The organism is Mycobacterium sp. (assembly GCF_035499775.1).
In the GTDB taxonomy this organism is placed as follows: domain Bacteria; phylum Actinomycetota; class Actinomycetes; order Mycobacteriales; family Mycobacteriaceae; genus Mycobacterium.
In genome coordinates this window covers 1-48,610 of the sequence record NZ_DATJYB010000350.1, presented here as the reverse complement: position 1 = coordinate 48,610, position 48,610 = coordinate 1, and the positions used below count along the sequence as shown (strand labels likewise).

At 67.5% G+C, this 48,610-nt stretch carries 42 protein-coding genes and 2 pseudogenes; 30 read left to right on the top strand and 14 right to left on the bottom strand.

From position 1 onward, the window contains the following. Both VML93_RS22090 and VML93_RS22085 read left to right on the top strand, forming a co-directional pair. Positions 1-1,014: pseudogene (locus VML93_RS22090) on the top strand (amino acid decarboxylase); the annotation flags it as partial. A gap of 53 nt (positions 1,015-1,067) precedes the next feature. Continuing rightward, positions 1,068-2,249, top strand: a complete 1,182-nt coding sequence (locus VML93_RS22085; protein ID WP_325614325.1) for an AAA family ATPase — start codon at positions 1,068-1,070, stop codon at positions 2,247-2,249. A 10-nt stretch (positions 2,250-2,259) separates the two neighbouring features. On the opposite strand, the gene VML93_RS22080 is transcribed toward VML93_RS22085, so the two are convergent. Beyond that, positions 2,260-2,862 (bottom strand): TetR/AcrR family transcriptional regulator, encoded by a 603-nt coding sequence (locus VML93_RS22080; RefSeq protein WP_325614333.1) that lies wholly within the window; start codon positions 2,860-2,862, stop codon positions 2,260-2,262. A 94-nt stretch (positions 2,863-2,956) separates the two neighbouring features. Between VML93_RS22080 and VML93_RS22075 the strand changes: the two genes are divergently transcribed. The 7 genes from VML93_RS22075 (at position 2,957) to VML93_RS22045 (ending at position 11,241) form a co-directional block, all read left to right on the top strand. Beyond that, positions 2,957-4,477, top strand: a complete 1,521-nt coding sequence (locus VML93_RS22075) for an FAD-dependent monooxygenase (RefSeq protein WP_325614323.1) — start codon at positions 2,957-2,959, stop codon at positions 4,475-4,477. 110 nt (positions 4,478-4,587) lie between these two features. Beyond that, positions 4,588-5,349 carry a GntR family transcriptional regulator gene (locus VML93_RS22070; RefSeq protein WP_325614321.1) on the top strand — a complete coding sequence of 254 codons (762 nt, stop codon included), beginning with the start codon at positions 4,588-4,590 and terminating at the stop codon, positions 5,347-5,349. Further along, complete coding sequence (locus VML93_RS22065) at positions 5,346-5,573, top strand: ferredoxin family protein (protein WP_325614319.1); 228 nt, start codon at positions 5,346-5,348, stop codon at positions 5,571-5,573. Before VML93_RS22070 ends, VML93_RS22065 begins: the two co-directional genes overlap by 4 nt. Positions 5,574-5,598: 25 nt before the next feature. After that, positions 5,599-6,972 (top strand): ABC transporter substrate-binding protein, encoded by a 1,374-nt coding sequence (locus VML93_RS22060; protein ID WP_325614318.1) that lies wholly within the window; start codon positions 5,599-5,601, stop codon positions 6,970-6,972. Continuing rightward, positions 6,969-7,817, top strand: coding sequence for an ABC transporter permease (locus VML93_RS22055; protein ID WP_325614316.1), 849 nt, complete (start codon positions 6,969-6,971; stop codon positions 7,815-7,817). Before VML93_RS22060 ends, VML93_RS22055 begins: the two co-directional genes overlap by 4 nt. Continuing rightward, positions 7,814-8,554, top strand: a complete 741-nt coding sequence (locus VML93_RS22050) for an ABC transporter ATP-binding protein (protein WP_325614314.1) — start codon at positions 7,814-7,816, stop codon at positions 8,552-8,554. The genes VML93_RS22055 and VML93_RS22050 overlap by 4 nt, the downstream gene beginning before the upstream one ends. Further along, positions 8,551-11,241, top strand: coding sequence for a fumarate reductase/succinate dehydrogenase flavoprotein subunit (locus VML93_RS22045; protein ID WP_325614313.1), 2,691 nt, complete (start codon positions 8,551-8,553; stop codon positions 11,239-11,241). Before VML93_RS22050 ends, VML93_RS22045 begins: the two co-directional genes overlap by 4 nt. On the opposite strand, the gene VML93_RS22040 is transcribed toward VML93_RS22045, so the two are convergent. From VML93_RS22040 to VML93_RS22030, 3 genes are read right to left on the bottom strand one after another with little or no spacing between them, the layout of a single operon-like run. Next, positions 11,205-12,515 (bottom strand): FAD-dependent monooxygenase, encoded by a 1,311-nt coding sequence (locus VML93_RS22040; RefSeq protein WP_325614311.1) that lies wholly within the window; start codon positions 12,513-12,515, stop codon positions 11,205-11,207. The genes VML93_RS22045 and VML93_RS22040 overlap by 37 nt on opposite strands. A 20-nt stretch (positions 12,516-12,535) precedes the next feature. Further along, entirely contained in the window at positions 12,536-13,075 is a 540-nt protein-coding gene (locus VML93_RS22035) for a GNAT family N-acetyltransferase (RefSeq protein ID WP_325614310.1), read from the bottom strand. 3 nt (positions 13,076-13,078) lie between these two features. Next, positions 13,079-14,284 (bottom strand): serine hydrolase domain-containing protein, encoded by a 1,206-nt coding sequence (locus VML93_RS22030; protein ID WP_325614308.1) that lies wholly within the window; start codon positions 14,282-14,284, stop codon positions 13,079-13,081. A gap of 389 nt (positions 14,285-14,673) precedes the next feature. Here VML93_RS22030 and VML93_RS22025 point away from each other — a divergent pair, with 389 nt between their 5' ends. From VML93_RS22025 to VML93_RS22005, 5 genes are all read left to right on the top strand, one after another. Beyond that, positions 14,674-15,507: an LppX_LprAFG lipoprotein gene (locus VML93_RS22025; protein ID WP_325614332.1), complete on the top strand. Its 834-nt coding sequence runs from the start codon at positions 14,674-14,676 to the stop codon at positions 15,505-15,507. A 159-nt stretch (positions 15,508-15,666) separates the two neighbouring features. After that, the gene (locus VML93_RS22020; protein ID WP_325614306.1) at positions 15,667-17,151 is read left to right on the top strand and encodes a fatty acid desaturase; all 1,485 of its coding nucleotides are present in this window, start codon (positions 15,667-15,669) and stop codon (positions 17,149-17,151) included. After that, the gene (locus tag VML93_RS22015; RefSeq protein WP_325614303.1) at positions 17,148-18,326 is read left to right on the top strand and encodes a type III polyketide synthase; all 1,179 of its coding nucleotides are present in this window, start codon (positions 17,148-17,150) and stop codon (positions 18,324-18,326) included. The genes VML93_RS22020 and VML93_RS22015 overlap by 4 nt, the downstream gene beginning before the upstream one ends. 78 nt (positions 18,327-18,404) lie before the next feature. Further along, entirely contained in the window at positions 18,405-18,548 is a 144-nt protein-coding gene (locus tag VML93_RS22010) for a hypothetical protein (protein WP_325614301.1), read from the top strand. Next, a complete protein-coding gene (locus VML93_RS22005; protein ID WP_325614299.1) occupies positions 18,548-19,567 on the top strand; it encodes a sulfotransferase domain-containing protein in 1,020 nt (339 codons plus the stop codon). Before VML93_RS22010 ends, VML93_RS22005 begins: the two co-directional genes overlap by 1 nt. A gap of 5 nt (positions 19,568-19,572) precedes the next feature. Here VML93_RS22005 and VML93_RS22000 read toward each other — a convergent pair whose 3' ends face one another. Continuing rightward, entirely contained in the window at positions 19,573-20,196 is a 624-nt protein-coding gene (locus tag VML93_RS22000; RefSeq protein ID WP_325614297.1) for a class I SAM-dependent methyltransferase, read from the bottom strand. Between the two features lie 315 nt (positions 20,197-20,511). On the opposite strand from VML93_RS22000, the gene pyrR reads away from it, so the two are divergent. The 12 genes from pyrR to metK all read left to right on the top strand — a co-directional run bounded on the left by pyrR (position 20,512) and on the right by metK (position 33,578). Further along, a complete protein-coding gene (gene pyrR, locus VML93_RS21995; protein ID WP_325614295.1) occupies positions 20,512-21,066 on the top strand; it encodes a bifunctional pyr operon transcriptional regulator/uracil phosphoribosyltransferase PyrR in 555 nt (184 codons plus the stop codon). Next, the gene (locus VML93_RS21990) at positions 21,063-22,028 is read left to right on the top strand and encodes an aspartate carbamoyltransferase catalytic subunit (RefSeq protein ID WP_325614293.1); all 966 of its coding nucleotides are present in this window, start codon (positions 21,063-21,065) and stop codon (positions 22,026-22,028) included. Before pyrR ends, VML93_RS21990 begins: the two co-directional genes overlap by 4 nt. Continuing rightward, complete coding sequence (locus tag VML93_RS21985; protein ID WP_325614291.1) at positions 22,025-23,323, top strand: dihydroorotase; 1,299 nt, start codon at positions 22,025-22,027, stop codon at positions 23,321-23,323. The genes VML93_RS21990 and VML93_RS21985 overlap by 4 nt, the downstream gene beginning before the upstream one ends. A 43-nt stretch (positions 23,324-23,366) precedes the next feature. Beyond that, positions 23,367-23,876 (top strand): transporter, encoded by a 510-nt coding sequence (locus VML93_RS21980; protein ID WP_325614289.1) that lies wholly within the window; start codon positions 23,367-23,369, stop codon positions 23,874-23,876. Then, on the top strand, positions 23,873-24,991 hold the full coding sequence (carA, locus tag VML93_RS21975; protein ID WP_325614287.1) for a glutamine-hydrolyzing carbamoyl-phosphate synthase small subunit: 1,119 nt from the start codon (positions 23,873-23,875) through the stop codon (positions 24,989-24,991). The genes VML93_RS21980 and carA overlap by 4 nt, the downstream gene beginning before the upstream one ends. 94 nt (positions 24,992-25,085) lie before the next feature. Continuing rightward, the gene (gene carB, locus VML93_RS21970) at positions 25,086-28,442 is read left to right on the top strand and encodes a carbamoyl-phosphate synthase large subunit (RefSeq protein ID WP_325614286.1); all 3,357 of its coding nucleotides are present in this window, start codon (positions 25,086-25,088) and stop codon (positions 28,440-28,442) included. Then, the gene (gene pyrF, locus VML93_RS21965) at positions 28,439-29,260 is read left to right on the top strand and encodes an orotidine-5'-phosphate decarboxylase (RefSeq protein ID WP_325614284.1); all 822 of its coding nucleotides are present in this window, start codon (positions 28,439-28,441) and stop codon (positions 29,258-29,260) included. The genes carB and pyrF overlap by 4 nt, the downstream gene beginning before the upstream one ends. Positions 29,261-29,672: 412 nt before the next feature. After that, positions 29,673-29,990, top strand: a complete 318-nt coding sequence (mihF, locus tag VML93_RS21960; RefSeq protein WP_003407240.1) for an integration host factor, actinobacterial type — start codon at positions 29,673-29,675, stop codon at positions 29,988-29,990. Between the two features lie 100 nt (positions 29,991-30,090). Then, entirely contained in the window at positions 30,091-30,651 is a 561-nt protein-coding gene (gene gmk / locus VML93_RS21955; RefSeq protein WP_325613944.1) for a guanylate kinase, read from the top strand. 34 nt (positions 30,652-30,685) lie between these two features. Continuing rightward, on the top strand, positions 30,686-31,018 hold the full coding sequence (rpoZ, locus tag VML93_RS21950; protein ID WP_325613942.1) for a DNA-directed RNA polymerase subunit omega: 333 nt from the start codon (positions 30,686-30,688) through the stop codon (positions 31,016-31,018). A 13-nt stretch (positions 31,019-31,031) separates the two neighbouring features. After that, a complete protein-coding gene (gene coaBC, locus VML93_RS21945) occupies positions 31,032-32,273 on the top strand; it encodes a bifunctional phosphopantothenoylcysteine decarboxylase/phosphopantothenate--cysteine ligase CoaBC (protein ID WP_325613940.1) in 1,242 nt (413 codons plus the stop codon). A gap of 93 nt (positions 32,274-32,366) precedes the next feature. Then, entirely contained in the window at positions 32,367-33,578 is a 1,212-nt protein-coding gene (gene metK / locus VML93_RS21940; protein WP_325613939.1) for a methionine adenosyltransferase, read from the top strand. Positions 33,579-33,614: 36 nt separating this feature from the next. On the opposite strand, the gene VML93_RS21935 is transcribed toward metK, so the two are convergent. From VML93_RS21935 to VML93_RS21925, 3 genes are all read right to left on the bottom strand, one after another. Further along, a complete protein-coding gene (locus VML93_RS21935; RefSeq protein WP_325613937.1) occupies positions 33,615-34,181 on the bottom strand; it encodes a pyridoxamine 5'-phosphate oxidase family protein in 567 nt (188 codons plus the stop codon). A gap of 81 nt (positions 34,182-34,262) precedes the next feature. Continuing rightward, positions 34,263-35,747 carry an NAD(P)/FAD-dependent oxidoreductase gene (locus VML93_RS21930; RefSeq protein WP_325613936.1) on the bottom strand — a complete coding sequence of 495 codons (1,485 nt, stop codon included), beginning with the start codon at positions 35,745-35,747 and terminating at the stop codon, positions 34,263-34,265. Then, positions 35,748-37,130 carry a cytochrome P450 gene (locus tag VML93_RS21925; RefSeq protein ID WP_325613934.1) on the bottom strand — a complete coding sequence of 461 codons (1,383 nt, stop codon included), beginning with the start codon at positions 37,128-37,130 and terminating at the stop codon, positions 35,748-35,750. A gap of 75 nt (positions 37,131-37,205) precedes the next feature. Between VML93_RS21925 and VML93_RS21920 the strand changes: the two genes are divergently transcribed. Further along, on the top strand, positions 37,206-38,234 hold the full coding sequence (locus tag VML93_RS21920) for a helix-turn-helix transcriptional regulator (RefSeq protein WP_325613932.1): 1,029 nt from the start codon (positions 37,206-37,208) through the stop codon (positions 38,232-38,234). Positions 38,235-38,342: 108 nt separating this feature from the next. Here the strand turns inward: VML93_RS21920 and VML93_RS21915 are convergent, their stop codons facing one another. Continuing rightward, entirely contained in the window at positions 38,343-39,311 is a 969-nt protein-coding gene (locus VML93_RS21915; protein ID WP_325613930.1) for an alpha/beta hydrolase, read from the bottom strand. Between the two features lie 25 nt (positions 39,312-39,336). Then, positions 39,337-40,296: an alpha/beta hydrolase gene (locus tag VML93_RS21910; RefSeq protein ID WP_325613928.1), complete on the bottom strand. Its 960-nt coding sequence runs from the start codon at positions 40,294-40,296 to the stop codon at positions 39,337-39,339. Here VML93_RS21910 and VML93_RS21905 point away from each other — a divergent pair. From VML93_RS21905 to VML93_RS21895, 3 genes are all read left to right on the top strand, one after another. Continuing rightward, a complete protein-coding gene (locus VML93_RS21905) occupies positions 40,295-41,065 on the top strand; it encodes a lysoplasmalogenase (protein WP_325613926.1) in 771 nt (256 codons plus the stop codon). The two genes, VML93_RS21910 and VML93_RS21905, sit on opposite strands and share 2 nt — an antisense overlap. A 45-nt stretch (positions 41,066-41,110) precedes the next feature. Further along, on the top strand, positions 41,111-43,108 hold the full coding sequence (locus VML93_RS21900; protein WP_325613924.1) for a primosomal protein N': 1,998 nt from the start codon (positions 41,111-41,113) through the stop codon (positions 43,106-43,108). 140 nt (positions 43,109-43,248) lie between these two features. Beyond that, on the top strand, positions 43,249-45,453 hold the full coding sequence (locus VML93_RS21895; protein ID WP_325613922.1) for a serine/threonine-protein kinase: 2,205 nt from the start codon (positions 43,249-43,251) through the stop codon (positions 45,451-45,453). 47 nt (positions 45,454-45,500) lie between these two features. Here VML93_RS21895 and VML93_RS21890 read toward each other — a convergent pair whose 3' ends face one another. From VML93_RS21890 to VML93_RS21875, 4 genes and pseudogenes are all read right to left on the bottom strand, one after another. Next, on the bottom strand, positions 45,501-46,403 hold the full coding sequence (locus VML93_RS21890; protein ID WP_325613921.1) for an alpha/beta fold hydrolase: 903 nt from the start codon (positions 46,401-46,403) through the stop codon (positions 45,501-45,503). Further along, positions 46,400-47,311, bottom strand: a complete 912-nt coding sequence (locus VML93_RS21885) for a haloalkane dehalogenase (protein ID WP_325614330.1) — start codon at positions 47,309-47,311, stop codon at positions 46,400-46,402. The genes VML93_RS21890 and VML93_RS21885 overlap by 4 nt, the downstream gene beginning before the upstream one ends. Before the next feature lie 42 nt (positions 47,312-47,353). After that, positions 47,354-47,962 (bottom strand): TetR/AcrR family transcriptional regulator, encoded by a 609-nt coding sequence (locus tag VML93_RS21880; RefSeq protein WP_325613919.1) that lies wholly within the window; start codon positions 47,960-47,962, stop codon positions 47,354-47,356. A gap of 77 nt (positions 47,963-48,039) precedes the next feature. Continuing rightward, positions 48,040-48,610, bottom strand: a pseudogene (locus tag VML93_RS21875) (class I SAM-dependent methyltransferase); the annotation flags it as partial.

Below are 48,610 nucleotides of genomic sequence, written 5' to 3'. Positions count from 1 at the left end.
AACCAGCAGCTGCTCGCGTCGCTGGACCTGGCGCGCCGGCAGGTCGACATCGAAGGCTTCGAGCTGGTCCGCAACGTCTACAACATGGCGCTGGTGTTCCGGCACCGGGTCCGCAAGGACCGACTGATCGGCAAGTGGTTCCGCATCCTCGATGAGTCCGACCTGGTGCCCGACGAGTTCCGGGCGTCGTCGGTCAGCTCCTATCGTCTGGTCCGCCAGGGTGCCATCGCCGAGTGGAACGAGGCCTGGCGGTCCGACCAGTTCGTGCTCGACGCGACGCGGGTCACCCTGTTCGTCGGCAAGACCGGGATGAACGGTTACGACTTCCGCGAGAAGATCCTGATGGACCGGTTCGGCATCCAGATCAACAAGACGTCGATCAACAGCGTGCTGTTGATCTTCACCATCGGCGTTACCTGGTCGAGCGTGCATCATCTGCTCGACGTGCTGCGCCGGGTGGCCTACGACTTCGACAAGGAGAAGGCTGCGGCCAGCACCGCCGACTGGGCGCTGCACCAGCGACGCGTCGAGGAGATCACCCAGGATCTGCCGCACCTGCCCGACTTCAGCCGGTTCGACATCGCGTTCCGGCCCGACGACAACAGCAAATACGGCGACACGCGGTCGGCCTTCTACGCCGGGTACGAGGAGTCGGACCGCGAATACGTGCTGATCGGCACGGCCGGGCGACGGATCGCCGAGGGAAAGACGCTGGTGTCCACCACCTTTGTGGTGCCCTACCCGCCCGGCTTCCCGGTGCTGGTGCCCGGGCAGGTGGTGTCCAAGGAGATCATTTACTTCCTGGCCCAGCTCGACGTCAAAGAGATCCACGGTTACAACCACGAACTCGGGCTCTCGGTGTTCACCCAGAGCGCGCTGAAACGGTTAGAGGCGCAACGGAATGCGGCGATGGCCGCGGTGGGTGATGCGGTGTCGAAATTCGAGATTCCCGCCGATGCCTCGGCCTTGAACGGCGACACCGTCGTAGCGCGAGCAGACGCAAAAGCACCCTAATCCGGCCTGTTTCAGGTGCTTTTGCGTCTGCTCGGCACCGTAGAGTCGGCCCCGTGTTGCAGACGGTGGCGATCCGGGGATACCGCTCGCTGCGCGAGGTGATAGTGCCGCTGGGCCGGCTGTCCATCGTCACCGGGGCCAACGGTGCGGGGAAGTCGTCGCTGTACCGCGCGCTGCGGCTGCTGGCCGACTGCGGACGCGGCGAGGTGGTCGGCTCGCTGGCCCGCGAGGGCGGGCTGCAGTCGGTGCTGTGGGCGGGGCCGGAGCAGCCCGGCGCGGCGCGTCGCACCGGAAAGACCGAAGGCACCGTGCGCAATCGGCCGGTGTCACTCGAAATGGGCTTCGCCGCAGACGATTTCGGTTATCTGGTGGACCTCGGCATCCCGCAGTTCGCCGGGCCCGATTCGGCCTTCGCCCGCGATCCGGAGATCAAGCGGGAAGTGTTGTTCGCCGGCCCGGTGCTGCGCACCGGGACGACGCTGGTGCGCCGGGTACGGGATTTCGCCGAGGTAAGCGGCTCGAGTGGTTTCGAAGAGCTGAGTCGCGCACTGCCGGCTTACCGCAGCGTTTTGGCCGAGTATGCCCACCCGCACGCGCTGCCCGAACTGGCGGCGGTACGGGAGCGGCTGCGCGGCTGGCGGTTCTACGACGGATTCCGGATCGACGCCGGCGCCCCCGCGCGGCACCCGCAGGTGGGCACGCGCACCCCGGTGCTGTGCGACGACGGCAGCGACCTGGCCGCCGCGATTCAGACAGTCATCGAGGCGGGCTTCGACGACTTGAGCCGCATCGTGGCCGACGCATTCGACGGTGCCACGATCTCCGTCGGCGTCCACGAAGGGCTCTTCGACCTTCAACTCCGGCAGCGCGGAATGCTGCGTGCGTTGCGGGCGGCCGAGTTGTCGGACGGGACGCTGCGGTTCCTGCTGTGGGCCGCGGCGCTGTTGAGCCCGCAGGCGCCGTCGCTGATGGTGCTCAACGAACCGGAAACCTCACTGCACCCCAGCTTGGTCGGTCCGCTCGCATCGTTGATCCGTACCGCGGCAGCGCAAACCCAGGTTGTGGTGGTCACCCACTCCCGGCTGCTGTTGGACTTTCTCGGCACCGTGCCGGTGGCGGAGACGACGGGCGACGACGCCGCGGTCGAAATCGAGCTGTACAAGGAGTGGGGCGAGACACGCATCACGGGACAGGGCCTGCTGACGACACCGCGGTGGAACTGGGGCAAACGCTAGGGTGCTCGGGCTACCCCGGCTGTCCGTTGAGGGCGCGGTAGACGAAGTCGGTCAACGCATCGATCGCCTCGTCTTCGCCGACGTGACGCTCGCCGAGCCGGCCACCCGACATCTGCCAGTGCGATCCGAATCCGTCCAGCAGCCCGGCGAACATCGCCAGCACCACGTCCGGCTGCCCCGGCAGCGTGCGACCGGCCGCGATAACGGGGTCCAGGTGATCGCGAATATGGCTGATGTCCCGGTTCGTCAACTCCTGTATCTGGGCACCGAACTCGGCGTTGACCAGCGCCGCCTGACGTAGCGCGGTCAGCTCCACGGCGTGCCGGGTGTAGAAGCGCCAGTACGCCGCGACGTGCCAGCGCACCGCGGCGCGGTCGGTGAAGTCCCCGTTGTGTTCGGCGTCCAGAGCATCGCGGTCGCTTTCGGCGAGCATGTCCGCCAGCAGTCCCTTGAGCAGCTCTTCCTTGCTGGTGAAGTGGTTGTAGAACGATCCCGCGGCACGCCCCGCCTCGGCGGTGATGTCGGTGATCTTGGTGTTCAGATAGCCCTTTCGGGCGAACACGAGCCGGGCGGCGTCCTTGAGGGCGGCTTCGGTGCCGGCGGCCTGTTCCACGCGTTTCAACCGTCACCTCCTTGACAGGAAAGCTAGCACCACCTCACACTGAATCTAAATTCACTGAATCATAATTCATTCGGAAGGAGCACCCATGGACACGCAGGTCTTGATCACCGGAGCCGGGCCGACCGGCCTCACGCTGGCCATCGAGCTGGCCCGTCGGGGAATCGACGTGCGCGTCGTCGACAAGGCAGAGCGATTCGCGATCGGCTCCCGCGCCGACGGACTGCAGCCACGCACGCTGGAGGTCTTCGAGGACCTGGGTGTCCTGGACCGGATCTTCGCCGCCGGCATGGGTGCACCGGTCATGCGGATCTACGACGGCGACGCGGTGGTGTGGGAGCAGCAGATGGCCAGGCCTGAGCCGCCGCAGGCCGACGTGCCGTATCCGAACCTCTGCTTCGTGCCGCAGTGGCGGACCGAGGAGATTCTGCGGGCGCGGCTCTCGGAGCACGGCGTCCACGTCCAGCTCGACGCCGAGGTGATCGGGGTCACGCAGGACGACGACGCGGTCGCCGCTCGCCTGGACAGCGGCGAAACCCTGCGGGCCGCCTACCTGATCGGCGCCGACGGCGGGCGCAGCACGGTCCGCCGCCAACTCGAGATCCAGTTCCTGGGTACGACCGACGACGACGTTCAAATGGTGCTCGCCGACGTGCGCGTCGAGGGTCTGGACCACGACTACGGACACGGCTGGATGCTGGACGGCCACTGCTTCTTCGGCTTCACGCCGCTCGCCGGAGGCGGCGACGCTTTTGTGGTGAATACCACCGCTCCCGGGCTGCAGCCCACCCTGCCCGCGCTGCAGGCCGTCGTCGACACGGCGTCCGGGCGAACCGACATCAGGTTGCGCGAGCTGACCTGGGCCACCACCTGGCGGGCGAATGCGCGTCTGGCACAACGATTTCGGCAGGGGAGAACCTTCCTGGCCGGCGACGCTGCCCATGTGCACCCGCCCACCGGGGGACAGGGACTCAACACCGGCGTGCAAGACGCCTACAACCTGGGCTGGAAGCTCGCGGCAGTTTTGGCCGGCGCCTCCGACGAACTGCTGGACAGCTACCAAGCCGAGCGGCTGCCAATCGCCTCGCGGGTGCTCGGCATCAGCACCGAGCTGCTGGACAAGACGCTGCGTGGCAGTGACGACGCGCTGGAACGCGGCACCGAAACCAGGCAGCTCGGCCTGAATTACCGGGGTGGCCCGCTGACACTCGACGACGGCTGCAGCGCCACGCTGGCGGCCGGCGACCGCGCGCCGGACGCGCCCTGCCGGCACGGCGACGGACGGTCGGTGCGGCTGTTCACACTCTTCGCCGGCCCGCACTGGACGCTGTTGCGATTCGGGCCCGACGCGCCGCACCTGGACCACCAATGCGTGCACTCCCACCAGGTCGGCGCCGACATCCTCGACGCCGACCGGCAAATCCACCAGGCCTACGACGTCAGTGACGGCGCGGCCGTCCTCGTCCGCCCGGACGGCTATATCGGCGCCATCACCATGCAACCGGCCGCGCTGACGGGCTACGCAAACCGGGTGCTGCCCCGAGATTGCGCTCACCGGGATCGGAACTGCACCGGCCCGCGCCAGGTGGCGCAATACCCGGCCGGGTGAGGGTTTTAGCTGGTCGTAGCCGAATCGTGCCTGGCGCAATACGTTGAACTGCCGAAATCGGCGCCGATCGGCCGCCCCGGATATGCCGGCGAGCTGATTAGCGTGACGGCGTGGCTATCGCTGAGTCGCCCATTCCGATCCGGGGACCCCGGGCCGACCGGGCCCGCCGCGCCGCCGACGTACTACGCCAGCAGATCCACGCCGGCGCCTACCCCGACGGGCTGCCCGCCGAAAACGATCTGGCGGCCGAGTTCTTCGTCTCCCGCAACACGATTCGCGAAGCGCTCAGCGTGCTGAAGAACGAAGGCCTGATCGACCGCGGACCCAAAGTCGGCACCCACGTCGCGCAGCGCAAGTACGACCACGGACTCGACGCGCTGCTGGGCCTCAAAGAGACCTTCAAAAACCTGGGGGAGGTGCGCAACGAGGTGCGCGCCGCCATGGCGGTGGCCGCCCCGCCGGCCGTGGCCAACCGGCTGCAGCTGAAACCCGGCGAACAGGCCGTGTTCGTCGAGAGGCTGCGTTACCTCGGCGACCTGCCGCTCAGCCTCGACCTGACCTACCTCACCCCGGACATCGGCACCCAGATTCTGGACCACCCGCTGGAGACAAACGACCTGTTCGCGCTCATCGAGCAGGTCAGCGGACACCGGCTGGGCTCGGCGTCGCTGGCGTTGGAAGCCATTCCCGCCGATCCACATTCGGCGGCCGCCCTGCAGGTGCCCGACGGGGCGGCGCTGCTCATGCTGGAGCGGCTCACCAGCCTCGACGACGGCAGGCCCGTCGACCTGGAGTACATCCGGATGCGGGGCGACCGAATCACGATGCGCGGCAGTCTCATAAGAGCCGAGCCGGTAAGGAGCGAGTCATGACGCTGGTCAACAACCGGGCCGACGTGCCGGTGACCATCGACGAGTCGTTGTGTATCGACGGCTGCACCCTCTGCGTCGAGATCTGTCCACTGGATTCCCTGGCCATCAACCCCGAGACGGGCAAGGCATTCATGCACGTCGACGAATGCTGGTACTGCGGCCCGTGTGCGGCCCGCTGTCCGACCGGCGCCGTCACGGTCAACATGCCCTACCTCCTACGCTGAGACAAGCTGTACAACAGGACCTTTCATGAAAAGACGCATTGCGCGGCTGGTGTCGGTGGCGCTCGCGGTCGCGGTGATCGCCTCCGGTTGCTCGCTGGAGTCGCTGTCGGAGTCCTCCGGTGTGGTCAACGTCGTCATCGGCTATCAGTCCAAGACCATCAACACGGTGACCGCCGGCACGCTGTTGCGGGCTCAGGGCTATCTGGAACGACGCCTGGCCGACATCACCGCGCGCACCGGCACCAGATACTCGGTCCGGTGGCAGGATTACGACACCGGAGCCCCGATCACCGCGCAGATGCTCGCCGAGAAGATCGACATCGGCTCGATGGGGGATTACCCCATGTTGATCAATGGCTCCAAGACGCAGGGTAATCCGCGCGCCCGCACCGAGATGGTGTCGGTGACCGGCTACAACCCCAAGGGCGCGCTGAACATGGTTGTGGTCGGCCCGAATTCGTCGGCAAATGCGCTGACCGATCTGGCCGGTAAGAGGATCTCGGCCAGCATCGGCTCGGCCGGGCACGGCACGCTGGTGCGTGCGCTGGACAAGGCCGGGATCAAACCCGCCGGCGTCGAGGTGCTCAACCAGCAGCCCCAGATCGGCGCCTCTGCGCTGGAATCCGGCCAAGTCCAAGGACTTTCACAGTTCGTGGCCTGGCCCGGGCTGTTGGTTTACCAGGGTAAGGCCAAACTGCTGTACGACGGAGCCGAGCTGAACGTGCCTACCTTGCACGGCGTAGTGGTGCGGCGCACGTATGCCGCCGCTCATCCCGAGGTGCTCGCGGCCTTCCTGCAGGCGCAATTGGACGCCACCGACTTCCTCAACGAAAAGCCGCTGGAGGCGGCGCGCGTCGTCGCCGAAGCAAGTGGGCTGCCGCAGGAGGTGGTGTACCTGTACAACGGCCCGGGCGGGACGTCGTTCGACACCACGCCGAAGCCGTCGCTGGTGCAAGCACTGAAAAGCGATGTGCCGTACCTGAAGTCGATCGGCGACTTTGCCGACCTCGACGTGGCCGGGTTTGTCGCGGACGAGCCGCTGCGCGCCGTGTTCGGTGCCCGCGGGCGCGACTACGACGCCGCCCGGGCGGCTGCCGCCAACCCACCGCTCGGCGGCGAACTGTGGCTGGACGGATCCGACACCACCCGCCCGGCGGCGAACCCGACCGCCCTGCTCCATGCGGTCCGGGATGCCGTCGCGCACGGCACCAAAGTGCGCGCGGCCTACGTAGCCGACGCCGAGTTGGGCACCCGCTGGTTCGCCGACAAAGCGTTCTGGGTGCGTGACGGCCAGGACTATCACCCCTTCGGCACCGTCGCCGGGGCACGACGCTACCTCGCTGCGCATCCGGGCAGCGTCACCGTGGATTATCAACAGGCACTGGGAGGTTCGCTTTGACTGCCCAAGTGATCGACCAAACCATACCGGCGCCCGCACTGCGCGCGCCGTCCCGACCCGGAGCCCCGCCGTGGCGTTCGCACGTGCTGCGGCTGGCGTCGGTGGCCGCCGCGATCGGGCTCTGGCAGTTGCTGACCACCGCGAAGGTGCGGCTGTGGCTGCGCTTCGACACGCTGCCGACCGTGACCGACATCGCCACGGCGCTGACACACCGGCTGGGCAAGTACGAATACTGGCTTGACCTCGCGCAGTCGTTGCTGCGCATTCTCACCGGTTTCGGGCTGGCCGCCGTCGTCGGCGTCGCGACCGGTGTCCTGCTGGGTCGCTCCCGGCTGTTCGCCGACGTGTTCGGGCCGCTCACCGAGCTGGCCAGGCCCATTCCCGCCATCGCGATAGTGCCGGTGGCGATCCTGCTGTTCCCGACCGACGAGGCCGGCATCGTGTTCATCACCTTCCTGGCGGCCTACTTCCCGATCATGGTCAGCACCCGGCACGCGGTGCGGGCACTGCCCACGCTCTGGGAGGACTCGGTACGCACCCTGGGCGGCGGCCGGCGGGAGGTGCTCGGCCAGGTCGTGCTGCCGGGCATCCTGCCCGGGGTGTTCGGGGGACTGTCGGTCGGCATGGGCGTGGCGTGGATCTGCGTGATCTCCGCCGAGATGATCTCCGGCCGCCTCGGGGTCGGTTATCGCACCTGGCAGGACTACACCGTGCTGGCCTACCCGAAGGTGTTCGTCGGGATTCTGACCATCGGCGTGCTGGGTTTCGTGACGTCTGCGGCCGTCGAACTGGTCGGCCGACGCGTCACCCGCTGGCTGCCGCGCGGGCAGGAGAACCAACGATGACGGTAGGGATGAGCCTAGAGCTGGATCGAGTTCGGTTGTCCTACAACGATGTTCCGGTGATCGGCGGGCTGAGCCTGGTGGTAGGCCCCGAGGAGATCCTGGTGCTCACCGGGCCGTCGGGCTGCGGTAAGTCGACGGTGCTGCGGGCCCTGGCCGGGCTGCTGCGACCCGATGAGGGCCGGGTGCTGGCCGATGGCGTGGAGGTGACCACGACCTCGGGTGACCGTGGGATGGTGTTCCAGGACAACGCATTGCTGCCGTGGCGCAGCGTGCGGTCCAACATCGAACTGGCGCTGCGGTTGCGTGGCGAGCCGCGCGCCACCCGCCGCGCCCAGGCCGAACGCTGGATAGTCGAGGTCGGGCTCACCGGCTTCGGCGATTACCTGCCCAAGAGCCTGTCCGGCGGGATGCGGCAGCGCGTCCAGCTGGCGCGCGGCCTGGCCGGGGCGCCGCGCGCGGTGATGATGGACGAGCCGTTCGGCGCGCTGGACACCCAGACCCGGGCAGCCATGCAGCGGCTGCTGATCGACACCTGGCGTGTCCATCCGACCACGATCGTCTTCGTCACCCACGACGTCGACGAGGCCCTGGCGCTCGGCGACCGGATCGTGGTCATGGGTCGGGCCGGCCAGCCGCTGCGCGCGGTCCTCGACGTGCCCGAACCGCGAAGCGGTGGCGCCCGCGCCGAGTTGCGCGCCGAAGTCATTGCCGCACTGGATCATTCGGTGGCCGCATGATGCAGATTCCGGATCAGGTTCCGGTCCGCCTGGACTGCGACGTGCTGGTCATCGGTGGCGGGACCGCGGGCACCATGGCGGCGCTCACCGCCGCCGAGCACGGCGCGCAGGTGCTGTTGCTGGAGAAGGCTCACGTGCGGCACTCCGGTGCGCTGGCGATGGGCATGGACGGGGTCAACAACGCCGTCATCCCGGGCAAGGCCGAACCGGAGGACTACGTCGCCGAGATCACCCGGGCCAACGACGGAATCATCAACCAGCGCACCGTGTATCAGACCGCCACCCGCGGGTTTGCGATGGTGCAGCGGTTGGAGCGGTACGGGGTGAAGTTCGAAAAGGACGAGCACGGCGAGTACGCGGTGCGCCGGGTGCACCGCTCCGGCTCGTATGTGCTGCCCATGCCGGAGGGCAAGGACGTCAAGAAGGCGCTGTACCGGGTGCTGCGGCAACGGTCGATGCGGGAGAAGATCCGCATCGAGAACCGGTTGATGCCGGTGCGGGTGCTCACCGACAGCGGCGGCCGCGCCGTGGGTGCCGCCGCGTTCAACACCCGCACCGGCGAATTCGTCGCCGTCGGCGCCAAGGCGGTGATCCTGGCGACCGGGGCCTGCGGGCGGCTCGGCTTGCCCGCGTCGGGGTACCTGTACGGCACCTACGAGAACCCGACCAACGCCGGTGACGGGTACTCGATGGCCTACCACGCCGGCGCGGAACTGTCCGGCATCGAATGCTTCCAGGTCAATCCGCTGATCAAGGACTACAACGGTCCGGCGTGTGCCTACGTCGCCAATCCGTTCGGCGGGTATCAGGTCAACTCGCACGGCGAGCGGTTCGTCGACTCCGACTACTGGTCGGGGCAGATGATGGCCGAGGTCAAAAGCGAGATCGACTCGGCCCGCGGCCCCATCTATCTCAAGGTGTCCCACCTGTCCGACGAGACGCTCACCTCGCTGGAGAACATCCTGCACACCACCGAGCGACCCACCCGCGGCACGTTCCATGCCAACCGGGGCCACGACTACCGCACCCACGACGTGGAGATGCACATCTCCGAAATCGGTTTGTGCAGTGGTCATTCCGCGTCCGGCGTCTGGGTCGACGAACACGCCCGCACCACGGTTCCGGGGCTGTACGCGGCCGGGGACCTGGCCTGCGTGCCGCACAACTACATGATCGGGGCGTTCGTCTTCGGTGACCTCGCCGGCGCCCACGCCGCCGCCACGCGGGCGGAAATACCCGCGCCGCAACAACTCCCGCAGGACCAGCTGCGAGCGGCCCACGAGCTGATCTACCGCCCGCTGCGGCATCCCGACGGCCCGCCGCAGCCGCAGGTCGAATACAAACTGCGACGATTCGTCAACGACTATGTGGCGCCACCCAAGACGGCGGCCAAGCTGTCCATCGCGGTGCGCACCTTCGACCGGATGCGCGACGAGATCGCCGGCCTGGGCGCCCGTACCCCCCATGAGCTGATGCGCGCAGTGGAGGTGTCGTTCATCCGGGACTGCGCCGAGATGGCCGCCCGGTCCTCACTCACCCGTACCGAATCGCGTTGGGGCCTCTACCACGATCGCGCCGACCTGCCCGGCCGCGACGACAGCCAATGGGGCTATCACCTGAACCTGCGCAAGGGTCCCGACGGCCGGATCGCCTTTCTCAAGCGCCCGGTGGCGCCGTATTTCGTGCCGGTGCCGGAGCTCGAGGGCCTGCCGCCGGTGGATCAGACGGTGCACGAGGTGCAGCAGCCGCCGCTGGTCGGCGGCCAAGCCCCGGCTACCGCTCGGTCGCGAATCGGTTCGGCTGCAACCGCATTCGACCCGCCGTCGCCGCGCATTGCCGAGGTCCTGGCCCTCGAGGAGCCGGCGGTGGCCGATCTGCTGCCCTACCTGTCCGACGCCGATCCGGGCGTGCGCCGCACCGCGGTGGCAACGCTCACCGAGCACATCCCCGACGGATATGCGCCCGCCCTGTTCGCCGCACTGGGCGACGCCGACGCCGGTGTTCGCCGCACCGCCGCCGACGGCATCCGCGAACTGGTCGAGGTGTTGCCCGATCCGGCTGCCGCCCAGGCATACCTGCTCTCGCGCGACTTGGTGGTCCGTGGCGCCGCCGTCTACGTGCTCGCCGCGCGCCGGTCTGGCGATGCCGCGGAATACCGCCGGGCGCTGCAGGATCCCGACCACCGGGTGCGTATCGAGGCGGTACGGGCGCTGGTGTCCGTCGACGACGTGGCCGGGGTGGTCGTCGCCACCGACGACGAGAACCGGGAGGTTCGCATCGCGGCGGCGGCCGGTCTGGCCACGCTGCAAGGCGGCGCCGATACCGTCAGCGCGCTGATCGGTGACCCTGATCCGCTGGTGCGCGCCGCCGCGCTGGCCGCGCTGGGTGAATTAGGTTGCAGTGAGCCCGATTTCGCTGCCGTCGAGCGGGCGTTGCAGGCGCCGGCATGGCAGGTGCGGGAGGGCGCGGCGCGCGCACTGTCGGGTGGGGTGGCCGAGCGTGCCGTTCCCCGGCTGACCCAGGCGCTCGCCGACCCCCATCTCGACGTGCGTAAGGCGGCCGTACTCAGCCTGACTCGGTGGGCCGGCGAACCCGCGACGCGCGATGCGCTGAGCATCGCGCTCAAGGACAGCGATGCCGACGTCCGGGCCTACGCCCGTCGGGCATTGGACCGCGCGGCCGGGTAGTCCGGCAGGTCGACGGCGTCGGCCGTGGTGAACCATTTCCGTTCGGCCAACGGCCGAAGCGGCCAGCGCTGCATGTACTTCATCGCCAGGGCCGTGACGGCGATATCGGTGGCGGAGTCCGGAAGAAAGCGTTCGACGCTGTTCGGGAGTTCCTGGCAAGCATTCACATAGGGCCGCATCACCGCTTCGTAGCGCTCCTGCGCGGTCGCCAGGTGTTCCCCATCGATACCCGCATCGTCGGCCGGGCCCAGGTCTGATCGCCCGTCTCCTCCTCGGGCCGCTCCGCGGCCCGCATCGTCGGCCGGGCCCAATTCACCCGCCAACACATAGGCCCCGACCAGCGCGAGGCTGGTGCCCATGCCGCTCAGCGGTGACGCGCAGTAGCCGGCGTCGCCGACCAGCGTGACCCGCCCGGACGACCAGCTGTCCATATGGACCTGGGCGAACGCGTCGAAGTAGAAGTCGTCGGACTCGCGTGCGCCGGCAACCAGGGCATCGCACTGCCAGCCGGCGCCGGCGAACCGGGTGGCCAGTATCTCGCGCTGCTCGTCGAGGTCGTGACGGTCGTAGGTCAGCGGATCGGAGCGGAATGCCAGCCCCGCCTTGGCTTTTGACGGATCGTGCGACGGGCGCATCGACGCGTTGAGTCCACCGGCAGCCTGATACATCAGGTACCAGCCGTTCAGGCCGGCGGTGTCAGGCACGGTGAACCAAGCGTTGTAGCCGCCCAGTGGCTTGACGAATCCCTCTTCCGGCCCAAAGGCCAGCCGCCGCACCCCCGAATGCGGACCGTCGGCCCCGACGACCAAGTCGGCGAGCACCGTCGTGCCGTCGGACAGCGTCGCCGTCACCGCCCCTCCAGTTTCGGAGTCGGACTGTGCCAGCTCGGTGATCCGGGTGCCGAACCGGTACTCGGTGTCCGCGACGGTGGCCTGGTAGATCACGTCGGTCAGGTCGCCGCGCAGAATCTCGAGCTGGCTGACCAGGCCGTTGCCGTGGAACGCGTCGACCGGCATCTCGGCGCGGCGCCTCCCGTCGGCCTTCACCCACGCGATGCCGCGCTGGTCCAAACTCCGGGCCCGCATCTGATCCAGCAGCCCCATCCGCTCGACCACCGCCCGCCCGGCCCCGCGCAGGTCCACGGTCTGGCCGCCGGGGCGGATGCCGTCGGCGAGCTCGACCAACACGACCTGGTAACCGGAGCGGGTGAGCCAATACGCGAGGGACGGCCCGGCGATTCCGGCGCCGCTGATCAGGACGGTCGGTTTGCTCATGCGGGTCAGCCTACGAGCCGTTACCGCAGCGTCTTCGCGTAGAGCAGGCTGTCGTGCGGTTCGGGCCCGATACTCGGGTAGACCGCGTGGCGGGCCAGCCGGCCCTCCAGCACGAACCCGGCCCGCTGCAGCAGCCGCGCCGACCGCTCATTGTCGACACTGCACGTGGCCCAGACGCGATAGACGTGGCGGTCGGCTTCCAGCGCGGCCATCAGCATGCCCAGCGCCTCGGACATCAAACCCTTTCCCCACCAACGCCGGCCCATGCAGTAACCGATCTCGACCGAGTGCCGCGCCGCACGACGACAGCTGGCCAGCCCGACGACCTCGTCGCTGTGCCGCAGCGTGATCGCCCAGGTTCGCTCCGCATCGTTGATATTGAGTTTCTCGGTGATCACCCGCCGCGTCGCCGCCACGTCGGGGTGCGGGCTCCACATCAGGTACTTGGTCACCTCGGGGTCACGGGCGACCCGTTGGAACAGCGCGCCGGCGTCGTCGAGCACCGGCGGGCGCAGCACCAGCCGGGGCCCGGCGATGCGGTCAGGTGGGTAGTCGACCATCGGCTAGAGATCCAGTGCGCGATAGGTCTGGCGGACGAACTTCGGTTGCGCCGTACGCAGTTTCGCCAGCGACGTATTGCCCGCGACGGCCGCGGCCGCATCCACGGACATGTCGGGGCAATGCTGGATCAGGTACAGCAGGATCAGGTCCGCGGACGGGTCGGCCTGCCACCACGTCCCGTACGCGCCGGGCCAGCTGAACGTTCCCGGGCCGCCCGGCCCGAACAGCGGCTTGGACTTCGCCGGATCGGTCACCACCGACAGGTTCAGACCGAACCCGCGGCCGACCCAGTACGGCGCACCCAGGAAGTTGTGTCGCTTGTGCTCATCGCTGAGCCGGTCGGTGCGCATCAGGCGCACCGACTCCGGCGACAACACCCGCACACCGTCGACCGAACCGTCGCCCAGCAGCATCCGCACGAACCGCAGGTAGTCCTCGGCGCTCGACCACAACCCGCCGCCGGCGTTGGCGAATGACGGCGGCTTGACGTGCGGCGGCCCCATCACGTCGTGCCGCAGCTGTCCGTCGTCGTCCAGCCGGTACATGGTGGCCGCGCGGCCCCGCGCTTCCGGTGCCACGAAGAACCCGGTGTCTCTCATGCCCGCCGGACCCAGGACCCGGTCCTGAAGGGACTGGTGAAACGGCTTGCCGTCGGCGCGGGCGACGATGACGCCCAGCACGTCGGTGGCATGGCTGTAGGTCACTCGGTCACCGGGCTGGTGCACCAGCGGCAGGGTGGCCAGTTCGGCCAGCCAGGTGTCCGGACCCAGGCCGAACGGCAGTCGCATGTACGCCTTGGACAGCGGCCCGGACACCGAAAAGCTGTAGGCCAGGCCGCTGGTGTGGATGAGCAGGTCTTCGATCAGGATGGGCCGCTGCGCGCGATGCGTCCGGTCCAGCGGGCCACGGGGATCGTCCAGTACTTGCAGGTCCGCGAGCTCCGGAGTCCAGCGCGTGATCGGGTCTTTCAGCGCCATCTTGCCCTCGTCGACCAGGCTCATTGCCGCGGCTACGGTGACCGGTTTGGTCATCGACGCGATGCGAAACAGCGTGTCCCGGTGCATCGGCAGGCGCGCGTCCACGTCCCGGTAGCCGATCTCGTTGATCTGCAACACTTCTCCGCGCTGCCACACCACCGTGACCGCGCCGGCGAGTACGCCGGCATCGCAGACCTCGCGGATCGGGGCCTGATTAGCGTCGAGATTCACCCCGTCGAGGTTAGCCGTCGAGGCCACAGTGCTGCGCGCGAGCGAACACAGCGACCGCTGGGAACCTTTTCGTTGTGCTCGGCAGCGCATCGGGGCCCGGCGCGCAGCGCGGCTGATTCGATAGCTGCTTTAGCGGAAACCACTCCCTGGGCACCCCGCCGCGTGCTATTGTCGCTGCTCTCCGGCCGATGCGATCTGGTGAACAAGGTGGGAGTGTGGCGCATGCGTCGAAAGGTGTTGGCGCTGCTGGTGAACCAGGGTGCGGGTACGCAGTCACCGAGACCCGGACCACCGACGGGGCCCAAATCTGGGCTTCCTGTCTGTGCTGCAGGCGAGCGCAGCGAATCGCCGCTCATTCCGACCGATCACATATCTCAGCAAAGGCTGTAATGAATGGCTTGACAGACCAAGCGCAAATCTCGCTCCAACGAGGTATGCACCGACCCTTCCGCCCGAGGTCGAGCGCGATTGTGGTAGCGGCGGCTCTATTCGCCACGGTGATCGCGGGTTGCGGAAATAAGTCGTCGACGGCCCAGAGCTCCGCGTCCGAGACGCCCGGTGCTTCTGGGACATCCAGTACGGCGACATCCGCAGCGCCGTCACCGCAAGCCGCGAAGCTCGTGCAGGACGCATCCCAGGCAACCACGGAGCTGCATTCGGTCCATATCATTCTGGCGACGACCAATCTGACGACTCTCCCTATGGAAAGCGTTGACGCGGACGTGACCAACCAGCCCAAGGGCAACGGCCAGGCGGTCGGCCACGCCACGGTCCGGCTGACTCCTCAAGCGCAGCCCGTCGCTAAGGACTTCCTGGTCACCAACAAGACCATGTACACCAAGACCGAGACCGGTGCTTATGTCTCGGTCGGGCCGGCAGAGAAGATCTACGACCCGGGCATCATCCTCGATAAGGACAAGGGTCTGGGCAGCGCGATTGGCAAAGTCCAAGACCCGCAGGTAGCCGGCAACGAAAACATCAACGGCGTAGCCACGATCAAGGTGACGGGCAAGATCGACGCCGCGGTGATCGACCCGATAATTCCTCAGATTGGCAAGGACGGCGGCACCCTCCCGATCACGCTATACATCACGGACGTGAATGCGACGCCGGGCGGCGCCGCGAATCTGGTGCGGATGGTGGTCGAAAAGGACCAGGGTCACGTCTCTGTCACCCTGTCGGCGTGGGGTCAGCCGGTCAATATCCCCAACCCCACGGGGTAGCTGGCGCCACTGTGTGAACTGCGCACCAAAGAACCGGCCTGGAACTGCCGGCGGCGGCGAGGCCGCCGCCGGTTTCCGGGCCGGTTCTGAATCCCCGGGTTCTGATGGCGGGTTCCGCACCAGTGCACCTCCACCGACGTCTGAGCCGGAGGAATGCGAATGACCAATGACCTCCCCGAAGTACAGGAGCGCGACTCCGCGTCGGCCCCGGACTTGGGCCCCGCTACTCTGTCGGGCGGGCCGAGGCTGTCAGATGTGTGGGTTTACAACGGGCGCGCCTATGACCTGAGCGACTGGATCGTCAAGCATCCCGGTGGCGCCTTCTTCATCGGGCGAACCAAGAACCGCGACATCACCGCCATCGTCGCCTCTTATCATCGCGATCCGGCCAAGGTCGAGCGAATCCTGCAGCGGCGGTATGCCTTAGGCCGCGACGCCACGATGCAGGACATCCACCCAAAGCACAATGCACCGGCATTCCTCTTCGACGACGACTTCAACAGCTGGCGAGACACCCCTAAGTACGAATTCGACGACCACGACGATCTGCTGCACCGGGTCAAGGCCCGGCTGAACGAGCCCGCGCTGGCCGGGCGGATCAAGCGCATGGACACGTATTTCAACATCGTGGCGGTGCTGCTGGTCGTCGGCTACTTCGCCGTTCAGGTGTTGCGACTCGCCCAACCCGGCTGGATGCCACTGCCGCTCTTCGTGATTGCGATGGTTCTGCTTCGCAGTTCGTTGGCCGGGTTCGGGCATTACGCGTTGCATCGCGCGCAGCGTGGCATGAACCGAGTCTTCGGAAACGCCTTCGACATGAACTACGTCGCGCTGGCCTTGGTCACCGCCGACGGACACACCCTGCTGCACCACCCGTACACCCAAAGCGGCGTCGACATAAAGAAGAACGTGTTCACCATGATGATGCGGCTGCCAAGGCTGTATCGGATACCCGTGCACACCATCCACAAATTCGGGCACTTGCTCACCGGCATGGCCGTCCGGATTGCCGACGTCTGGCGCATCACGTGGAAAGTCGGCGTCGAGGAGTCCTATGGAAGCTGGCGCCGGGCCCTCCCGCACTTCTGCGGGTCCTCCGGCGTCCGCCTGCTGCTCGTCGGCGAATTGGTGGCGTTCGCATTGGCCGGCGACTTCTGGGCCTGGGCTTTGCAATTCGTTGCCACACTGTGGGTCAGCACCTTCTTAGTTGTCGCCAGCCACGATTTCAAGGAGGAGGCCGAGGAGTTTGCCGCTACCCGCGAGCAAGACTGGGGCATCGATCAACTCAAGCACGCCGACGACTTGAAAGTGATCGGGAATCGCTACGTCGACTGCTTCCTGTCGGCTGGCCTGAGTTCGCACCGCGTGCATCACGTGCTGCCGTTTCAGCGCAGCGGTTTTGCCAACATTGTCACCGAGGACGTGTTGGCCGAAGAGGCGGCGAAGTTCGGCATCGAGTGGGTTCCCGCCAAGAGTTTCGTCACCGATCGGCTGCCGAAGCTGTGCCGGACATATCTGCTGTCGCCCTCGCGCCAGGCAAGGGAGCTGAATTGGGGGTTTATTCGCGAGCACTGCTCGCCGGCGGCATGGAAAGCGAGCGCCGTCTACGTGATTCAGGGATTCGTCGGAATCGGCTCGGTATGAGTACCTCGAAGGGCGGCGCCGGGCATCGAGGAAGCCACAAGCAGCAAGACCAAACCCTTGCCCAGTTGCCACCGGCCCCACCGACCACGGTCGCCGTGATCGAAAGAATCGCGACCGGCGCACCGTGCCGGGCGGTGGATCAGTCCGAGGCGGCTGATCGGGTTGCTGGCTTGTTCGCAGATCCACAGCAGCGGAACCGGATTCCGCGCGTGTATGCAAAGACAAAGGTCGCCACCCGCCGAATGGCTGTTGATCCGCTCGACGCCGAATTCGGGGAGCTTCGGCGGAATCCCGCAACCATCCGAAATCGGATGGACCTGTTCTACCGGCACGCGGTTCCGCTGGCGGTCGAGGTGGGCGCGCGTGCGCTGCCCGGCCCGTATGCGGTCGACGAGGTCGGTTTGCTGGTGTTTGTGACCAGCACCGGATTCATCGCTCCGGGTGTGGATGTGGCGATCGTCAAGGAACTCGGCCTGTCGCGTTCGGTTTCGCGTGTCGTGGTGAATTTCATGGGCTGCGCGGCCGCGATAAATGCCATTCGTATTGCGACGAGTTACGTTCGCGCGCACCCGGATATGAAGGCGATGGTGGTGTGCGTCGAGTTGTGTTCGGTAAACGCCGTTTTCGCCGACGACGTCAACGATGTGGTGACGCACAGCCTGTTCGGCGACGGGTGTGCGGCGTTGGTGATCGGTGCCAGCCAGGTTCACGAGAAGCTCGAGCCGGGCAAGGTGGTGATTCGCAGCATTTTCAGTCGGCTACTCGAAGGAGCAGAGGACGGCATCGTGCTCGGCGTCAACCACAACGGCATCACCTGTGAGCTGTCCGAGAACCTGCCCGATTACATATACGCCGGCGTCGATCCGGTAGTCGCAGAGATGTTGCACGACAACGGGTTGCGGAAGCCTGACATCGACCTGTGGGCGATTCATCCGGGCGGTCCCAGGATCATCGAGGAATCGGTGCGCTCTCTGGCGATCCCCGCGGAGCGGGCGGCCCCCAGTTGGGATGTGCTGGCCCGGTTCGGCAACATGCTGAGCGTGTCGCTGATCTTTGTGCTGGAAATGATGGTGCGCCAGGCAGAGTCGGCCAAGGAGATCTCGACGGGAGTAGCGTTCGCCTTCGCGCCGGGAGTCACGGTCGAGGGAATGCTGTTCGACATCATCCGCCGATGAACATTCGGCAAAGGACCGTTGCGAAGAGGGGAAGTGCCATTAGTGGCCTGGTGTAAACGGGTGATGTACCGGTCGTGGATGAGCGACAATCTGCGTTGGGACGCGCTCGAGTTGCGGGCGGCCGAGCACCGGCGCTACCCCGACTGCGCGGCCCAGCTGGCCGAGCCGGATCGGCACATCTGGGCGCACGAGGGCCGCGGGGGTTGGGATCGCGACAAGTGATGGCCGGCCGCGTCGTCTACCGCTCGTGGATGAGCGACAGCACCCGCTGGGACGCGCTGAAGCTGCGTGAGGGCGACATCGTCATTTCCGCGCCGTCGAAGTGTGGGGTGACTTGGACCCAGCGGCTGGTGTCGCTGCTTGTCTTCGACGGGCCAGATCTGCCAGGGCCACTGTCGACGGTGTCGCCGTGGGTCGATCTGAAAATGCGGCCGATCGAGGAGGTAGTCGCCACCCTCGACGCTCAGCAACACCGACGGTTCATCAAGACCCACACGCCGCTGGACGGCTTGGTGCTCGATGGTCGCGTCACCTACATCGGAGTGGGCCGCGACCCGCGCGATGCGGCGGTGTCAGAGCTGCGCCAATGGGACAACATGAACCTCGATCGCCTGAGGGCCCTCCGGGGCACCCTGCCCGACGCCCCAGCGCCGCCCCCGCCGGACGCCGACCCCGATCCCAGCCCGGTCGAGGCGTTCCGGGACTGGATGGAGGGGCCGATCATGCCCCCCGAGGGAGTGGGCATGCCACACAAGGAAATGGGTTTCAAGCCGCTCGAAGGGGCAGGCTTCATGCGTCCGGAAGGGATGAGTAAGCCCCCCGCGAAGGGGATGGGCTCGCTCGCCAACATCCTCCACCACTTCGCCACTATCTGGGACCGGCGCCACCTGCCGAACGTGGCACTATTCCACTATGCCGACTACCAACGGGACCTGGTGGGCGAGTTCGTCCGTCTCGGTCAGACCCTCGGTTTCGACGTTGGCCGCGATTGCGCCGAGGAGCTGACGAAACACGCCAAGCTAGCGGCCATGCGCGCTCGCGCCTTCGAACTCGCCCCCGACTCCACCGAAGGTGTCTGGCACAGCAATGAGCGTTTCTTCCGGGCCGGTGGCCGCGGAGAATGGCGGGAATTCTTCACCGAGGCCGCGTATCGGCGGTACGACTACCGCACCGCTCAGCTCGCGGCGCCGGACGTCCTGGCCTGGGCGCACGAGGGCCGGCGCGGTCAGGATCCGGGCTGAGCGGTTCAGCGCCGCTGGGCGCGGACGTACCAGAACGCCATCTCGATTTCGGTGCCGTCCTGTTCGCGGCGCACCCTGGCGGGCTCGATCGTCTCGATGTCCCAGCCCGCGCCGCCGAGGACGTCCCGCAACGTCTGCTCGGACACTACCGGCAGCGGCCGCTCGTCGTCGTCTGAGTTGGCGTCGGAGAAGCAGCTGATCAGCAGGGTGGCGCCCGGCCTGGTCGCCCGGTGCGCCGCGGCGGCATAACTGCGTTTCCCGTCGTCGTCCAGGCAGTGGAACATGCCGCTGTCGACGACGGTGTCGAACTCGTCGGTGTAGCCCTCCAGCTGGGTGGAATCGGCCACGGCGAACCTGACCTCGACGCCGGCGTCCTTGGCCCGCCGCTCGGCGGTGATCAGGGCGGTGGGCGAGATGTCCAGCCCGGTCACCTGGTAGCCGTTCTTGGCCAGGTAGACGGCGTTGTCGCCGAGCCCGCAGCCGATGTCCAGAACGTCACCGTGAACCCAGCCGCCGGCGTGCCATCCGATGACATTCTCCTTGGGCGCCTTGGTATCCCATGGCGGCGTGGTCATCGGCGGGATGCCTTCGCCCGGGCTCTCGCCGCGGTAGAGGGCGTCGAAGTCCATGAGCGATCGGCCAGAGGGAGAGTTAGAGCCTGTCATTTCCGCCAGCGTAGCCCGGATTGCTGACAAGCTGCTGGTGGTCGTGACGCCGCCGGTCGGAGCTCGGTTGCCGCACAAGGGTTGTCGCTGGTTGTCGCCGGCTGGCCCAGGCTTCAGTCCCGGCAGAGGCCACTGTGGCTGGTGTGACAGCAGATGCGGCCCCGCGGCCGCCACGCCGCCCGCGTCATGGCCGCGACTGCTCGCAGTGCTACGCTGCCCCGCAGTCGACATCCTTTAACGATCCGTCCGGAGAGGCGGAGAAGGAGGTCAGGGTTTCGCATGGGTGGCGCAATTGGCCAGCGGGAATTGATGTCCGCGGCCGACGTCGGTCGAACCATTTCCCGCATCGCGCACCAGATCATCGAAAAGACCGCGCTGGATAGCTCCGACGCGCCGCGGGTGGTGCTGCTGGGTATCCCGACCCGTGGCGTCATCCTGGCCACTCGTCTGGTGACCAATATCCGCGAATACAGCGGCGTCGAACTCGGCCACGGCGCGCTGGACATCACGCTGTACCGCGACGACCTGATGAAAAAGCCGCCCCGGCCGCTGGCTGCCACGTCGATCCCGCCCGGCGGCATCGAGGACGCGCTGGTGATCCTGGTCGACGACGTGCTGTACTCCGGGCGTTCGGTGCGCTCGGCACTGGATGCGCTGCGCGACGTGGGCCGGCCGCGAGCTGTGCAATTGGCGGTGCTCGTCGACCGTGGCCACCGCGAACTGCCGATCCGCGCCGACTATGTCGGCAAGAACGTGCCGACCTCGCGCAGCGAGAGCGTGCATGTTCAGCTCACCGAGCACGACGGTCACGACGGCGTGGTGATTTCCCGATGACCCGGCATCTGCTGGCCGCCGGCGACCTGAGCCGCGACGACGCCACCGCCATCCTCGACGACGCCGACCGGTTCGCGCAGGCACTGGTCGGGCGTGAGATCAAGAAGCTGCCGACGCTGCGTGGGCGCACCGTGGTGACGATGTTCTACGAGAACTCGACCCGCACCCGGGTGTCCTTCGAGGTGGCCGGCAAGTGGATGAGCGCCGACGTGATCAATGTCAGCGCGGCCGGATCGTCGGTGGGCAAGGGCGAGTCGCTGCGCGACACGGCGCTGACGTTGCGTGCGGCCGGCGCGGACGCGCTGATCATCCGGCATCCGGCGTCCGGTGCCGCACACCTGCTCGCCGAATGGACTTCGTCGTTTGGGGTCAACGACTCCGGGCCGTCGGTGATCAACGCCGGCGACGGCACCCACGAGCACCCGACCCAGGCGCTGCTGGACGCGCTGACCATCCGCCAGCGGCTCGGCGGCCTCGAAGGCCGGCGTGTGGTGATCGTCGGCGACATCCTGCACAGCCGGGTGGCCCGCTCCAACGTCATGCTGCTGCACACGCTGGGCGCCGAGGCGGTGCTGGTCGCGCCGCCGACGCTGTTGCCGGTCGGGGTGGACGGCTGGCCGGTGACCGTCACCCACGACTTCGACGCGGAGCTGCCCGCGGCCGACGCGGTGCTGATGCTGCGGGTACAGGCCGAGCGGATGAACGGCGGCTTCTTCCCGTCGGTGCGCGAGTACTCGGTTCGCTACGGGCTGTCCGCCCGGCGCCAGGCGATGCTGCCGGGCCACGCCGTGGTGCTGCACCCGGGCCCGATGGTGCGCGGCATGGAGATCTCGTCTTCGGTGGCGGATTCATCGCAATCGGCTGTGCTGCAACAGGTTTCCAACGGTGTGCATGTGCGGATGGCGGTGCTGTTCCATGTGCTGGTCGGGACCCAATCTGCCGGAAATGAGGTCGTGGCGTGAGTGTGCTGATTCGCGGCGTCCGGTTGTACGGCGAGGGGGACCGCGTCGACGTGCTGGTCGAGGACGGCCAGATCGCCGAGATCGGGAGATTGGACATTCCCGACACGGCGGACCTCTCGGATGTCTTAGACGCCACCGGTCAGGTGTTGCTGCCCGGATTCGTCGACCTGCACACCCACTTGCGCGAGCCCGGCCGCGAATACGCCGAGGACATCGAAACCGGTTCGGCGGCAGCGGCTCTCGGCGGTTACACCGCGGTGTTCGCGATGGCCAACACCGACCCGGTCGCCGACAGCCCGGTGGTCACCGACCACGTCTGGCACCGCGGCCAGCAGGTGGGCCTGGTCGACGTGCACCCCGTCGGCGCGGTCACCGTCGGGCTGGCCGGAGCCGTGCTCACCGAGATGGGCATGATGGCCGCCGGCGCCGCCCAGGTGCGGATGTTCTCCGACGACGGCATCTGTGTGCACGACCCGCTGGTGATGCGCCGCGCCCTGGAATACGCCACCGGTCTGGGGGTGCTGATCGCCCAGCACGCCGAGGAGCCCAGGCTGACCGTCGGCGCCGTCGCGCACGAAGGGCCCGCTGCCGCCAGGCTGGGACTGGCGGGATGGCCCAGGGCCGCCGAGGAGTCGATCGTCGCCCGCGACGCCCTGCTGGCCCGCGACGCGGGCGCGCGAGTGCACATCTGCCACGCCTCCACCGCGGGCACCGTTGAGATCCTGAAATGGGCTAAGGAGCAAGGCATTTCGATCACCGCCGAAGTCACACCGCACCACCTGCTGCTGGACGACAGCCGGCTGGCCAGCTACGACGGCGTCAACCGGGTCAACCCGCCGTTGCGCGAGAACTCCGACGCCATCGCACTGCGACAGGCCCTGGCCGACGGGGTCATCGACTGTGTGGCCACCGACCACGCTCCGCATGCCGAGCACGAGAAATGCGTCGAGTTCGCCGCCGCGCGCCCGGGCATGTTGGGGCTGCAGACCGCGCTGTCGGTGGTGGTGCTGACGATGGTGCGGCCCGGCTTGCTGAGCTGGCGCGATGTGGCGCGGGTGATGAGTGAGAATCCCGCGCGCATCGTCGGATTGCCCGACCACGGCCGGCCGCTGGAGGTGGGCGAGCCGGCCAACCTGACGGTTGTCGACCCCGACGCCACCTGGACCATCGCCGGCGCCGATCTGGCCAGCCGGTCAGCCAACACGCCGTACGAATCGATGACATTGCCCGCCACCGTGACCGCGACCCTGCTGCGCGGGAAGGTCACCGCACGGGATGGTAAGAGCCCGGCATGAATCGCGCCGGCGACGATGCAGAGCGAAGCGAGGAGCGGCGCGCATGAATTCGGGCACGCTGGTCGGGTCGCTGATCTTCGCCGCTGTGTTGGTGGTGGTGATCGCCTTCGTGATTCAGCTGATGATGCGCGGGTGGCGCCACCGCGCGCTGCGGCAGGCGGAGCTGATCGGCGTGCTGCCCGACATGCCCGACGAGGTGGGCTCGGCAACGATCACCACCCGCGGCATGTACTGCGGTTCCACGCTGGCGCCGCACTGGAACGACCGCGTCGCGGTCGGCGATCTGGGCTTTCGCACCAGGGCGGTGCTGACCCGGCACCCCGAGGGCATTCTGGTGGAGCGCATCCGCGCCCGCCCGATTTGGATTCCGGGCGAATCGGTTTCGGCGATCCGCACCGAGCGGGGCATCGCCGGCAAGGTCGGGGCGCGCAACGGGATCCTGGCGATCCGCTGGCGGCTGCCGTCGGGCACGGAAATCGACACCGGCTTCCGGGCGAACAACCGCGACGAGTATGACGGCTGGCTTGATCGCCCGCAGGAGGGAGCCGCGTGAGTAAAGCCTTACTGGTCCTTGAGGACGGCCGCGTCTTCACCGGAAGGCCGTTCGGCGACATCGGCCAAACGCTGGGCGAGGCCGTGTTCAGCACCGGCATGTCCGGCTATCAGGAGACGCTGACCGATCCCAGCTATCACCGCCAGATCGTGGTGGCCACCGCGCCGCAGATCGGCAACACCGGCTGGAACGGTGAGGACGGCGAGAGCCGCGGCGACAAGATCTGGGTCGCCGGATACGCGGTGCGCGACCCCTCGCCGCGCGCGTCGAACTGGCGTGCCACCGGCACCCTGGAGGACGAGCTGATCCGTCAAAACATCGTCGGGATCGCCGGCATCGACACCCGGGCCGTGGTGCGTCATCTGCGCAGCCGCGGCTCGATGAAGGCCGGCGTGTTCTCCGGCCCCGCGCTAGCTGAGCCTGACCAGCTGGTCGAGCGAGTGCGCGCGCAGCAGCCGATGCTGGGTGCCGACCTCGCCGGCGAGGTCAGCACCTCAGGCACCTATGTCGTCGAACCCGAAGTACCGCACCGGTTTACCGTGGCCGCGCTGGACCTGGGGATCAAGACGAACACGCCGCGCAACTTCGCCCGGCGCGGGATACGCAGCTATGTGCTGCCGGCGTCGACCACCTTCGACCAGATCGCCGAGATCAGACCGCAAGGCGTGTTCCTGTCCAACGGCCCCGGCGACCCGGCCACCGCCGACCACGTCGTCGCGCTCACCCGGGAGGTGCTGGGCGCCGGAATCCCGTTGTTCGGCATCTGTTTCGGCAACCAGATCCTGGGCCGGGCGCTCGGCCTGTCGACCTACAAGATGGTGTTCGGCCATCGGGGGATCAACATCCCGGTCATCGACCACGCCACCGGGCGGGTCGCGGTCACCGCGCAGAACCACGGCTTCGCGCTGGAAGGGGAGGCGGGCCAGTCCTTCGACACGCCGTTCGGCCGGGCCGTCGTCAGTCACACCTGCGCCAACGACGGGGTGGTGGAGGGCGTCAGACTCGCTGACGGACGGGCGTTTTCGGTGCAATACCACCCGGAGGCCGCCGCCGGCCCGCACGACGCGGAGTACCTGTTCGACCAATTCGTCGACCTGATGGCGGGGGGTCGCTGATGCCATCTCCCGCGAGGGTGCACAGATGCACGGCGACACGCCGTAAATCGTGTACATCTGCGCGCGCTCGCGCCATCCAGAAAGGGGGGCGCTAGTGCCGCGTCGCACCGACCTCAACCACGTGCTGGTGATCGGCTCAGGGCCGATCGTCATCGGGCAGGCCTGCGAGTTCGACTACTCCGGCACCCAGGCCTGCCGGGTGCTGCGCGCCGAGGGGCTGCAGGTCAGCCTGATCAACTCCAACCCGGCCACCATCATGACCGACCCCGAGTACGCCGACCACACCTACGTCGAGCCCATCACCCCGGCGTTCGTCGAGCGGGTGATCGCCCAGCAGGCCGAGCGCGGCAACAAGATCGACGCGCTGCTGGCCACCCTGGGCGGGCAGACCGCGCTCAACACCGCGGTGGCGCTGTACGAGAACGGGGTGCTGGAACGCTACGGCGTGGAACTGATCGGCGCCGACTTCGACGCCATCCAGCGCGGCGAGGACCGGCAGCGGTTCAAGGACATCGTCGCGAAGGTCGGCGGTGAATCCGCCCGCAGCCGGGTGTGTTTCACCATGGACGAGGTCCGCGAGACGGTCGAGGAATTGGGCCTGCCGGTGGTGGTACGGCCCAGCTTCACCATGGGCGGCCTGGGGTCGGGCATGGCGCGATCCGTCGAAGAGGTCGACCGGATGGCCGGCGCCGGGCTGGCGGCCAGCCCCAGCGCCAACGTGCTGATCGAGGAATCGATCTACGGCTGGAAGGAATTCGAACTCGAGCTGATGCGCGACGGCCACGACAACGTGGTGGTGGTGTGCTCGATCGAGAACGTCGACCCGATGGGCGTGCACACCGGCGACTCGGTCACTGTCGCACCTGCCATGACTCTGACCGACCGGGAATACCAGCGGATGCGCGACCTGGGCATCGCGATCCTGCGTGAGGTCGGCGTGGACACCGGCGGCTGCAACATCCAGTTCGCGGTCGACCCGCGCGACGGGCGGCTGGTCGTGGTCGAGATGAACCCGCGGGTATCGCGGTCCAGCGCGCTGGCGTCCAAGGCCACCGGCTTCCCGATCGCCAAGATCGCGGCCAAGCTGGCCGTCGGCTACACCCTGGACGAGATCCTCAACGACATCACCAAGGAGACGCCGGCCTGCTTCGAGCCCACGCTGGACTACGTCGTAGTCAAGGCACCGCGGTTCGCGTTCGAGAAATTCCCCGGCGCCGACCCGACGCTGACCACCACGATGAAATCGGTCGGTGAGGCAATGTCGTTGGGCCGCAACTTCATCGAAGCCCTCGGCAAGGTGATGCGGTCGCTGGAAACTCCCCGTGCCGGGTTCTGGACCAAGCCCGATCCGGAAGGCGACCTCGACGAGGTGCTGACCCGGCTGCAGACCCCGACCGAAGGCCGGCTGTACGACATCGAACTGGCGCTGCGGCTGGGCGCTTCGATCGAGCAGGTAGCCGAGGCGACCGGGGTGGACCCGTGGTTCGTCGCGCAGATCGGCGAGCTGGAGGTGCTGCGCGCCGAGATCGTCGACGCCCCGGTACTCGACGGCGACCTGCTGCGCCGCGCCAAGTACAGCGGACTGTCGGACCGCCAGATCGCCGCGCTGCGACCGGAATTGGCCGGGGAAGACGGCGTGCGGTCGTTGCGCGGGCGACTGGGCATCCACCCGGTGTACAAGACGGTGGACACCTGCGCGGCCGAGTTCGAAGCCAAAACCCCGTACCACTACAGCAGCTACGAGCTCGACCCCGCCGCCGAGACCGAGGTGGCCCCGCAGCCCGAGAAGCCCAAGGTGCTGATCCTGGGGTCGGGGCCCAACCGGATCGGCCAGGGCATCGAATTCGACTACAGCTGCGTGCATGCGGCAACCACATTGAGCCAGGCCGGTTTTGAGACCGTCATGGTCAACTGCAATCCGGAGACGGTGTCCACCGACTACGACACCGCCGACCGGCTGTATTTCGAGCCGCTGACCTTCGAGGACGTCCTGGAGGTGTACCGCGCCGAAGCGAAATCCGGCTTAGGGGAAAACGGGTCCGGGCAAGGTGTCGTCGGTGTGATCGTGCAACTCGGCGGGCAGACCCCGCTCGGGCTGGCGCAACGGCTGGCCGACGCCGGTGTTCCGATCGTCGGCACCCCGCCGGAAGCCATCGACCTTGCCGAGGACCGCGGCGCGTTCGGCGACGTGCTGAACGCCGCGGGACTGCCGGCCCCCAAATACGGCACCGCAACGACTTTCGCGCAAGCCCGCCGTATCGCCGCGGACATCGGCTACCCGGTGCTGGTGCGGCCGTCGTACGTGCTGGGCGGTCGCGGCATGGAGATCGTCTACGACGAGGAGACGCTGAAGCGCTACATCACCCGCGCCACCGAACTGTCCCCCGAGCACCCGGTGCTCGTCGACCGATTCCTCGAGGACGCGGTGGAAATCGACGTCGACGCGCTGTGCGACGGCACCGAGATCTACATCGGCGGCGTCATGGAGCACATCGAGGAGGCCGGCATTCACTCCGGTGACTCCGCCTGCGCGCTGCCGCCGGTGACCTTGGGCCGCAGCGACATCGAGAAGGTGCGTCGGGCCACCGAGGCCATCGCCCACGGCATCGGCGTGGTGGGGCTGATCAACGTGCAGTACGCCCTCAAGGACGACGTGCTCTACGTGCTCGAGGCCAACCCCAGAGCGAGCCGCACCGTTCCGTTCGTATCGAAGGCCACGGCGATCCCGCTAGCCAAGGCGTGTGCGCGGATCATGTTGGGCGCCACTATTTCTCAGCTTCGTGGCGAAGGACTGCTGGCGGCTTCCGGGGACGGCGCCAACGCGGCCCAGGACGCGCCGATCGCGGTCAAGGAGGCCGTGTTGCCGTTCCACCGGTTCCGCGCCGCCGACGGAGCCGCCATCGATTCCCTGCTCGGCCCCGAGATGAAATCGACCGGCGAAGTCATGGGGATCGACCGCGATTTCGGCAGCGCGTTCGCCAAGAGTCAGACCGCCGCCTACGGATCGCTACCGGCCCGCGGCACCGTTTTCGTGTCCGTCGCCAACCGGGACAAGCGCTCGCTGGTGTTTCCCGTCAAGCGACTGGCCGACCTCGGCTTCCGCGTCCTTGCCACCGAAGGCACGGCAGAAATGTTGCGCCGCAACGGAATTCCGTGCGACGAGGTGCGCAAGCACTTCGAGGACCCGCAGCCCGGCCGCCCCGCGGTGTCCGCCGTCGACGCAATCCGCGCCGGTGATGTCGACATGGTGATCAACACTCCCTTCGGCAACTCCGGCCCGCGCATCGATGGTTATGAAATCCGTTCGGTCGCGGTGGGTGTCAACATCCCCTGCATCACCACCGTGCAGGGCGCGTCGGCTGCCGTGCAGGGCATCGAGGCGGGGATCCGCGGCGACATCGGGGTGCGGTCGCTGCAGGAGCTGCACAGCAGCATGGGGACCGACAAGTGACCGGGTTCGGCGCCAGGCTCGTCGAGGCGAAGTCGCACCGTGGGCCGCTGTGCCTGGGTATCGACGCGCATCCCGAGCTGTTGCGGGCATGGGACCTGCCGGCCACCGCGGACGGGCTGGCGGCGTTCTGCGACACCTGCGTGGCCGCGTTCGCCGATTTCGCCGTAGTCAAGCCGCAGGTGGCGTTCTTCGAGGCCTACGGCGCGGCGGGGTACGCGGTGCTGGAACGCACCATCGCCGCCCTGCGCGAGGCCGGGGTGCTGGTGCTGGCCGACGCCAAGCGTGGCGACATCGGCTCGACGATGGCTGCGTACGCCGCGGCCTGGGCGGGCGACTCGCCGTTGGCCGCCGACGCCGTGACCGCCTCGCCCTATCTGGGGTTCGGTTCGCTGCGGCCGCTCCTGGAGGCCGCCATGGCCAACGACCGGGGAGTCTTCGTCCTGGCGGCGACCTCCAACCCGGAGGGCTCAACGGTGCAGCGCGCCGACGCCGACGGCCGTACGGTGGCCCAGATGATCGTCGACCGGGTGGCGGCGGCGAACGAAACGGTGCAACCGGAGCCGGGCTCCTTCGGCGTTGTCGTCGGCGCCACGGTCCTCGAGGCGCCCGATCTCAGCGCCCTGGGCGGACCGGTGCTGGTGCCCGGTGTGGGCGCCCAGGGCGGGCGCCCAGAGGCGCTCGGCGGCCTGGGTGGGGCGACGCCCGGCCAGTTGCTGCCGGCGGTGGCCCGCGAAGTGCTGCGAGCCGGCCCCGGCGTGCCCGAACTGAGGGCGGCCGCCGAACGGATGCTCGACGCGGTGGCCTATCTGGGCGGGTAGTCGGCGTGGTCGGCCAGACTCGCAAGGTGCGCGACACGCGCGACACGCGATGAACAATCCGTGATCCTTGGCACGGCGGCTCCCGGCTGTGCGCAGCCGCCGGTCACCGCCGCTCGGCGCCGACGGCAGGCACGGTCGGCCCGCCGGATAAAACCGCAGGTAGATGCCGTTATCGAAGCCCGTCGGGTGCGGATGCCGCGACGGAAACCACGTCGTGTCAGACGGCCGCCAACAGTCCGGGGAAGGCCGTTGGCGGCGGCCGCGCGTCGCGCTCACGCTGGGCGTTTGTGCCCTTAACCAGGGGGGCGGGTTAGATTTCGTCAGGAAGCCTGAGTACGGTCGTCTGCGCTGGCTGGAGTACCCGGCTGAGACAAATGAAGATCGATAGTTATCGATGAGAGACGGAGGAATCGTGGCTCTTCCCCAGTTGACCGACGAGCAGCGCGCGGCCGCTTTGGAGAAGGCTGCTGCCGCACGTCGGGCGCGAGCAGAGCTCAAGGATCGGCTGAAGCGCGGCGGCACCAACCTCACACAGGTGCTCAAGGATGCCGAGAGTGACGAAGTCTTGGGCAAGATGAAGGTATCTGCGCTGCTCGAGGCGTTGCCGAAGGTGGGCAAGGTCAAGGCGCAGGAAATCATGACCGAGCTGGAAATCGCACCGACCCGCCGCCTGCGTGGTCTGGGCGATCGTCAGCGCAAGGCTCTGCTGGAAAAGTTCGGCTCGGCCTAACCCCGGCCGGTCGACGATGCAGGCCGGTAGGCCTGTTGAGGCCGCCAATCAGGCCCGAGGAGCGTCGGTAAGCGCCGGCGGGGGACCGGGCACAGGACGTGTGGTCGTGCTGTCCGGTCCCTCCGCCGTCGGCAAGTCGACCGTGGTCAAGTGCCTGCGGGAGCGGATTCCGAACCTGCACTTCAGCGTTTCGGCCACGACGCGGGCGCCGCGGCCGGGCGAGGTCGACGGCGTCGACTACCACTTCGTCAGTCCCGCCCGCTTCCAACAGCTGGTCGACCAGGGTGCGCTCCTGGAGTGGGCCGAGATTCACGGCGGGTTGCACCGGTCGGGCACCCTGGCCCAGCCGGTGCGCGACGCCACCGCAGCCGGTTTCCCGGTACTCATCGAGGTCGACCTGGCCGGCGCGCGGGCGATCAAGAAGGCGATGCCCGAGGCTCTGGCCGTGTTTCTGGCGCCCCCCAGCTGGGAGGACCTGGAGTCGAGGCTGGTCGGCCGCGGCACCGAGACACCAGAGGTAATCCGGCGCCGCCTCGACACCGCGCGCACCGAACTGGCAGCCCAAGGCGACTTCGACGAGGTCGTGGTCAACAGTCAATTGGAGTCTGCGTGCGCCGAATTGGTATCCTTGCTGGTGAGAACTTCGCCCGACCAGGCTTGACACCCATTCAGATCTGCCCAGGAGATTGACTTACGTGAGTATTCCCCAGTCCGACACGTCGCTGACCGCCGTCACCGCCGTGGATCAGTTCGATCCGTCGGCAGGTGGGCAGGGCGCCTACGACACCCCACTGGGCATCACCAACCCGCCCATCGACGAGCTGCTGGACCGCGTTTCCAGCAAGTACGCGCTGGTGATCTACGCGGCGAAGCGTGCCCGCCAGATCAACGACTACTACAACCAGCTCGGCGAGGGCATCCTCGAATACGTGGGCCCGCTGGTCGAGCCTGGACTGCAGGAAAAGCCGCTGTCCATCGCGCTGCGCGAGATCCACGCCGACCTGCTCGAGCACACCGAGGGCGAGTAACAAGGCACGGCCGGTGGATCGCAAACGGGTCATCGTAGGCGTCTCCGGGGGCATCGCCGCGTACAAGGCGTGCACCGTCGTGCGTCAGCTCGCCGAGGCCGGTCACGACGTCCGGGTCATCCCGACCGAATCCGCTTTGCGCTTCGTCGGGGCCGCCACCTTTGAGGCGCTGTCCGGCCGGCCGGTGCACACCGACGTCTTCTCCGACGTTCCCGAGGTGCCGCATGTGCGTCTCGGCCAGCACGCCGACCTGGTCGTGGTGGCGCCGGCCACCGCCGACCTGCTGGCCCGGGCCGTACACGGCCGCGCCGACGATCTGCTCACGGCGACTCTGCTGACGGCGCGATGCCCGGTGATGTTCGCGCCGGCGATGCATACCGAGATGTGGTTACACCCGGCCACCGTCGACAACGTGACCACGCTGCGCCGTCGTGGTGCGGTGGTGCTGGAACCCGCCTCCGGGCGGCTCACCGGCAGCGACAGCGGCGCGGGCCGGCTACCCGAGGCCGAGGAGATCACCACCCTGGCCCACCTACTCCTGGAACGCCATGACGCGCTGCCCTACGACCTGGCCGGGCGTCGGCTGCTGGTGACCGCCGGTGGCACCCGCGAGCCCATCGATCCGGTGCGGTTCATCGGCAACCGCAGCTCGGGCAAGCAGGGCTACGCCGTCGCGCGGGTCGCCGCCCAGCGCGGCGCGGAGGTCACGCTGATCGCCGGGCACACCGCGGGCCTGATCGACCCCGCCGGCGTCGAGGTGGTGCACGTCAGCTCCGCGGAGCAACTCGGAAACGCGGTGTCCAAGCACGCTGCCGACGCGGACGTGCTGGTGATGGCGGCGGCTGTCGCCGACTTCCGGCCCGCGCAGGTTTCCGCCGCCAAGATCAAAAAGAGTGCCGAGGGACCCCCGACCATCGAGTTGCTGCGCAACGACGACGTGCTGGCCGGCGCGGTGCGGGCGCGCGCCCACGGCGAGCTGCCCAACATGCAAGCCATCGTCGGGTTCGCCGCCGAGACCGGCGACGCCAACGGGGATGTGCTCTTCCACGCCCGGAACAAGCTGCGCAGCAAGGGTTGTGACCTGCTGGTGGTCAACGCCGTGGGCGACGGCAGGGCCTTCGAGGTGGACAGCAACGACGGCTGGCTGCTGGCGTCCGACGGTACCGAGTTGGCGCTGCAGCACGGCTCCAAGACGCTGATGGCCAGCCGTATCGTTGACGCGATCGTCACGTTTCTGCACGGCGAGACCGGATAGCGTCAGGTAGGACGCCCGGCTTCGCCGGTATCGGTAGCGGCGATTAAGATAATTTGCCTAACTAAGTTTACGTAGATTGGAAAGGATGACAGGGTGAGCGAGAAGGGTCGGCTGTTTACCAGTGAGTCGGTGACCGAGGGACATCCCGACAAGATCTGTGACGCCATCAGCGACTCCGTCCTCGACGCGCTTCTGGCGGAGGACCCCCGCTCACGTGTCGCGGTCGAGACGCTGGTGACCACCGGGCAGGTGCACGTCGTCGGCGAGGTGACCACCTTGGCCAAGGAGGCGTTCGCCGACATCACGAATACCGTGCGCGCCCGAATTCTGGAGATCGGCTACGACTCGTCGGACAAGGGCTTCGACGGGGCGTCGTGCGGGGTGAACATCGGCATCGGCGCGCAGTCGCCCGACATCGCCCAGGGCGTCGACACCGCCCACGAGGCGCGCGTGGAGGGTGCGGCGGACCCGCTGGACGCCCAGGGCGCCGGCGACCAGGGCCTGATGTTCGGCTACGCGATCAACGACACTCCGGAACTGATGCCGCTGCCCATCGCGCTGGCGCACCGGCTGTCGCGGCGGCTGTCCGAGGTCCGCAAGAACGGCACGCTGCCCTACCTGCGTCCGGACGGCAAGACACAGGTCACCATCGAGTACGAGGACAACGTCCCGGTGCGACTGGACACGGTGGTCGTCTCCACCCAGCACGCCGACGGGATCGACCTGGAGAAGACGCTGGATCCCGACATCCGCCGGCACGTGCTCAAGACCGTGCTCGAGGACCTGGCCCACGACACCCTGGATTCGTCGTCGACGCGGGTGCTGGTGAACCCGACCGGCAAGTTCGTCCTGGGCGGCCCGATGGGCGACGCGGGGCTCACCGGCCGCAAGATCATCGTCGACACGTACGGCGGCTGGGCCCGTCACGGCGGCGGCGCCTTCTCCGGCAAGGATCCGTCCAAGGTGGACCGCTCAGCGGCGTACGCGATGCGCTGGGTGGCCAAGAACGTCGTCGCCGCGGGGCTGGCGGAGCGGGTCGAGGTGCAGGTGGCCTACGCCATCGGCAAGGCCGCTCCGGTGGGCCTGTTCATCGAGACCTTCGGCACCGAGGCCGTCGACCCGGTCAAGATCGAGAAGGTCATCCCCGAGGTGTTCGACCTGCGGCCGGGCGCGATCATCCGCGACCTGGACCTGCTGCGCCCGATCTACGCGCAGACCGCTGCCTACGGGCACTTCGGCCGCACCGACGTCGAGCTGCCGTGGGAGCAGCTCAACATGGTGGACGACCTCAGGCGCGCCATCTAGTTCTCGGCGGCGCCGAGCGTTACGCCAGCGTGACGCTCAGCGGGGCGGCAGCGGGTGGTCTGGGTCCAGCGCGGGCAGGCCGTCGATGCTGTGCCGGTTGCGTTCGACGACGCTGGCGAACTTCTCGTCACTCGACTTGGCGTGGTGCTTGTCGAGCACCGGCCGCTCGTCGACCAGATCGTAGTAGGGCACGGCGTACCCGCAGGCGTCGGCAATTCGCTGCACGCCGACCACGATGGCAGCCCGAAGCCCTGGATGCAGAGCACCGAAATGCGTTCGCAGAGTTTCGAATTCGCTGTCGTCGGGGCGGACGACTCGCCCGGTGCCGAATAGCCGCAGGATCCGCGAGTTGCGGGTGAACGAGCAGAACATGATCGTGATCCGGCCGTTGTCACGCAGGTGCGCGATCGTCTCGGCGCCGCTGCCGAACAGATCGAGATAAGCGACGGTGTGGTCGTCGAGCACCGCGAAAGTGTCGGCGTATCCCTTGGGCGACAAGTTGATTCGGCCGCCCACCGACGGAGCGGTGGCGACGAAGAACATGGCCTGTTGGCCGATGAACTCCCGGAGGGAGTCGTCGATATGCGAAAACTCCTTCGCCACCGAGAGGTCTCCTTTGCTGGGCGAGCAGACGCAGAATCGCATTCCGCGGGGCTCCCGCGTGCGATTCTGCGTCTGCTCGCGCTAACCGGTGAACCGGTAGTCGTCCAGATTAAAGCGCCGACTGCGCCAGTATGCCTCCACCGTGGTGGTGGGCCGCAGCGGGACGTCGCCGTTCTTGTCGAAGTAGTAGCTGTTGGCCAGCCGGCAACTGTCCTGCCAGAACACCTGGCGGTGCCGCCGGCGCATCACCTCGGCAAAGTACCGGTCGTTGGCCTCCTCGGACACCTCGACGTGTTGGGCGCCGACGCTCCGGGCCTGTTTCAGGCAGCGCAGAATGTGGTGGGTCTGCGACTCGATGAGCGCGAAATACGACGAGCCGACATAGCCGTACGGGCCGAACACGGTGAAGAAGTTCGGAAACCCGGGGATGCTGACGCCCTCGTAGGCCTGGATTCGATGCTCGTCCCAGAACCGACTCAACGACCGTTCGCCGCTTCCGGTGACGGCGTAGGTCAGCACGTCGTCGACGTCGAGCACCTTGAAGCCGGTCGCGAGCAGCAGCACGTCGACGTCGTAGCTGGTGCCGTCCGTGGTGGCCACTGCGGACGGGGTGATCTTGTCGATCGACTCGGTCACCAGTTGCACGTTGTCGCGGTTGAACGTGTACAGATAGGTGTTGTGGAAGCCCGGTCGCTTGCAGCCCACCGCGTAGCGCGGGGTGAGCTTGTCACGTACCACCGGGTCTTTGACCTGCTGGCGCAGATAGCGCTTACCCAGTGACGCCATCCTCTTGGCCAGCGGGAACACGGTGAAGTAGTGCGCGGCGATGGGGAAGGTCGCCTCCACGTAGGCCTGGCTGAGCAGCCGTTGCACAGCACTGCCGCCGGGAACTCGCATCGCCCACCGCGCCAGCTTCGGCAGCCGCACGTCGAACTTGGGGAAGCACCAGATCGGGGTGCGCTGAAAGACGGTGAGCTGGTCGACAATTGGCGCAATCTCGGGGATGATTTGCACGGCCGACGCGCCGGTGCCGATGATGGCGACGCGCTTGCCGGTCAGGTCCTGCTGGTGATCCCAGCGCGCGGTGTGCATGGTCAGTCCGGCGAAGTCGTCGACGCCGTCGATGTCGGGGAGCTTGGGCGTTGTCAGCACGCCGCAGGCGTTGATCACGAACCTCGCGGTGACTTCGCCGCCCGGGTCGATCTGGACTCGCCACAGCCGGTGCTCGTCGTCGAACTCGGCGGCGAGAACCTTTGTGCCGAACCGGATCCGGGAGCGCAGGCGGTATTTGTCGACGCAGTGCTCGGCGTAGGCCTTGAGCTCCCGGCCGGGCGCGTAGGTTCGCGTCCAGTCCGGGCTCTGCTCAAAGGAGAACTGGTAGGAGAACGACGGAATGTCAACGGCGATACCGGGATAGGTGTTCCAGTACCAGGTGCCGCCGACTCCATCACCGGCTTCGATCATCAGGAAATCGGTGAATCCCGCCCGATCGAGCTGGATCGCGGCCCCGATTCCGGAGAATCCGGCGCCGACGATCAGCACGTGGTGGTCGGGCTGTGTACTCATTCAGCGTCTCCTTCCGACGACGTGTACGCCATGTTTGGGCCGCAGGGTCAGTGTGGCCTCGGGCTCGACTTGACGGCCGGGCGCGAGGTCAAAAGTGAAGCGCTGACTCATGATTGCGGCTATCAGCAGCATCTCCACCAGGGCGAAGCTCTGCCCGATACAGATGCGCCGGCCGCCGCCGAACGGCAGATATGCCGACCGCGGACGATCTTTGGCACACCCCAGAAACCGGCTGGGATCAAAGCGTTCCGGGTCGGGCCACCAACGGGGGTCGTGGTGAATGTGGTGGATCGGGATGATGACGGTGGTGCCGCGGCGAATGTGGTGCTCGCCGATAACGTCGTCTTCGATCGCCCGCCGGGCGATGATCCACACCGCCGAGAAGTAGCGCTGCGACTCCTGCAGGCATGCGGTGGTCCATGGCAGCCGGCCCAGGTCGTCGGCGGTGGGGCGGCGCCCGCCCAGCACGTCGTCGACCTCGGCGAGCATCCGCTCGCGCGCGTCGGCGTGCACGGCCATCAGATACCAGAACCAGGACATCGCGTTGGCGGTGGTTTCGTGACCGGCGAGCATGAATGTCAGAGCTTCGTCGCGGACCCGTTGGCGTGGCCACGTTCCGCCGTCGGCGCCCAGCAACACGTTGAGCAGGTCGGCGGAGTCGGTCGGGTGCACCAGTCGCTCATCGATGACCGAGTTGACTGAACGGTCGAGCGTCAGCGCGATGTTCTGGATGTCGCGCAGCGGTGGCGGCATGCGGACGCCGGAAAAGGCGCACCGGTGCAGGGTGTCGTAGACCGGACGCGGCATCAGGCCCCACAGCCCGAGCCGCTCCAGCTTCTCGGCATGCCGCAGTCCCCGCGTCGCCAGTTCGTTCATGCTCTGGACCAGCGGACCGAAATCCTGGCTGAACAGGGAATTGGCGACCACCCGCAGGGTCGTCTCGACCATCGTCTCGTGCATGTCGAACTCACCGGGTGCCACCCGGGCGGTGACGTCGGCGATCGGATCGATCATCAAGTCGACGAGCCCGTTGAGGTGGCGCCGGGCGAATGTCGGGTTCAGCGCCCCGCGGTGGCTGGCCCAGGAGTCTCCCTCGTCGGTCAGCAGGTTGATGCCCGCGGTGGCCTTGATCGGCTCGTATTCGTTGGACTTGACGTAGCGCAGCCGCGCCTCGTGCAGTACGTGATCGACGTAGTCCGGATGGCTGATCGAGACGAAACGTCTTCCGGCACAACGAAATCGGGCGATGTCGCTGCCGCGTGCCCGGCCCATGAAGCCGTCGCCGACGTCGAAGCCGACGGTGATGGCCTCGCGCGTCATCGTCCAGGTGCTCAGCCGTCGGGCCGGTCCGCTCCGCGGCCGCTCGACAGTGAGGGTGGCCATGAGTCCACTGTAGGGATGACGCGGCTGGCCGGTAATGAGATTATCGGACACGGAGTTGGGAATTTAGGACAGCCGATGGAGCAAGTGCCGCGCGAGGTGAGCCACCCGGTCTACGCGACCCGGCTGCTGTGCGAGGTGGCCAACGAACGCGGGGTGCCCACCACCGACGTGTTGGCGGGCACCGCGATCGAGCCGGCCGATCTCGACGACCCGAACGTCATGGTCAGCGGGCTCGACGAGATCAGGGCAGTGCGTCGGCTGCTGGCCCGGCTGCCGGCAGAGTCCGGCCTCGGCATCGACGTGGGCAGCCGGTTCACGCTCACCCATTTCGGCTTGTTCGGTTTCGCGGTGATGTCCTGCGGCACGCTGCGCGAACTGTTCAGCATCGCGATGCGCTACTTCGCCCTGACGATGATGCACATCGACCTGGCGATCTTCGAGACCGCCGACGACTGCCTGATCGAACTCGACGCCGGCCACCTGCCGACGGATGTGCGCGGGTTCTTCATTGAGCGCGATATCGCCGGAATCATCTCCACAACAACGAGTTTCGCGCTGGCGGTGGCGGAGAAGTATGCCGACCAGGTATCGGCGGAAGTCGCCATCGATGAGGAACTGTTGCGGCCGCTGCTCGAACTGGTACCGGTCCACGACGTGGCATTCGGCCGGGCGCACAACCGATTGCACTTCCCGCGGGCGATGTTCGACGAGCCGCTGCCGCAGGCCGACCGGCACACCTTGGAGATGTGCATGGCACAGTGCGACGTGCTGATGCAGCGCAGCGAGCGCCGCCAAGGCATTACCGCGTTGGTACGCACCAAGCTGTTCCGCGATTCCGGTTCGTTCCCAACGCTTCCCGACATCGCCGACGAACTCGACGTCCATCCGCGCACGCTGCGCCGGCGGCTCACCGAGGAAGGCACGTCGTTTCGCGCGCTGCTGAACGAAGCGCGCTCCACGGTGGCCGTGGACTTGCTGCGCAACGTCGGCCTGACGGTGGAAGAGGTGTCCAAGCGGCTGGGCTACACCGAGGTGTCCACGTTCTCGCACGCGTTCAAGCGCTGGTACGGCGTTGCACCCAGCGCGTATTCGCCCGGAGACTAGCGGCCCCACCCTTCTCGCCGAACGTGTAACCACTGCGAAAATGCGGCCCCGATTTTCGCAACCAGTGCACGCTCGGCGAAGGGCCCGACAGCGGGCTCGCCACCGTCACTACGCGTGCAGCGCCTTCTTCAATGCCGCCACACCATGGCCGGTGGCCTCGGCGCAGGCGGGTATCACCAGGGCGAAGCTGATGTAGCCGTGCACCAGGTTCGGCTCGTTGCGCAATTCCGCCGGAACGCCTGCCGCCCTGAGCAGTTCGGCGTATCGGGCCCCGTCGTCGCGCAGCGGGTCATGCTCGGCGGTGGCGATGAACGCGGGTGGCAGGCCGGACAGATCGGCGGCGTTCGCCGGGGCCAGTGTGGTCGGCAGATGGGTGGGGTCGTCGATGTCGACGCCGGGGACGTACCACTGCAGGAACGCATTGATGACGTCAGGGTCCAGGATTGGCGCGTCGGCATTTTCGGTGAACGACGGCAGTGACAGGTCGGCGGTGGTCGACGGATACCAGAGCAACTGAAAAACCAGCTGTGGTCCGTCGTTGTCGCGGGCGAGCTGCGCCATCACTGCGGAGATATTGCCGCCCGCGGAGTCGCCGGCCACAGCGATCCGGTTCGGGTCACCGCCCAGTTCGGCGGCGTGCTCGCCGACCCAGCGTAGTGCCGCCCAGCTGTCGTCGATCCCGGCCGGGAACGGATGCTCCGGGGCCAGGCGGTAGTCGACGGACACCACGATGGCCTCCGCACCGACCGAGTGCGCGCGGGCGACGGGGTCATGGGTGTCCAGGTCGCCGATCGACCAGCCGCCGCCGTGGTAGAAGACGACGACGGGCAAGTCCTCGTGCGCCGGGACCGGCGGCCAGTAGATGCGGACCGGGATGTCGGTGAGGTCCCCGTAACCGACCGTCCGCTCCTCGATCCGCAGCTGCGGCAGCATCTCCGGGGGCGCCTGGAGCTGCTTGAGCTTGGCGCGTGCGACCTCGACCCCGTCGGCGACGTTGAACGTCATCGGCACCGCGTCCAGCAGCGCTTTGAACCTCGGGTCGATCGCCGGCCGGGCAGTGGTGGTCGCATCCGTCATGGACCTACCGTACGCAATGCGGCAGCTACCGCCGCAGCGCAGCCCACAACGTGGCCAGTCCGCGGCCCATCGCGGCTGTTGCGGCCGGCACCACCCCGGCGTAGCCGATGTAGCCGTGTACCAACGTCTCGGCGTTGTGCACTTGGACCTGAACGCCGGCAGCCGACAACAGCTCGCCGTAGCGGATCCCGTCGTCGCGCAGCGGGTCGTAACCCGCGACGCCGATATAGGCGGGCGGCAGGCCGGCCAGGTTCTTCGCCCGCCCCGGTGCCATCCCGGCCGGTGGGTCGGACAAGTCGACTTTGCCTGCGTAGCAACGGGAGAACTCGGCGATAGCCGCAACATCGAGGATGGGTGCGGTGGCATTCTCGGTGTAGGACGGCAGCGAAATATCCCACAGCGTGGAGGGATACCACAACAGCTGGAAGGCAACCCGCGGGCCGCCCCGGTCTCGTGCCAGCTGGGCGATCACCGCGGCGATGGTGCCGCCGGCCGAATCACCGGCGAGCGCCAGCCGGGTGCTGTCGGCGCCGATGTCGGCACCGTGATCGGCGACCCATACCGTTGCGGCCCAAGCATCTTCGACGGCTGCAGGGTAGGGGTACTCGGGCGCCAAGCGGTAGTCCACGGACACCACCACCGCCCCGGCGCCGACGGCGTGCTGGCGGCAGGAACCGTCGTGGGTGTCGAGATCGCCCATCACGAAGCCGCCGCCGTGAAAGAACACCACGACAGGCGGCTTGAGATCGGAACTGGTTGGTGGCCAATAGATTCGGATACCGATGGGGGCGCCCGGCCCGTCGATGGCGCGGTCTTCTACCCGCAGCTCGGGGTGCAGCGCCCGGCGCGGCAGGTCGCGCAATCGTTGCCTGGCCGCGAGGATTCCGTCGTCAGTTGATAGCCGGAACGGAACGGCATCCAGTACCTTCGTCAGGATGGGGTCGATACCTGGTCGCTCGTCGGCAGCGTTGTCCAAACTGGGCATGGAGGTACCGTACGCACCTCGCTTGGTGTCGGGCGGCTGGGTGGCCGCCGGGTGGGCCGGCATGGCCTACGGAGTGTTCCTGACCGTCATCGCGCTGCGCTCGCCCCCAGGCACCGAGCTGACCGGGCATTGGGCTTTGCAACCGGCGTTCAAGGCGTCGATGGCGCTGCTGCTGACCGTCGCCGCGGCCGCGCACCCCATCGTCCGCGAACGACGGTGGCTCATGCCGGCGCTGTTGTTGTCCGCCGCCGGTGACTGGCTGTTGGCAATCCCCTGGTGGCCGCAGTCGTTCGTCTTCGGGCTGGGCTCATTCCTGTTGGCGCACTTGTGTTTTCTGGGCGCCCTGCTGCCGCTGGCCTGGAGGTCGGGCCCGTCGCGTGCACGCATCGCGGGCGTCATGGTGTTGGTGCTGGTGTTGGTGGCGATGGTGGTCTGGTTGTGGCCGCACCTCGTCGAGAAAAAGCTGACGATCCCGGTGACGGTCTACATCCTCGTGTTGGGCACGATGGTGGGCACCGCGCTGTTGGCCAAGCTGCCGACGATCTGGACCGCGATCGGGGCGGTCTGTTTCGCGGTGTCGGACGGGATGATCGCGATCGGCAAATTCATCCTCGAAAACGAGGCCTTGGCGGTACCGATCTGGTGGTCGTACGCCGGGGCCATGATTCTGATCACCGCCGGGTTCTTCTTTGGCCGAGAGCCTCTGCCGGAGCCCGACGACGAAGCCGACGCAGCCGACGACGCCGCCGCTGTGGCCGCCGACGACTGAGGGATGTTGTCTGACAGCACATCTCGCTGCGCCGGCCGGTAGCCGATGACCGGCCGCACGCCCATCGAGGTGGAGCCGATCGCGCGGGTGCTGCCGATGCTCTCGGTGCCGCACCTGGATCGCGAGTTCGACTACCTGGTGTCCGCCGAGCAGTCCGACGACGCTCAGCCCGGCGTGCGGGTACGGGTGCGGTTCCACGGCCGGCTGGTCGACGGGTTTGTGCTGGAACGTCGTAACGACACCGATCACACCGGCCGGCTGGGCTGGCTGGACCGCGTCGTCTCGCCCGAACCGGTGCTCACCGCGGAAATCCGCCGGTTGGCCGACGCGGTCGCGGCGCGCTACGCGGGGACCCGGCCGGACGTGTTGCGGCTGGCGGTCCCACCCCGCCACGCCAGGGTGGAACGCGAACCCATGGCGATTCCGGCCCGGCCGGTTGTCGCGCCGGTGGACCCGTCCGGGTGGCAGGTCTACGGCCGCGGCGGGCAGTTTCTGACGGCGCTGGCCGAGTCACGGGCCGCCCGCGCGGTGTGGCAGGCGTTGCCCGGTGAGCTGTGGACGGATCGGTTCGCCGAGGCCGCCGCGCAGACCGTGCGGGCGGGGCGTTCGGTGCTCGCGGTGGTGCCCGACCAGCGCGACCTGGACGCGCTGTGGCAGGCCGCGACCAGCCGAATCGACGAGCACGCCGTGGTGGCGCTGTCGGCGGGCCTGGGCCCGGCGGCACGCTACCGCCGCTGGTTGGCCGCGCTGCGCGGCAGCGCGCGGCTGGTGATCGGTACCCGCAGCGCGGTGTTCGCGCCGCTGAGCGACCTGGGGCTGGTCATGGTGTGGGCCGACGCCGACGACACGCTGGCCGAGCCGCGGGCGCCGTATCCGCACGCCCGCGAGGTGGCGATGCTGCGTGCGCATCAGGCGCGCTGCGCGGCATTGATCGGCGGCTACGCGCGGACCGCCGAAGCGCACGCGCTGGTGCGCAGCGGATGGGCGCATGACATCGTCGCGGCACGGCCGGTGGTGCGGGCCCGCACTCCGCGGGTGGTCGCGCTGGACGACAGCGGATACGCCGACGAACGCGACCCGGCGGCCCGCACCGCCCGGCTTCCGTCCATCGCGCTGCGCGCCGCCCGTTCGGCGTTACAGGCCGGGGCGCCGGTGTTGGTGCAGGTGCCGCGGCGTGGGTATGTGCCGTCGCTGGCCTGCGGGCGTTGCCGCACGATCGCGCGTTGCCGGCATTGCACCGGGCCGTTGTCGCTGCTCGAACGTGGCGCGACAGGCACCGCCTGCCGCTGGTGTGGCCAGGTGGACCCGACGCTGAAATGCGCGCGCTGCGGGTCGGACTCGGTGCGTGCCGTCGTCGTCGGCGCCCGTCGCACCGCCGAGGAACTCGGTCGGGCCTTCCCGGGCACGCCCGTCGTCACCTCGGCGGGGGAGGCCGTCGTGGCGGAGGTCGCGGCCCGCGCGGCGGTGGTGGTCGCCACCCCGGGGGCCGAACCCCGCGCGGCGGGCGGGTACGGGGCGGCGCTGCTGCTGGATACCTGGGCGTTGCTGGGCCGGCAGGATCTGCGCGCCGCCGAGGACGCCCTGTGGCGTTGGATGAGCGCGGCCGCGCTGGTCCGTGCCCGCGGCGACGGCGGTGTGGTGACGGTGGTCGCCGACGCGTCCATCCCGACGGTGCAGTCGCTGATCCGGTGGGATCCGGTCGGCAACGCGGAGGCAGACCTGGTTGCCCGAACCGAAGTCGGCCTGCCGCCGAGTGTGCACATGGCCGCCCTGGATGGCACCGCCGACGCCGTGGCGGCGCTGCTGGAGGCGACTCAGTTGCCCGACGACGCGGACCTGCTCGGTCCGGTGGATCTGCCGCCGGGTTCGCGCCGGCCGGCGGGAACTCCGGCCGGTGCCGCGGTCACCCGGATGTTGCTGCGCGTCCGCCGGGAGCGCGGTCTGGAGCTGGCCGCGGCGCTGCGGCGTGGCGTCGGTGTGCTCAGTGCCAGGCAAACCCACGAGCCGGTTCGGGTACAGATCGACCCGCTGCACATCGGTTAGCGCGACTTTGCGGTGCGACCGTCAACGACGTCGTAAACTTCCCAACGGAGCGGTGCGCCCGTCAATAATCCACTCGCGTTACGACGTGGCCAGTCGCGACAGGGGCTGCTGGAGTGGGGGACTGGACTAAGGAGTCCGGAATGACTGACGTGGCGCCGCAGGTCGGAACGCGGTTCGGGCGCTATCTGCTGCGGCGGTTGCTGGGTAGTGGCGGGATGGGCCATGTGTATGAGGCCGAGGACACCGCCATGGACCGGGTGGTGGCGTTGAAGCTGCTGTCGGGGACCTACTCGCAGGACCCGGACTTCAGAAAGCGCCTGCAGCGCGAGGCGCGCATTGCCGGGCGGCTGCGTGAGCCGCACGTGGTGCCGATTCACGATGCCGGCGAGATCGACGGGCAGCTGTACGTCGATATGCGCCTGATCGACGGCACCGATTTGGACACCGTGCTGAAAGGGTCCGGGCCACTGCCGCCGGTGCGGGCGGTTTCGATCGTGAGTCAGGTTGCGTCGGCGCTGGACGCCGCGCACGCCGCCGGGGTGATCCATCGCGACGTCAAACCGGCCAACATCTTCGTCACCGAACGCGACTTTGCCTACCTGGGGGATTTCGGTATCGCCAATGCGGCCACCGAGGAAAAGCTGACCCAGATGGGCGACGTGCTGGGCACCTGGACCTATATGGCCCCCGAGCGGTTCCTCGGGGACATCGACAAGGTGACTCACAGCGTCGATATCTATTCGCTGGCCTGCGTGTTGTTCGAAATGCTGACCGGCTCGCCGCCGTATCGCGGTGACCGCACCGGCGTGATGGGCGGGCATCTGAGCGGACCGATTCCCCGTCCCAGTTCGCACCCGGGGATCCCACCGGCGCTCGACGGGGTAATCGCCCGTGGCATGGCCAAACGTCCCGAAGATCGCTATGGCAGTGCGGGCGAGCTGGCGCGGGCGGCCGAGGCGGCGGCCGCAACGGGCGCCAAATCGTCCGACGACTTGGTATCTACCACCGTGCCGATGGGGCGGGATGCCGGCGGCGTCGGCCCTCGACCGTCGTTTCCGCCAGGGGGCCCACCGCCCCCACAGTGGACCCAACAGCCGGCGTCCCCACCGCCCATGACCAAGGGCCGGAGTCGATGGCTCCTGATCGCTGCGGCAATCTTCCTGGTCGTCGTCGTGGCGGCCGGGTTCGGGATCTGGGGGCTGACCAGCGGCGGCAAGTCCACGCAGGGCCCGGACCCGCACATACTCGACGTCGGACGTTACTCGATTCAGCCGCGCACCCTGCCGGGTACCGCCTCCAAAGACGAGGGCCGTTATCTGGAGGCTTTTCGGCTGGCCGAGGGTATGCCCAATCCCTACGAGGTCGACCCCAAGCTGGATCACCTCTACTTCAGGGCATCACCGGATCCGGCCCGTACGGCCACGTCGATCTCGGGCACCTTGACCCCGGTGGTGCAGCCGGTGTTGGAAAAGTACGGCATGATCAGCGGCTTTCGCGCGCAAGGCGTTTCAATACCGCTAGAGGTATTCAATCGCGACAGGACCGGGGACGTTCTGCAAATCGTATTGACGAGCTTCCCCAACGACGACGCGGCCGCGCGAGCGGCCACCGAGATGGACGCCACCGACTTCGCGGTCAACTCGGAAAACCAGCACGCCACGATTCCGGGATACCCGCAGGCCAAAGCACATTATCGGCCGGGGTACAGCGGTATGGCGGCGACCATGGCCCATCGCAACCTGGTCGTATCCGCCTATACCTCCACCGTTGCGCAGTCCAACCTGAACGAGTTGATACAACGCGTGCAGCGCACGTTCGATATGCAGGTGCCGCTGCTGGACCAGGTCAATTCGCATTCAGAGGCCACGCTCGGCTCGCTGCCGCTCGATCCGGATCACATGCTCAGCCGAACTTTCGTCGCAGGAGAGCAGCCCAAAATATCCGACACCTACGGGACGATGGGTCCCCGGGCGGTCGTCCTGTGTGCGGACAGCGGATCGGTCAAGAACCGGCTGTTTGAACAAGCCGGGGTCGACCGATGTGCCTTCAGCGTCGACGCTATTCTGTTGCGGGCCCGAGCCGATACCGCGGCAAGTGCGCTGCTGCCCAGACTGATTCAAGCCAACGCCGACGAGTTCGTCGACCACGAGGTGGCACCGCCCGACGGGCTCAGCAAGGCGCGATGCTGGGAACAGAAGCAGCAAGTCTGGGCCAGCGACACCAACGCTCGCTTTACGTGTTGGCTTTCCTTCGGGCGGTATGTCGTTGCTGTTTGGAGCAACGAGGACAAGGACGTCCGCCATCGCGCCGCTGCCCAGTACGAGATCCTGGTAAACAGCGCATGACGGTCAGCCCTTGCGCGCCAACATGATCAGGTACCCCCTGGATCCGCTCATGTGCTTTGGATGAACTGCTGGATCAACGCGACGATCGTGCCCGGCGCGTCTTCCTGGCTGAAGTGCCCGGCATCCGGCAATCTGACGACCGGTCGACCAGGCCATACGCCTTGAAAGTCGGCAATCTGGACCGGCGGGGAGATGGCCTTGTCCTTCATGCCGACGGTGAGCATGGCGGGTTTCGAGGTGAGGTTGTCGAGCAAGGGAAAGCCCTCTCGAACGTACGGCACGATGCGTCCCAACAGGGCGTCGAGCGGGAACTCGGTCGCGCCGATGCAGTCGTCTTTGGTCGGAAACGGCGCGCTGTAGGCTGCGATCCAGTTGGCGTCTACCGCGGCGGAGTTCTCGAAGCCGATGATCTTCATGATGCTGAGGACGTTGGCATCGAGATGCCCCAGTAACTCGTTCAGCGTTCCGGCGTCGTGGTGCTTCTTGATGAACTGGAACCAGGGCGTGAGCGGCCCAGGTTCGGCTCGACCGTAGCCGCTGATCGTGTTCAGCAGGAACAGCCGCTTGACCCGCTCAGGATGGCGCAAGGTATAGGCCGCTCCGATCGGGCCGCCCCAATCCTGGATGACCAGCGTCACCTCGCGGAGATCGAGCGCATCGAAGAGCGCTGCCAGGTTTTCGACGTGGGTCTTCAGCGTGTACTCGCGGTCGCGCGGCGTCTCGCTCTTTCCGAAGCCCATGTGATCGGGAACCACCACCCGGTGCGTCTCGGACAAGGGTGGGATGAAGCGCCGATACAGGTATCCCCAGGTCGGCTCCCCGTGCAGGCAGACGATGGGTTCGCCCTCGCCCTCGCCTTCGTCGACGTAGTGCATGCGGAAACCAGCACCGTCGAAGAAGCGCGGCGCGAAAGGCCAAGTCCCCCCGAAGGTTTCGTGCGCGGCGATCATCGTCCCACGCCCCTGTCGCGGATCAGAGCGTCGATGACGCTCACGATGTCGTCAGGGCGGTCCTCTTGCAGGAAATGACCGCCGTTCAACGTGACGTGCGGCTGCCCGTGAGCGCCCGGAATCCGGGTCTGAAACGGTGCCTCGCCGCCTTGCGTCACCGGGTCGCCGTCGCTGAAGGCGGTGATCACCGGCCGATCGAACTGGTCGAGCACCGCCCACGCCGCCCTGTTTTCGGCGACCGACGCGTGCTCCGGTGTGACGGGCACCAGGACTGGAAATTGCCGCGCGCCCTCCTTGTAGGTCTCATCGGGGAATGGCGCATCGTACGCAGCGATCTCTTGCGGGCTGAGCTGCCGTGCGGTCCCGCCGTTGACGATCGTCCCGATCGGCATCTGCGGCACGCTCTGGCTGAACTCGAGCCAGGCCTTGAACCCCGCCGACGAGCCCTTCCCGGTGGGCAGGGAGGTGTTGGCGATGACCAAGCCCGCGAACCGGGCCGGGAAGGCCGCGACGAGACGCAGGCCGATCAGGCCGCCCCAGTCTTGACAGAAGAGCGTGACGTCCTGCAGGTCGAGCTTGGTCAGCCATTGGCTCATCCAGTCGACGTGCCGTTCGTAGGAGTAGTCGGTCCGAGCCGCGGGCTTGTCGGATCGGCCGAATCCGATCAGGTCCGGCGCGATCACGCGGTGGCCTTTGCCGGCCAGGGCCGCGATGATCTTGCGGTAGAGATAGCCCCATGAGGGTTCGCCGTGCATGAGCAGCACGGTCGCCCCGTCTTTCGGGCCCTCGTCCACGTAGTGGAGGCGAAGGCCCGAGCCCTCGCCGTCGTCGATCTCCAAGTAGTTCGGCGCGTAGGGCCAATCGGTGAGACTGGCGAAACGCTCGTCCGGGGTACGTAGAGCTTTCATGGTCGTTTGTTGATCCATTCCTGGGACGGTGATGTCAGACGTTCAGCGGTGGTCGGCGAGGTCCCGAGGCGGCGGGACCTGCGAAGGCAGTTCTTTCAGGTTGTCGAACTCGAACGCGATCGCCTCGCGCAGTTCCTCCTTCGGATGACCCGATCGGATCAGTACGAGGAAGCCTTGGTAGAGCACGAGCAATCGACGAGCGATGGCTCGTGCGTCGGCGCGTCCCGGCCACACGTGCTCGACGGCCGTCAGGAATGAGCTCTCCTGAAGCCGAAATCCGCGGTTCAGCTGGGCCAGAGCCTGGGACTGCGCCGGTCCGAACTCGACGGCGGTATTGGTGAGCAGACAGCCCGACGATCCGCCGTCCGGCTCGTCGAGCAGCGTCATGAACAACGCTCGCAGTCCCTCGAGACGATCTTCGTGGGCCAGGTGCTTGGTCAATCGCCCGGCGACGATGGTGTTGACGTAGCGCTCCAACACCAAGTGAAAGATGGCGTCCTTGTCCCCGAAACTGTTGTACAGACTGCCCGACGACAGACCCGTGGCACGTTCGAGGGTCTTTATCGACGTCCCGCCGTAGCCCTGATGACGGAACGCCTCGGCTGCCGCGTCGAGCGCAGGGTCGACCTGGAATTCAATGCGGCGAGGCATCGGCCCGACCAATCTGGATCACGTATTTTAAAATACGTGATCTAAAATCCCGAGGTCAAGAGGGAGAGTCATGAGGCTCAGCCCTTGCGCGCCACCATGATCAGGTACTCCCACTCCATCACGCCGTCGTTCAGGTATCTGCCGCAGAGCTCGGTGAGCTCGTCGTCGAGTGCTGCGACGCGGCGCGGGTCGTCGGCGATGTTGCGGTAGGCGTTGATCATCGGGCCGTAGTAGCTCTTGAAGTAGTCGCGGCTCGCTTCGGGGGTGTCGAACCGATGCACCTTCAATGTGCTTCGGCGCGTTCGGATGTCGCTGGCGAGGCCGCGAAACAGGTCGCTCACGTAGTCCTCGCTGCCCCACCACACTCGTGGGGTGCGCCGGTCGGCAGGGTCGGCCGGTGCGGCCTGATGGCGGAAAGCATCTGGCCGTAGAACCCCTCGGGTGTCCAGCTGACCACTCCGATCGTGCCGCGCCGCCGGCAGACCCGGGCCAGCTCGTCGGCCGTGCGCTGATGACGCGGGGCGAACATCACCCCGATCGCGGAGAGGACCGCGTCGAACTCGTTGGCGTCGAACGGCAGTGCTTCGGCATTGGCCTCTCGCCAGCCGAGCTCGAGGCCCTCTGCCGCCGCCCGCGCCTGGGCGCGGT

What these genes read in the sequence shown, in the direction of transcription:
- VML93_RS22075 (WP_325614323.1), top strand. Translation starts at nt 2,957, where the DNA reads ATGGACACGCAGGTCTTGATCACCGGAGCCGGGCCGACCGGCCTCACG.
- VML93_RS22065 (WP_325614319.1), top strand. Translation starts at nt 5,346, where the DNA reads ATGACGCTGGTCAACAACCGGGCCGACGTGCCGGTGACCATCGACGAG.
- VML93_RS22060 (WP_325614318.1), top strand. Translation starts at nt 5,599, where the DNA reads ATGAAAAGACGCATTGCGCGGCTGGTGTCGGTGGCGCTCGCGGTCGCG.
- VML93_RS22050 (WP_325614314.1), top strand. Translation starts at nt 7,814, where the DNA reads ATGACGGTAGGGATGAGCCTAGAGCTGGATCGAGTTCGGTTGTCCTAC.
- VML93_RS22045 (WP_325614313.1), top strand. Translation starts at nt 8,551, where the DNA reads ATGATGCAGATTCCGGATCAGGTTCCGGTCCGCCTGGACTGCGACGTG.
- VML93_RS22040 (WP_325614311.1), bottom strand. Translation starts at nt 12,515, where the DNA reads ATGAGCAAACCGACCGTCCTGATCAGCGGCGCCGGAATCGCCGGGCCG.
- VML93_RS22035 (WP_325614310.1), bottom strand. Translation starts at nt 13,075, where the DNA reads ATGGTCGACTACCCACCTGACCGCATCGCCGGGCCCCGGCTGGTGCTG.
- VML93_RS22025 (WP_325614332.1), top strand. Translation starts at nt 14,674, where the DNA reads ATGAATGGCTTGACAGACCAAGCGCAAATCTCGCTCCAACGAGGTATG.
- VML93_RS22020 (WP_325614306.1), top strand. Translation starts at nt 15,667, where the DNA reads ATGACCAATGACCTCCCCGAAGTACAGGAGCGCGACTCCGCGTCGGCC.
- VML93_RS22015 (WP_325614303.1), top strand. Translation starts at nt 17,148, where the DNA reads ATGAGTACCTCGAAGGGCGGCGCCGGGCATCGAGGAAGCCACAAGCAG.
- VML93_RS22010 (WP_325614301.1), top strand. Translation starts at nt 18,405, where the DNA reads ATGAGCGACAATCTGCGTTGGGACGCGCTCGAGTTGCGGGCGGCCGAG.
- VML93_RS22005 (WP_325614299.1), top strand. Translation starts at nt 18,548, where the DNA reads ATGGCCGGCCGCGTCGTCTACCGCTCGTGGATGAGCGACAGCACCCGC.
- VML93_RS22000 (WP_325614297.1), bottom strand. Translation starts at nt 20,196, where the DNA reads ATGGACTTCGACGCCCTCTACCGCGGCGAGAGCCCGGGCGAAGGCATC.
- pyrR (WP_325614295.1), top strand. Translation starts at nt 20,512, where the DNA reads ATGGGTGGCGCAATTGGCCAGCGGGAATTGATGTCCGCGGCCGACGTC.
- VML93_RS21990 (WP_325614293.1), top strand. Translation starts at nt 21,063, where the DNA reads ATGACCCGGCATCTGCTGGCCGCCGGCGACCTGAGCCGCGACGACGCC.
- VML93_RS21980 (WP_325614289.1), top strand. Translation starts at nt 23,367, where the DNA reads ATGAATTCGGGCACGCTGGTCGGGTCGCTGATCTTCGCCGCTGTGTTG.
- VML93_RS21930 (WP_325613936.1), bottom strand. Translation starts at nt 35,747, where the DNA reads ATGAGTACACAGCCCGACCACCACGTGCTGATCGTCGGCGCCGGATTC.
- VML93_RS21925 (WP_325613934.1), bottom strand. Translation starts at nt 37,130, where the DNA reads ATGGCCACCCTCACTGTCGAGCGGCCGCGGAGCGGACCGGCCCGACGG.
- VML93_RS21920 (WP_325613932.1), top strand. Translation starts at nt 37,206, where the DNA reads ATGGAGCAAGTGCCGCGCGAGGTGAGCCACCCGGTCTACGCGACCCGG.
- VML93_RS21915 (WP_325613930.1), bottom strand. Translation starts at nt 39,311, where the DNA reads ATGACGGATGCGACCACCACTGCCCGGCCGGCGATCGACCCGAGGTTC.
- VML93_RS21905 (WP_325613926.1), top strand. Translation starts at nt 40,295, where the DNA reads ATGGAGGTACCGTACGCACCTCGCTTGGTGTCGGGCGGCTGGGTGGCC.
- VML93_RS21910 (WP_325613928.1), bottom strand. Translation starts at nt 40,296, where the DNA reads ATGCCCAGTTTGGACAACGCTGCCGACGAGCGACCAGGTATCGACCCC.
- VML93_RS21900 (WP_325613924.1), top strand. Translation starts at nt 41,111, where the DNA reads ATGACCGGCCGCACGCCCATCGAGGTGGAGCCGATCGCGCGGGTGCTG.
- VML93_RS21895 (WP_325613922.1), top strand. Translation starts at nt 43,249, where the DNA reads ATGACTGACGTGGCGCCGCAGGTCGGAACGCGGTTCGGGCGCTATCTG.
- VML93_RS21890 (WP_325613921.1), bottom strand. Translation starts at nt 46,403, where the DNA reads ATGATCGCCGCGCACGAAACCTTCGGGGGGACTTGGCCTTTCGCGCCG.
- VML93_RS21885 (WP_325614330.1), bottom strand. Translation starts at nt 47,311, where the DNA reads ATGAAAGCTCTACGTACCCCGGACGAGCGTTTCGCCAGTCTCACCGAT.
- VML93_RS21880 (WP_325613919.1), bottom strand. Translation starts at nt 47,962, where the DNA reads ATGCCTCGCCGCATTGAATTCCAGGTCGACCCTGCGCTCGACGCGGCA.